Source organism: Kurthia sp. Dielmo, assembly GCF_000307285.2.
In the GTDB taxonomy this organism is placed as follows: Bacteria; Bacillota; Bacilli; order Bacillales_A; family Planococcaceae; genus Kurthia; species Kurthia populi.
Genome location: NZ_HE578956.1, coordinates 1 through 57,671, shown reverse-complemented (window position 1 = coordinate 57,671; position 57,671 = coordinate 1). Strand labels below are relative to the sequence as shown.

At 40.2% G+C, this 57,671-nt stretch carries 50 protein-coding genes, 1 other RNA gene, 1 pseudogene and 1 riboswitch (1 of these 53 running past the window's edge); of the genes and pseudogenes, 25 read left to right on the top strand and 27 right to left on the bottom strand.

The window, feature by feature from the left end:
* A protein-coding gene (locus KTHG_RS00745) for an MMPL family transporter (protein ID WP_020189001.1) crosses the window boundary here: on the bottom strand, nt 1-136 show its 5' portion. It extends 2,075 nt beyond the left edge of the window; only the first 136 of its 2,211 coding nucleotides appear in the window; it begins with the start codon at nt 134-136; its stop codon lies off the left edge, out of view.
* Nucleotides 137-271: 135 nt separating this feature from the next.
* Here KTHG_RS00745 and KTHG_RS00740 point away from each other — a divergent pair, with 135 nt between their 5' ends.
* The 3 genes from KTHG_RS00740 (at nt 272) to helD (ending at nt 4,931) form a co-directional block, all read left to right on the top strand.
* Nucleotides 272-895, top strand: a complete 624-nt coding sequence (locus KTHG_RS00740; RefSeq protein ID WP_020189000.1) for a TetR/AcrR family transcriptional regulator — start codon at nt 272-274, stop codon at nt 893-895.
* 127 nt (nt 896-1,022) lie between these two features.
* Nucleotides 1,023-2,051: a DUF2804 domain-containing protein gene (locus tag KTHG_RS00735; protein WP_020188999.1), complete on the top strand. Its 1,029-nt coding sequence runs from the start codon at nt 1,023-1,025 to the stop codon at nt 2,049-2,051.
* 669 nt (nt 2,052-2,720) lie between these two features.
* Complete coding sequence (gene helD / locus KTHG_RS00730) at nt 2,721-4,931, top strand: RNA polymerase recycling motor HelD (RefSeq protein ID WP_020188998.1); 2,211 nt, start codon at nt 2,721-2,723, stop codon at nt 4,929-4,931.
* Nucleotides 4,932-4,977: 46 nt separating this feature from the next.
* Here the strand turns inward: helD and KTHG_RS00725 are convergent, their stop codons facing one another.
* A complete protein-coding gene (locus tag KTHG_RS00725; RefSeq protein ID WP_020188997.1) occupies nt 4,978-5,850 on the bottom strand; it encodes a GNAT family N-acetyltransferase in 873 nt (290 codons plus the stop codon).
* Nucleotides 5,851-5,968: 118 nt separating this feature from the next.
* Here KTHG_RS00725 and KTHG_RS00720 point away from each other — a divergent pair, with 118 nt between their 5' ends.
* Nucleotides 5,969-7,033 carry an acyltransferase family protein gene (locus KTHG_RS00720; RefSeq protein WP_020188996.1) on the top strand — a complete coding sequence of 355 codons (1,065 nt, stop codon included), beginning with the start codon at nt 5,969-5,971 and terminating at the stop codon, nt 7,031-7,033.
* A gap of 61 nt (nt 7,034-7,094) precedes the next feature.
* On the opposite strand, the gene KTHG_RS00715 is transcribed toward KTHG_RS00720, so the two are convergent.
* The 3 genes from KTHG_RS00715 to KTHG_RS00705 all read right to left on the bottom strand — a co-directional run bounded on the left by KTHG_RS00715 (nt 7,095) and on the right by KTHG_RS00705 (nt 11,619).
* On the bottom strand, nt 7,095-8,900 hold the full coding sequence (locus KTHG_RS00715; RefSeq protein ID WP_020188995.1) for an ABC transporter ATP-binding protein: 1,806 nt from the start codon (nt 8,898-8,900) through the stop codon (nt 7,095-7,097).
* Nucleotides 8,893-10,608 (bottom strand): ABC transporter ATP-binding protein, encoded by a 1,716-nt coding sequence (locus KTHG_RS00710; RefSeq protein ID WP_020188994.1) that lies wholly within the window; start codon nt 10,606-10,608, stop codon nt 8,893-8,895. Before KTHG_RS00710 ends, KTHG_RS00715 begins: the two co-directional genes overlap by 8 nt.
* 90 nt (nt 10,609-10,698) lie before the next feature.
* Complete coding sequence (locus KTHG_RS00705) at nt 10,699-11,619, bottom strand: DMT family transporter (protein WP_020188993.1); 921 nt, start codon at nt 11,617-11,619, stop codon at nt 10,699-10,701.
* A gap of 200 nt (nt 11,620-11,819) precedes the next feature.
* Between KTHG_RS00705 and KTHG_RS00700 the strand changes: the two genes are divergently transcribed.
* Together KTHG_RS00700 and KTHG_RS00695 are read left to right on the top strand one after the other, a co-directional pair.
* Nucleotides 11,820-13,823, top strand: a complete 2,004-nt coding sequence (locus KTHG_RS00700) for a sensor domain-containing protein (protein WP_020188992.1) — start codon at nt 11,820-11,822, stop codon at nt 13,821-13,823.
* 95 nt (nt 13,824-13,918) lie between these two features.
* On the top strand, nt 13,919-15,268 hold the full coding sequence (locus KTHG_RS00695; protein WP_020188991.1) for a polysaccharide deacetylase family protein: 1,350 nt from the start codon (nt 13,919-13,921) through the stop codon (nt 15,266-15,268).
* A 151-nt stretch (nt 15,269-15,419) separates the two neighbouring features.
* Here KTHG_RS00695 and KTHG_RS00690 read toward each other — a convergent pair whose 3' ends face one another.
* On the bottom strand, nt 15,420-16,895 hold the full coding sequence (locus KTHG_RS00690; protein ID WP_020188990.1) for an aldehyde dehydrogenase family protein: 1,476 nt from the start codon (nt 16,893-16,895) through the stop codon (nt 15,420-15,422).
* A 143-nt stretch (nt 16,896-17,038) separates the two neighbouring features.
* Between KTHG_RS00690 and KTHG_RS00685 the strand changes: the two genes are divergently transcribed.
* Nucleotides 17,039-17,839 (top strand): TIGR00266 family protein, encoded by an 801-nt coding sequence (locus KTHG_RS00685; RefSeq protein ID WP_020188989.1) that lies wholly within the window; start codon nt 17,039-17,041, stop codon nt 17,837-17,839.
* Nucleotides 17,840-17,992: 153 nt separating this feature from the next.
* Here KTHG_RS00685 and KTHG_RS00680 read toward each other — a convergent pair whose 3' ends face one another.
* The 10 genes and pseudogenes from KTHG_RS00680 to KTHG_RS00635 all read right to left on the bottom strand — a co-directional run bounded on the left by KTHG_RS00680 (nt 17,993) and on the right by KTHG_RS00635 (nt 28,400).
* A complete protein-coding gene (locus tag KTHG_RS00680) occupies nt 17,993-18,436 on the bottom strand; it encodes a hypothetical protein (protein ID WP_020188988.1) in 444 nt (147 codons plus the stop codon).
* Nucleotides 18,437-18,448: 12 nt separating this feature from the next.
* Nucleotides 18,449-19,405, bottom strand: a complete 957-nt coding sequence (locus KTHG_RS00675; protein WP_020188987.1) for a 2-hydroxyacid dehydrogenase — start codon at nt 19,403-19,405, stop codon at nt 18,449-18,451.
* 94 nt (nt 19,406-19,499) lie between these two features.
* Nucleotides 19,500-20,540, bottom strand: coding sequence for a ribonucleotide-diphosphate reductase subunit beta (locus KTHG_RS00670; protein ID WP_020188986.1), 1,041 nt, complete (start codon nt 20,538-20,540; stop codon nt 19,500-19,502).
* 356 nt (nt 20,541-20,896) lie between these two features.
* Nucleotides 20,897-23,007: pseudogene (locus tag KTHG_RS00665) on the bottom strand (ribonucleoside-diphosphate reductase subunit alpha); the annotation flags it as partial.
* Between the two features lie 647 nt (nt 23,008-23,654).
* Nucleotides 23,655-24,173: a PepSY domain-containing protein gene (locus KTHG_RS00660; RefSeq protein ID WP_020188985.1), complete on the bottom strand. Its 519-nt coding sequence runs from the start codon at nt 24,171-24,173 to the stop codon at nt 23,655-23,657.
* A 160-nt stretch (nt 24,174-24,333) separates the two neighbouring features.
* Entirely contained in the window at nt 24,334-24,831 is a 498-nt protein-coding gene (locus tag KTHG_RS00655) for a PepSY domain-containing protein (RefSeq protein WP_020188984.1), read from the bottom strand.
* A 98-nt stretch (nt 24,832-24,929) separates the two neighbouring features.
* Nucleotides 24,930-25,430 carry a PepSY domain-containing protein gene (locus KTHG_RS00650; protein WP_020188983.1) on the bottom strand — a complete coding sequence of 167 codons (501 nt, stop codon included), beginning with the start codon at nt 25,428-25,430 and terminating at the stop codon, nt 24,930-24,932.
* Nucleotides 25,431-25,440: 10 nt separating this feature from the next.
* The gene (locus KTHG_RS00645; protein WP_020188982.1) at nt 25,441-26,775 is read right to left on the bottom strand and encodes a sensor histidine kinase; all 1,335 of its coding nucleotides are present in this window, start codon (nt 26,773-26,775) and stop codon (nt 25,441-25,443) included.
* 1 nt (nt 26,776) lies between these two features.
* Entirely contained in the window at nt 26,777-27,457 is a 681-nt protein-coding gene (locus KTHG_RS00640; protein WP_020188981.1) for a response regulator transcription factor, read from the bottom strand.
* Between the two features lie 115 nt (nt 27,458-27,572).
* Nucleotides 27,573-28,400, bottom strand: coding sequence for an undecaprenyl-diphosphate phosphatase (locus tag KTHG_RS00635; RefSeq protein WP_020188980.1), 828 nt, complete (start codon nt 28,398-28,400; stop codon nt 27,573-27,575).
* Between the two features lie 202 nt (nt 28,401-28,602).
* Here KTHG_RS00635 and KTHG_RS00630 point away from each other — a divergent pair, with 202 nt between their 5' ends.
* The 6 genes from KTHG_RS00630 (at nt 28,603) to KTHG_RS00605 (ending at nt 33,488) form a co-directional block, all read left to right on the top strand.
* Nucleotides 28,603-28,962: a lmo0954 family membrane protein gene (locus KTHG_RS00630; RefSeq protein WP_020188979.1), complete on the top strand. Its 360-nt coding sequence runs from the start codon at nt 28,603-28,605 to the stop codon at nt 28,960-28,962.
* Nucleotides 28,963-28,983: 21 nt separating this feature from the next.
* Nucleotides 28,984-29,619: a PspA/IM30 family protein gene (locus KTHG_RS00625; RefSeq protein ID WP_020188978.1), complete on the top strand. Its 636-nt coding sequence runs from the start codon at nt 28,984-28,986 to the stop codon at nt 29,617-29,619.
* An 84-nt stretch (nt 29,620-29,703) separates the two neighbouring features.
* The gene (gene liaF, locus KTHG_RS00620) at nt 29,704-30,384 is read left to right on the top strand and encodes a cell wall-active antibiotics response protein LiaF (protein WP_020188977.1); all 681 of its coding nucleotides are present in this window, start codon (nt 29,704-29,706) and stop codon (nt 30,382-30,384) included.
* On the top strand, nt 30,381-31,403 hold the full coding sequence (locus KTHG_RS00615) for a sensor histidine kinase (RefSeq protein ID WP_020188976.1): 1,023 nt from the start codon (nt 30,381-30,383) through the stop codon (nt 31,401-31,403). Before liaF ends, KTHG_RS00615 begins: the two co-directional genes overlap by 4 nt.
* Nucleotides 31,400-32,029 (top strand): response regulator transcription factor, encoded by a 630-nt coding sequence (locus KTHG_RS00610; RefSeq protein WP_020188975.1) that lies wholly within the window; start codon nt 31,400-31,402, stop codon nt 32,027-32,029. The genes KTHG_RS00615 and KTHG_RS00610 overlap by 4 nt, the downstream gene beginning before the upstream one ends.
* A gap of 172 nt (nt 32,030-32,201) precedes the next feature.
* A complete protein-coding gene (locus KTHG_RS00605) occupies nt 32,202-33,488 on the top strand; it encodes a helix-turn-helix transcriptional regulator (RefSeq protein WP_020188974.1) in 1,287 nt (428 codons plus the stop codon).
* Nucleotides 33,489-33,608: 120 nt separating this feature from the next.
* Here the strand turns inward: KTHG_RS00605 and KTHG_RS21025 are convergent, their stop codons facing one another.
* A complete protein-coding gene (locus tag KTHG_RS21025) occupies nt 33,609-33,761 on the bottom strand; it encodes a hypothetical protein (protein WP_020188973.1) in 153 nt (50 codons plus the stop codon).
* Between the two features lie 188 nt (nt 33,762-33,949).
* On the opposite strand from KTHG_RS21025, the gene KTHG_RS00600 reads away from it, so the two are divergent.
* Nucleotides 33,950-34,180, top strand: coding sequence for a hypothetical protein (locus KTHG_RS00600; protein ID WP_020188972.1), 231 nt, complete (start codon nt 33,950-33,952; stop codon nt 34,178-34,180).
* Nucleotides 34,181-34,234: 54 nt separating this feature from the next.
* Here KTHG_RS00600 and KTHG_RS00595 read toward each other — a convergent pair whose 3' ends face one another.
* Nucleotides 34,235-35,224 (bottom strand): homoserine dehydrogenase, encoded by a 990-nt coding sequence (locus KTHG_RS00595; protein ID WP_020188971.1) that lies wholly within the window; start codon nt 35,222-35,224, stop codon nt 34,235-34,237.
* A gap of 236 nt (nt 35,225-35,460) precedes the next feature.
* Nucleotides 35,461-36,735, bottom strand: a complete 1,275-nt coding sequence (locus tag KTHG_RS00590; RefSeq protein WP_020188970.1) for an O-acetylhomoserine aminocarboxypropyltransferase/cysteine synthase family protein — start codon at nt 36,733-36,735, stop codon at nt 35,461-35,463.
* Nucleotides 36,736-36,836: 101 nt separating this feature from the next.
* Nucleotides 36,837-36,942: riboswitch (SAM riboswitch) on the bottom strand.
* 240 nt (nt 36,943-37,182) lie between these two features.
* Here KTHG_RS00590 and KTHG_RS00585 point away from each other — a divergent pair.
* Both KTHG_RS00585 and nfsA read left to right on the top strand, forming a co-directional pair.
* Nucleotides 37,183-38,658 (top strand): SLC13 family permease, encoded by a 1,476-nt coding sequence (locus KTHG_RS00585; protein WP_020188969.1) that lies wholly within the window; start codon nt 37,183-37,185, stop codon nt 38,656-38,658.
* 131 nt (nt 38,659-38,789) lie between these two features.
* Nucleotides 38,790-39,527: an oxygen-insensitive NADPH nitroreductase gene (gene nfsA, locus KTHG_RS00580; RefSeq protein ID WP_020188968.1), complete on the top strand. Its 738-nt coding sequence runs from the start codon at nt 38,790-38,792 to the stop codon at nt 39,525-39,527.
* A 145-nt stretch (nt 39,528-39,672) separates the two neighbouring features.
* Here nfsA and KTHG_RS00575 read toward each other — a convergent pair whose 3' ends face one another.
* Nucleotides 39,673-41,367 carry a membrane protein gene (locus tag KTHG_RS00575; protein WP_020188967.1) on the bottom strand — a complete coding sequence of 565 codons (1,695 nt, stop codon included), beginning with the start codon at nt 41,365-41,367 and terminating at the stop codon, nt 39,673-39,675.
* A gap of 117 nt (nt 41,368-41,484) precedes the next feature.
* On the opposite strand from KTHG_RS00575, the gene KTHG_RS00570 reads away from it, so the two are divergent.
* The 5 genes from KTHG_RS00570 (at nt 41,485) to KTHG_RS00550 (ending at nt 46,994) form a co-directional block, all read left to right on the top strand.
* Entirely contained in the window at nt 41,485-42,135 is a 651-nt protein-coding gene (locus KTHG_RS00570) for a lysoplasmalogenase family protein (protein WP_020188966.1), read from the top strand.
* 75 nt (nt 42,136-42,210) lie between these two features.
* Complete coding sequence (pepT, locus tag KTHG_RS00565; RefSeq protein ID WP_020188965.1) at nt 42,211-43,437, top strand: peptidase T; 1,227 nt, start codon at nt 42,211-42,213, stop codon at nt 43,435-43,437.
* Nucleotides 43,438-43,677: 240 nt separating this feature from the next.
* The gene (locus KTHG_RS00560) at nt 43,678-44,622 is read left to right on the top strand and encodes a DMT family transporter (protein WP_020188964.1); all 945 of its coding nucleotides are present in this window, start codon (nt 43,678-43,680) and stop codon (nt 44,620-44,622) included.
* A gap of 274 nt (nt 44,623-44,896) precedes the next feature.
* Nucleotides 44,897-45,607 carry a hypothetical protein gene (locus KTHG_RS00555; protein ID WP_020188963.1) on the top strand — a complete coding sequence of 237 codons (711 nt, stop codon included), beginning with the start codon at nt 44,897-44,899 and terminating at the stop codon, nt 45,605-45,607.
* Between the two features lie 100 nt (nt 45,608-45,707).
* On the top strand, nt 45,708-46,994 hold the full coding sequence (locus KTHG_RS00550; RefSeq protein WP_020188962.1) for an Nramp family divalent metal transporter: 1,287 nt from the start codon (nt 45,708-45,710) through the stop codon (nt 46,992-46,994).
* Between the two features lie 135 nt (nt 46,995-47,129).
* Here KTHG_RS00550 and rbsK read toward each other — a convergent pair whose 3' ends face one another.
* From rbsK to KTHG_RS00530, 4 genes are read right to left on the bottom strand one after another with little or no spacing between them, the layout of a single operon-like run.
* Nucleotides 47,130-48,038 (bottom strand): ribokinase, encoded by a 909-nt coding sequence (gene rbsK / locus KTHG_RS00545; RefSeq protein WP_020188961.1) that lies wholly within the window; start codon nt 48,036-48,038, stop codon nt 47,130-47,132.
* A gap of 24 nt (nt 48,039-48,062) precedes the next feature.
* On the bottom strand, nt 48,063-49,028 hold the full coding sequence (locus KTHG_RS00540; RefSeq protein WP_255512321.1) for a nucleoside hydrolase: 966 nt from the start codon (nt 49,026-49,028) through the stop codon (nt 48,063-48,065).
* A gap of 38 nt (nt 49,029-49,066) precedes the next feature.
* On the bottom strand, nt 49,067-49,744 hold the full coding sequence (locus KTHG_RS00535; protein WP_020188959.1) for an N-acetyltransferase: 678 nt from the start codon (nt 49,742-49,744) through the stop codon (nt 49,067-49,069).
* A gap of 1 nt (nt 49,745) precedes the next feature.
* Complete coding sequence (locus KTHG_RS00530; RefSeq protein WP_020188958.1) at nt 49,746-50,861, bottom strand: mandelate racemase/muconate lactonizing enzyme family protein; 1,116 nt, start codon at nt 50,859-50,861, stop codon at nt 49,746-49,748.
* Nucleotides 50,862-50,946: 85 nt separating this feature from the next.
* Here KTHG_RS00530 and KTHG_RS00525 point away from each other — a divergent pair, with 85 nt between their 5' ends.
* Complete coding sequence (locus tag KTHG_RS00525; protein ID WP_020188957.1) at nt 50,947-52,179, top strand: hypothetical protein; 1,233 nt, start codon at nt 50,947-50,949, stop codon at nt 52,177-52,179.
* A gap of 39 nt (nt 52,180-52,218) precedes the next feature.
* Here KTHG_RS00525 and KTHG_RS00520 read toward each other — a convergent pair whose 3' ends face one another.
* Both KTHG_RS00520 and KTHG_RS00515 read right to left on the bottom strand, forming a co-directional pair.
* Complete coding sequence (locus KTHG_RS00520) at nt 52,219-53,331, bottom strand: amidohydrolase (protein ID WP_020188956.1); 1,113 nt, start codon at nt 53,329-53,331, stop codon at nt 52,219-52,221.
* 100 nt (nt 53,332-53,431) lie between these two features.
* On the bottom strand, nt 53,432-53,821 hold the full coding sequence (locus KTHG_RS00515) for a helix-turn-helix domain-containing protein (protein WP_020188955.1): 390 nt from the start codon (nt 53,819-53,821) through the stop codon (nt 53,432-53,434).
* A 242-nt stretch (nt 53,822-54,063) separates the two neighbouring features.
* On the opposite strand from KTHG_RS00515, the gene pbp4 reads away from it, so the two are divergent.
* Entirely contained in the window at nt 54,064-56,067 is a 2,004-nt protein-coding gene (gene pbp4, locus KTHG_RS00510; protein ID WP_020188953.1) for a penicillin-binding protein PBP4(5), read from the top strand.
* Nucleotides 56,068-56,116: 49 nt separating this feature from the next.
* On the opposite strand, the gene KTHG_RS00505 is transcribed toward pbp4, so the two are convergent.
* Nucleotides 56,117-56,554: a hypothetical protein gene (locus KTHG_RS00505; RefSeq protein ID WP_020188952.1), complete on the bottom strand. Its 438-nt coding sequence runs from the start codon at nt 56,552-56,554 to the stop codon at nt 56,117-56,119.
* Between the two features lie 124 nt (nt 56,555-56,678).
* On the opposite strand from KTHG_RS00505, the gene KTHG_RS00500 reads away from it, so the two are divergent.
* Both KTHG_RS00500 and ssrS read left to right on the top strand, forming a co-directional pair.
* A complete protein-coding gene (locus KTHG_RS00500; protein WP_020188951.1) occupies nt 56,679-57,308 on the top strand; it encodes a YfbR-like 5'-deoxynucleotidase in 630 nt (209 codons plus the stop codon).
* Between the two features lie 83 nt (nt 57,309-57,391).
* A non-coding RNA gene (gene ssrS / locus KTHG_RS00495) (6S RNA) lies at nt 57,392-57,583 on the top strand.
* The last annotated feature ends 88 nt before the right edge of the window (nt 57,584-57,671 follow it).

Below are 57,671 nucleotides of genomic sequence, written 5' to 3'. Positions count from 1 at the left end.
CATTATCGATGCTATTAATTTGTGGCCAACTAAATGACACTACTGCTACAAGTAAAATCCAAAATAGAAGTGATAGCCAGCGCCCCTTCTTACTTGCAACTAAATTGCCCCATAATTCTAATGGATGCTTCTTCATGTAAAAAACCCTCCTTTTTTCTTCTAACTAATTATATATACTCGATAGTTAATTATTCAAGTATGTTCACTAATTAACTTTTCCCACTTCATGGTATAATTATGTAATTATTTTTAGAAAAGAGGGGTCCCCTTGATGTCAAAGACAACTGGGCGAACAATTGGTAGACCAAAAAAAGATTCGCAAAATATACCGATGCAACAAAAAATTCTAATCGTTGCATCAAAAGAATTCATGACTCATGGCTATAAAGCTGTCTCAATGGATAGCATAGCAGAAGCTGGGAATGTTACGAAGGCAACAATTTATTATTATTACAATTCAAAAGCTGCACTGTTCACCGAAACGATTATTCAACTGATGAGTCGCATAAAAAAAAGGACCGAGTGTGTGCTTGCAGACGAACGCTATTCGTTTAAAGAACGCTTAATTAATTTACTTGAAGTGTATGCCAATGCCACAGCAAATGTCGATATTAATAATTTTATTCGCGAGGCCTTCCCTAGCTTGTCGCCTGCACAACAACAAAGTGTTCATGCATCGGAGGAATTTATGCATGAAGCGATTCGTGATGCATTCGAACGAGAAATGCTACTTGGAACGATTCCTAAAAAAGATGTGACATTTATTTTGCATACCTTTTTAGCGCTAATGAATGTTGGACGTTATACTGATTATGATGAAACACGTCTCTTTGAAACACCTCGCCAAGGAGCAGAAGAAATCATCCGATTTTTCTGGGCTGGACTGTTTTCTTAACTACATGAGAATCGCAAAAAATTGCGATTCTCCTTTTCTATTTTAGGGGCCAAATTCAGTAAGACACCTTAGTATTTTTTTGCTACAATGAGGTTATATACGTTTGTACGGAAAGGATGTTTAGACATTGACACAGCACGCTGAAAAAGAACTTTTACAGCCGACGATGCTTTGCGACCAAAAAGGGAATTTAAATCCCCAAGCAATCGGCTATGCTCGACAACCATTGATTACAAGTAATTTGAAGGGTCATTTTATGCGTAAGAAAAAGTGGAATTATTGGTGTGTCTTTGGCGATGAAATTTTATTTTCAGCGACGATTAGCCACCTCGATTATGCGGTCGTGTGCTTTGTCTACTTCCTAGAATATGAAACACAGCGCTTTTTCGAAAAAACAATTACATTGCCACCACTGAGTCATCATGTAAAAATGTCTGAGGAAGTACTACAAACTGTCACCTTCAATAATAGTGAAATGAAAATTAATATTTTACATACAGCTCAGCATGAAACGAAGCTAAGTGTGTATGTACCTGATTTTGATGATGATATACTCGAAGCGGAGCTGACAATTAGCCATCCAAAGGACGATGAATCGCTAAATGTAGTTATTCCATGGAACCGCAAAACCTTCCAATTCACAGCGAAGCACCATAGCCTACCAACTACTGGCTATGTCAAACTCGGTGATAAGAAGTATCTCTTTGAGCCACTCGAATCATTCGCTGTTCTCGACTACGGGCGTGGGATATGGCCGCGCGTGGCAACATGGAACTGGGGAATGGCCTCCCAACGACTGGGCTTCCATCGTGTTGGCTTAAATCTTGGTGGCTCATGGACAGATGGCACCGGTATGACAGAAAATGCACTGTTCATTGATGGGCATATGACGAAAATTCATGAGGATGTATTATTCGCCTATGATGCTGCCGATTATATGAAGCCATGGAAAGTAAAGACGCGTTTTTCAAAAGATGTGGAGCTAACATTCACCCCATTTTTCGAGCGTGTCGCCGAATCAGATGCGAAGCTTGTGACGTCAGCAGTTCATCAAATGGTCGGTTATTACAATGGGCGCGTCAAAATGGACAACGGCGCCTACTTTCATATTCAACAGCTACTTGGCACATGCGAGGAGCATATCGCTAAATGGTAATAACAAGAATCGCTTATTTCTACTAAGCGATTCTTTTTTATTTTGTAGCTGCGAATGAAAACCCCAACTGGCGTGTTTTGGATACGACATATTTTTGAATAAGTGTCAGCCATCCGTCTATATACATACGAAGTTATTAATCATTTGTTTAAATAAAGACTTTTGCAAGATAACTACTAAAAATTTGGCGGTAATTACGATAACTTTTCAATTGGGTCGCTCAAAATAGGGCATTTTTATCCCATTTTGTGCCTTTTCGGGTTCATTTTGAGCCTCTGCCGGAAAATAGCGCCATTTAAAAGATCAAGGTTTTTCTAGCATGGTCAATTAAAAAAACTACCCAAAAACATAGAAAATGGGGCGTTTTTAAGCCTCTACGGGTTGAAAACGGCCTGTTTCAATTCTTATGATTACTAATTATTTGCTTTTTCATATTAACTGAACCGATTTAATAGAGGCATTACGCATGGTTTTTATGGTAATACGAATGTTTTACCGGGCTATTGGCATACCTTGTCACATAATTAACAATAAGTCGTAGCCAAAAGACGCTTTCGCGTGTGATAAGCCATTTCTCTCGGTTCATATCGCCAAAGCTAGCGAAAACTTTTGTTGTCGAAAAAAATGGCGTATAGTAGAGGGTATGACTTTTTGATGGAGGGATTTTTCATGCAGCATCCAGAATTTGAACAGGAGCGCAGTCATTTAGCATACGTCAAACACTATATGGCAAATGTGCTCGAAGAATCGGCACGTGACGTTGAAACGGCTCAGGACAATATTCGTAAATCGATGGCTGACTTAGAATATTTAGATTCAAGCTCGAGCTATTTAAATATTTTAACGAATGCTCGCTTCTTTGATATGGCACGTAATCAAAAGGAAGGCTTAGAGGCTATTATGCAAAAGCCTTATTTTGCACGCATTCATTTTCAAAAGGAAGGCGAAGCAGCTGAAAAATTATACATCGGGAAAACATCGCTATTTGATAAAGAAACACAGGAGCCTGTCGTCGTCGATTGGCGCTCCCCTGTTGCGAATGTTTATTATGATGGGCGTTTAGGTGACGTAACCTATGACGTCAATGGCGAGGAAATGAACGGTCATTTATTTTCAAAGCGCCAATATAAAATTGAGCATGGCAAATTACTCGAAGTACGTGATATTGATTTAACGACGAATGATGAATTACTACAAGACGCATTAGCAGGAAAAGCCGACGTGCGTTTAACAGAAATTGTCTCGACGATTCAAGCAGAGCAAAATGAAATTATTCGAGCACATCTAAAACAGCCAATTATCGTACAAGGTGCTGCCGGATCTGGAAAGACGACAATTGCACTTCACCGTATTTCGTACTTTTTATATACGATGGGTGAACATTTCAATGCCTCACAGCTCATGATTTTAGCACCAAATAATTTATTCATCGACTATATCGCTGATGTTCTACCAGAGCTTGGTGTCGGAAAAATTCGTCAGTCTACCTTCGCAGATTATGTGCGTGATGCAACAGGTCTCAAGCTGAAGTTAGAGGATCCTAATCACTATTTAGAACAACTTGTGGCGCTTAATAAACGTAAAGTCGACCTGAATATTCCGCGTCTAAAGGGCTCGCTTGAATACCGCGATATGATGCAACAATATGTTGATGAACTGGCGAAGGAAATGGCGGTATTATTTGAAGATGTTTACATCGATAAATACCGTATTTTACGTGCTAGTCATTTGCAGGAGCTATTCCTTGAGGATTACGCGTATTTGCCAATTGAAGAACGTGTTAAAAAAATGAAATCGGTAATTCAAAGCCATGTACGCCAAAAGAAAAAACAAATTTTATATACTTTAAATAAGAAATACGATGACATCATCGGTAAGGCGCTCAATATTTTTGATGCCGAGCGCCGTAAAAAAGAAGTAACACGTTGGATTGATGAGCGCGACCGTCGCATTCCATCGATTGAAAAAGAAACCAAAACGACTGCTTCTAGCTATATGAAGCGCTTCTCAAAACATAATGTCAAAAAGCTATATCGCGCCTTTTTGACAGAGGATGCTGTACAGCAAATGGTTGCACCGCACTGGACTAAAGCGCAGCGTAAAAAATTCCAACTTGCGCACACAAAAGAAAAATGGACCAACGAAGACCTTGCGGCGCTGTTTTTCCTACATGCGAAAATCAAAGGCATTAAAGAGGAGCATAAAATTCGCGTTGTCTTTATTGATGAGGTGCAAGATTATAGCCTCTTCCAGCTGGCTGCATTAAAAGAAGGCTTAGACACCGATATGTTTACGATGGTTGGCGACCTTGCACAAGGAATCCATAGCTACCGTTCGCTGACGGACTGGGCGCCTGTACGTGATTTATTCCCGCGCGCAAGCTACAAGACCCTACAAAAAAGCTATCGTACGACGATTGAAATTATGGCTGTAGCGAATAAGATTTTATCAAAAATGGACGAAGATTTACCGCTTGTTGAGCCTGTTGTGCGACATGGTCTCGAGCCACAGTTCCACGCTCAAAAAGCCTTTGATGCTGCGCAAATCGGTGAATTATTTACCGATATCCAATCGCGTCATCAATCCGTTGCGCTTATTTGTAAAACGACTGATGAGGCACAGCGCTTTTCAGAGGAATTACAAGCTGCCGGTATTCACGCGCAGCTACTCGATGAGGGCGCCGTAATCGATCAGCAGGCGCTGCTTGTTGTACCAAGTCATTTATCAAAAGGGCTTGAGTTTGATGCCGTCATGATTGTATGCGATGACAAAGGCTTCCGTGATACACCGCTTGAGCGTAAATTATTATATGTCGCAACGACACGCGCGATGCATGAGCTTCACTTAATCGGAAAATCAATGACGGATTTTTTATTATAAAACAAAAAAGAGCAGCTATCCGCTATAGATAGCTGCTCTTTTATTGTTATTTTACAACGTAGTAATCCACTTGCCCTTTTATGTGAAAGCCTGCTTTTTTATATAAATTCAGTGCTTCGTCGTTATCTGTTTCAACATCTAATAATACTTCGGTTTGATTATTTTTCACAGCTTCATTTTGTGCCCATTTTAATAAATTCGTACCGATACCTGAGCGGCGATAGCCTGGCTCTACAGTGAAGGCTGTCACCCATAGCTCGTGGTCACGTACAGTTGTTGAAATCGTCCCAACTGCTACGCCGTCTTCAATATACATCGCAAGCTGCATATGATCATTTTTTTCTGTTTGCGCGACAAGCTGTTCCGTTTCTTCAGCTAGGTCACCAAAGCCTGCTTCCATCATATGCTGAAGTGCTAAATAATCCCCTTGCTCATATGGGCGGATATCGTCATCCTCTGGGAAGACAAGTGCCTGCTCGGCTGCTTCCGTGCTTAGTGTTGCCTCTGATGAATTGTATTCATAGCCCACACTTTTTAAGAATCCTTCCGCTGCTTCACTTGGATACGTTGTTGCCATTTCACCTGTTGATTCACGTTCAGATAGTCCGTGCTTAAAGCCTGCTACAAGCTCTGCTCCAATACCCATACGACGATATGCTGGGTCAACAACTGCTGCCCATTCATACGAATTTAAGCCGAATAAATCAAGCGCACTTAATGCGCCGATTAATAAATCTTTGTCATCATCGTAGACTAAGACAAAAAAGCCACGTTGCTCGGCTGCTTGCCAAAATGGTGCGTGCATTAACACGCTATAATCTACGTCGTCCTGTGCTGTTGCACGTGTTAATAATTCAGTTACTTCTTGTTTTGTTTGTTCATCTAACGGATAAGAGGCTTTCATTGCGAAAAGCTGCATAGTTAGAACCACCTTCTATTATGTTTTTGAAATTGTTTTGTAATCTTTTGTTATCAAAATAAATACTTTTCTAAAATACATCACGGGTATAAAATATATAAGGTTTGGAGGCAGATACATGACACAACGTTTAACTTGGGTCGATGCCATCAAAGGATTTTTAATGATTCTCGTGGTTATCGGCCATTACCCTGGTGAAATGGACCATCCCATTTTAACGTATATTTATTGGTTTCACATGCCCGCATTCTTTTTACTGAGCGGCTTGTTTTTCCGTCCCGTTTCAAAAAATCAAACAATTGGCAAGTCGATTAAAAAACGCATGTTGCAATTGATGATTCCTTACGTATTTTTCGTGTCACTTATTACGATTTTACGCTATATTTTAGCATTCGCAACCGGAAATGATTCGTTGGATTACTATCTCAATGATTTCTATTCTATCGTAATTGGTGGACGCTTTGCACGTGGTTGCTACGCTGTTATTTGGTTTATCACAACACTTGTAACGGTTTATGTGCTCTTTATGCTCATGACCCATTATTTAAAACGATGGCTGCAAATCACTGTACTGATTAGCTTCTACATACTCGCACAGCTAGAGAGCCACTATGTCATTGATATAGTAGGCGGCGCAGCAGATGCCGCTTCGCAAGCCATTTTTGTGCCGTGGAATCTAGATGTGGCCCTTATGGCGATTGTTTATTTTGCGATTGGTTACTATGCACGCGATTTACTAAAGCACATTCCACTCGCTCTTTATGTAATCAGTCTTGGCATCGTACTATGGGCAATGCGCGCTGTTTGGATTGGGGCGCTTGATTATCATGTTAGTATGAAATTTATTCACTACAATCATCCTGTGCTTGATATCGTTATTCCAATCGCCTGCATTATCGTACTACTTGGTACATTCCAGTTTATTACGAAATTTATTCGCCTGCGTGTACTAGAGGTCGTTGAGCGGCATTCACTCATTATTATGTATGCCCATATTTCATTTGATAAAATTTTTAATAACTTCTTCGATTATGGCATCGTTGGCTATACGCTCGTGAGCTTTATTCCGTCGATTCTTATATCATGGCTTTTCATGCGCTTTATACCATATGCGTCGTTCTTCACAGGGAATTTGCGCGCGGATCGACCAGCCTATTTTAAGAAACGATTGTTTATTGTGTAAGCTATCGTTTTATAACGAAAAGAAGGAATTGCAAAAGCGCAATTCCTTCTTTTTTTCTGAACTATTTCCCTTGCATGACCATATCGTAATAGCGCCCTTTGGATGCGAATAATTCCTCGCGTGGGCCACCTTCGAGTAGCTTGCCATGCTCTAAAACGAAAATGAAATCGGCATTTTTCACGGTATTTAAGCGGTGCGCAATGACAATGCTCGTACGCCCTTTCATGAGACGATCGAGTGCTTCTTGAATCGCCATTTCGGTCACCGTATCAATGCTACTCGTCGCCTCATCGAGAAGTAGAATTGCCGGGTCTGCCACGAGTGCTCGTGCAATCGACAATAATTGCTTTTGCCCCTGACTAATGTCGCCACCATCCTCGGTTAGTACATGATCATAGCCGCCCTCTAATTTTTCAATAAATTGATGTGCATTCGCCTGTTTTGCTGCCTGCTCAATTGCTGCATCACTTGCATCTAAGCGACCATAGCGAATATTATCTCGAATCGTTCCTTCAAATAAAAATGGATCCTGTAACACAAAGGCCATCTGTGCGCGCAAATCCGTTCTACTAATCGTCTCAATCGCGCGCCCATCGATTGTCAGCTCCCCGTCATCTACATCGTAAAATCGTGCAATCAGCTGCATAATCGTCGTTTTCCCAGCGCCTGTCGCACCTACTAGCGCAGCTGTTTTCCCCGCTGGAATATCAAAGCTAATGTTCGAAAGTGTTGGCTTCTCTGTTGCCACATCATAACGAAACGTCACATCATCAAATTTGATATGTCCTGCCAAGCGTTCTTTTAAAGGTTTTGCATGCGGCTCTTTTTCGACTTCTTCATCGAGAATCTCAAAAACACGCTCCGCCCCTGCAATCGCAGATAATACATTATTAAATTGGTTCGCTAAATCATTTAGTGGACGTGTAAACTGCCGCGCATATTCGGTAAAGATGACAATCGTACCGACGGATAAATGCCCGTTGACCGCTAAAATCCCACCAGCACCTGCAACAAGCGCAAAGCTCGCATTATTTAAAAAGTTCATGACTTTTGGAATCCCACCAGAATAGACATTCGCCCAATAGCCAACATGCCGTAGCTCATCCGCCTTCCCGGTGAAGTCCTCAATCATACGCTCCTCCTGTGAATAGGCTTTGACAATTAGTTGACCTGAAATTGACTCCTCGACCATACCATTTAAAGTACCAAGACGCTGCTGTTGGCCTTTAAAAAGTGGACCTGTACGACGTGTAATCCAGCGCGTCGCAATAAACATCACCGGAATAATAATCATTGTAATGAGCGTCAGTAGCGGACTCAACGTCAGCATCACAACAACCGTCCCCGTCAGCACTAGGACACTTGAAAACACTTGAATGAATGTACTATTTAAGGTCGAGCTGACATTGTCCATATCATTCGTCATGCGGCTCATTAATTCCCCGTGCTGCTTACGATCAAAAAAGGAAATCGGTAACTTTTGAAATTGATTAAAGAGCTCCGTACGCATGCGGTAGACGGTTTGCTGTGCAATGCCAATCATCCAATAATTTTGTAAGAACAACGTAATAGACAATACGATGTAGCTAATCGCAATAACCGCAATAATGGTCGCCATACCACTAAGCTCACGCGCAATAATATGCGCATCAATTAAGCGCCCAATTAAAAACGGGCCTAGTAATTGTAGCCCTGAGCTAAGGACTACCATTAATAACACAATGAGCAATAACGCGCGCTGTTCATCTACATAATGCCAAATACGTTTTAAAGTAGCGCCCATATTAGACGCTTTATCGCGCTGTTTTTTCTTTTTTTGAAGCATGTCCTTCGTCAAAATGGGCTCGTAGCCAAATGGTTTAAACATGCGCGCTCGCCTCCTGTTGTGATTCAATAATTGCCGCATACAAAGGAGATGTCTTCGAAAGCTCATCATGCGTACCCGATGCCACAATCTTTCCGTCATCCATTAAGAAAACGCGGTCTGTTGCTTGGGCTGTATGTACCTTTTGGGTTACGACAATCATCGTCGCCTGCTCCTTCTGAAGCGCAGCCCAGAGTTTTTCTTCCGTTTGGATATCAAGTGCACTCATACTATCGTCAAACAGTAAAATCGCAGGCTTTCGAATAAGCGCACGCGCAATCGCAATGCGCTGCTTTTGACCACCTGACAGATTGACACCTTTTTGACCAACACGTGTTTGATAACCGTCATCAAATGCCATAATCGCATCATGAATTTGGGCCTTCTTACACGCTTCCTCAACTTCCTCAGGCGTTGCATCCTTTTTGCCCCACACGATATTATCAAAAATCGTTCCAGTAAAAAGTAGCGAGCGCTGTGGTACGAAGCCAATCTTTTCACGTAATGCTGCTACTGGCCACTGTGCAATTGGAACGCCCTCAACCGTCACTTGCCCCGCCGTTGCATCATATAATCTAGGAATTAGCTGTAGCAATGTACTTTTCCCTGAACCTGTCGCCCCCATAATCGCAATTTGCTCGCGTGGACGCAATGTAAAATCGATATCTTTTAAAATCTCTTTTCCTTCTACATACGAAAAATTTACACGTTCAAAGGTTACCTCAGCATCATTTTCCTTTGTCGGATTAAGTGTTGTCGCAGTGGTTGCCTGTTCAATAGCAAGTACCTCCTCCATACGATCAGCCGACGCTTTTGCACGTGCAAATAATACGATAATAAATGAAAACATACTAAAGTTTCCGGTAATGCGTAGTGCATAGTTGATAACAGCCACTAGGTCCCCGACTGGCATCGAGCGAGCTTGGATCTGCTCCGCACCAAACCAAATAATAATAAGTAGCGCCGCATTCATCACAACGAGTAAAATCGGCTGTACAATCTCCATTAATTGAAGTGCACGCGACGTGTTATCACGTAACTTTTGCGCGATTTTGACAAAACGAGAAGATTCGTACAGGCCACGCATATACGCTTTAATCAAACGTGTTGCTTGTAAATTCTCTTGAATGACGCGATTGACGCGGTCAATCGTGCGCTGTACACGCTCAAAGCTCTGACCGCCCTTTTTGACCATATACCATAAAAATAATAATAAAAATGGTACGGGTGCCACGAGATAAAGCGCTAACTCCACATTTACGAAAAATACTAAAATCAAACTGCCAATAACAACAAGTGGCGCGCGAAGCATAAAGCGCATGCTCATAAAGAATACCTGCTGCACTTGCGTAACATCATTTGTTAGACGTGTAATCAATGCTGATGTTGGAAATTTCAAAAAATTAGGCATCGATAGTGACTGCACTTTTTTAAATAACGCAATACGCAAATCATAGGCAAAGCTCTGTGCGGCATGTGCTGAGAAAAAGGAATTCGTAATCCCCGCCGCAAACGCAAGTAAACCAAGCCCCATCATAATACTTCCCCACGTCACTACATAGGTCATATCACCTTTCATAATGCCTTCATCGACAATTTTACCAATGATAAGTGGTTGAATAAGCTCCACAGCTAGTTCAACAAGCATGAACGCGAGTGCGATGATTGCTGGCCATTTATACGGCCCCATATACGCTAAAATTTTTTTCATCGCAATCTTCCTTTCTATTTATTTCGATAATCGTATTTTCTCACAAAAAAACAGGCTCCGCCATCAAGTTGACCATAAGCCTGTAAATCATTACTTCTCTACCGCATTTTTCCGTGATTGTCGGTCTCCTTCTATTGATAACCATGTCACAAATAATAACATGACAACGACGCCTACAAATTGATAAAGCTCAAGCGTACGCCCAAGCCATACAATCGATACAGCTGTTGCGGTTAGCGGCTCCATACTTGATAACACGCTCGTTTCAACAGGTGTAATATACGTCATGCTTCCGAGAAATAGCACAAAAGCAATCGTACCAAAGAAAATAACGCCGAGCATCATTAGTAAAATTTGAGGCTGCATGAGCACTGCCCACTGCTCCCATTGCCAAAATCCTGAAATAATTCCAAGAACACTACCGCCGACAATCATCGACCACGCAACCACTTGCATAACGCCCCATTCATTCATGATTTTTACCGGGTACACCGTATAAAATGCGAAAGCGAAGCCAAGTGCCACACCCCAAATTAAAGCACTGTTACTTACGAGTAATTCATCTAACTGCCCATTTGTTAGTAGTAAAAACAAGCCAACAAGTGTCCCGATAATGCCTAAAACCTGATAAATGGGTGGTAGCATTTTATTAGCAAAAGACACATATAAAATAATAAAAATTGGCGCTAAAAATTGTAATAATGTTGCAAACACTGCATTACTACTATTAATGGTTGCTACAAATGTATATTGTACGCCTAACATACCAATTAAGCTAAATAATACCAATGACGTAGCCCAATATTTATTTTTCCAAATCGCTGTCACATTTTGACCACGCCACTTAATGAATGATAATAGCGCAATTCCAGCAAGTAATAGTCGGATTGTTAGCATGAAGGACGCATTTATTGACCCTTCATGTAAAATCCACTCCATCATTGGTCCTGTAGCGCCCCACAACATAGAGCCAATTAAGACCATCAAAATACCTTTTAGATGTTTATTCATACAATACTTTTTACCCCTTAATTTTTATTTTTATAGAAGACAATAATCCTATTTTAAATTTCAAATATCCTTCTCTTCTCACTCTTTTTCCCCTATCTTGTAAAGATTATTGCCAATTATCTATCCATTAGTAATGACTTACAACTCATTTTTCTTTATAATAGAACTTATTAAAGTACTTTCAAGGAGTCGTTGCGTACATGAATGAAGTCGAGAATATTTTTCAATATGCTAATCCGATACTAAATCACATTCACAGTCCTATGATGACATTGGACCATGAAGGAAATATTATTTCATGGAATACCTATTGTGAAAATGTATTTGGATACAGTACAGATGAGGTATTAGGTAAATTTCCACCAATTTTTAATGATGAACAAGACAAGGTGGAAGAGCAATTTACTACTATTTTACGCTCACACAAAGAACTTACGCTAAATAATTTCACATTATTAACAAAAGATTCAGAAATGCTGCAAATGTCTCTTTTTGCAAAAGCATTAACAATTAGAGACGAACGCATTATTATGGTTCGTTTCCTTAATGCTTTTTCATCAGAAGAAAGTGCTGTAGCAGAACTTAGCTGCCTTCGCTCAGGCTTAGAAGAATCATTTATGGTTCTCTCTCTTGACCATGAAGGTCTCATTAACTTTGCCAACCCACTTTACTTAAAATATAGTAAATGGACGCCAAAACGTATTTTAGGTAAAACATTGTGGCAAATGTTCCCTCAAACAGATGTGGGTACAGAACAAGTAAATGAAATTTGGAATGTCATTCATAGCGGCAAGATTTGGCAGGGTGAAGTAGAAAAAATGACGAAAGACGGCACATCTTATTGGGTTGAGCTAATTGCTATCCCTGTCACTACTTCTGGCAAAACACCTGATTATTATCTTGTGTTAGCAAAAGATATCACAGAGAAAAAATTACTACAACAGCGTTTAGAAAAAATTGCCTATGTAGACCAAGAAACCGGCTTAATGAATCGTTATCGCTTAGAGCAAATCGTCAATGAAATGATTGATCAAAAACAACATTTCACATTCGTTTACTTGAGCATCGATAAATTCTATTCATTAAAAGAGTTATACAATGAAGAAATGGAAAGCATCCTACTACAAGAATTTACAAATCGTATGAAAATGTACTTCCAAGATAGTGTAATGGCCCGTATCACAATCAATGATTTTGCTGTTTTAACACCGCTTGGCGAATGGTTCATCCAAGGCTTCCTAGCGTACTTAAAACAACATCCAATTTATATTGATGGCATGGCATTGCCGCTAACAATTTGTGGGGGTATTTCAAAATATCCAGAAGACCAACAAACATTTAACCACCTATTAAAAGCATCTCATGCAATTATTGATAAAATTCATACAGAGGGCGGTAGCACCATCGCTAGCCTTTCAAATGATGACCATAAAGCACTTAGCAAGCGTGCAATGATTGAAAAACGCTTAATGATTGCGCTCGATCAAAAAGATTTAAAAGTATTGTACCAACCACAATTAAACTTAGAATCAAATAAAATCGAAGCTGTTGAGGCCCTTGTACGCTGGGAAGATTCTGAACTTGGTATTATCCCGCCAGATGTTTTAATCCCGATTGCAGAGGAAACAGGTCTGATTAATGACATCGGTACATTTATGCTTGAAAAATCATGTGAGCAAGCCGTTGCATGGAAAAACAGCGGACACACGATTCGCGTCAGCATCAACTCATCTGTTCGTGAGTTCCGAGATAAAAATATGGTGAAATTAATTCGTGAAGTGCTAGAGCGCACAAACTGCCCTGCTTCTCTTTTACAAATTGAAATTACCGAAAAATTCGCATTAGAAGCTGAAGCAGAATCATCAATCATTACACAAATGAAACAACTACAAGCAGATGGCATTCGCTTTGTACTCGATGACTTTGGTACAGGTTATGCATCATTCCGTTATATGCAGCTTCTACCACTTGAAGAATTTAAAATTGACCAAACGTTCATTTCAACACTGACATATCAAAAGAAAACGCAAAAATTGATTCACGGTATGATTCAATTTGGCCATTCTTTAAATATGCGCGTTGTTGCAGAGGGCGTTGAAAATAAAGAGCAATTGGAATTACTTAGCGAATATGGATGTAATGCGGCCCAAGGATATCATATTGGCCGCCCATCTGAAGTCGCAACAATTGAACCATTATTTTAATAAAAAAAAACCACTTTTAGCTAATTTCGGCTAATTGTGGTTTTTTATTTTTGATAGTGTACAATTAAGGTACAAAAGCTACAGGGGGGTTCAGTGTGCAATGGTTTCCAAAGACTAAATTAGGGAAAGTTAATTTAGCTCTACTTATCGTACTTATTGTTTTAGTAGGTTGTTTCTTTGTCCTATTAAATAGTAATCAAACAGGGCAAAATCTCGCTGGTGCTGTACAAAAAATTAGCGAAGAGCCCACAAAACCAAAAAAACAAGAAGTTAACAAGGTCGTCGTTACATCTCTTAAATCCCCAGTTAAAGGCATTTTATACAATAAGGAAGTTTCTCGTGCGGAGAACTATACACTAATGTATCCTTTAACAGGGGTTGAAAAAGTAGACGATGCAATTCAGAAAAAGATTTACAAAAAACGTGATGCATTCACAAAATCAGACGCTAAGAAATTAGTCTTATCAGTTAATACGACAACGTCTAATAAAAAGGTAAGCTTTATCATAAAACAAAAAGAGCTTCAAAAAGACCGTACTGTTATCACAACAGCGCAAACCTTTACATATAATCGCCATACGAAAAAATTGGTGTCGATTCAAGATATCATTAGCACAGATGTCCGTCTCAACCGTATGTCAAAGGAAGTGCGTATCAAGTTACAGCAGAAAAATAAAAACTTAGCGATTTCAGCAAAAAAAATCGATAAATTAACCGAGCCAAGCTGGTCAAAATTCAACGATTTCTCATTAGATGGCAACAATTTAAAAATTTATTATCAACCACATACTTTCACAGACAAATTAACATCTGTGACGATTCCATTAGATCGTCTAAATCAAAAATACGATGTACCGGTCTTTTCATTAAATACACATGGTAAAAAATATGTGGCACTTACATTTGATGATGGTCCGAATAAAAATGTGACACCGCGTATTTTAAAGACACTTAAAAAACATCGTGCAAAAGCGACGTTTTATATGCTTGGAAAATCTGTAAGTGAAGCTCCTGATACTGCGAAGGCAGTTGTAGCGGGTGGTCATGAAATTGGCAATCATTCCTATGGACATGAAAACTTATCGAAAATGACGGCCGCAAATGCACTTAAAAATATTGAGCATTCGAATACATTAATTAAAAAAGCAACTGGCATTGAGCCGTTAACGATTCGTCCGCCGTATGGTGCACGTAATCATGGGCTTGAGCAGCAATTATCACAGCCAACTGTTTTATGGGGCGTTGATACACTCGACTGGAAAACGCGTAATGCCGCTTCTACCCTACAAGCAGTTAAACAGCATCTATATCCTGGTGCCATCATCTTGATGCATGACATCCACCCAACAACTGCTGATGCATTAGATAGTATCTTGACGTACTTGGAAAGCAAGGGCTATACATGTGTGACCATCTCTCAGCTAGAAGGTAAGGCACAGCCTTAAATAATAAAAAAGCGGCTTTGACATACGTGTAAAGTCGCTCCTATAAGCATAAGAAAAACCGGAACCGCGCTGTGACGCGGTTCCGGTTTTTCGTTGCGAAGTCTTAAAAAAGGAAAATGATATGTTTTGTCCCAAGCCTCTTTTTTTCTAACTAGCAATCAATTTGAGCGCGCTGTAATCGTCCACTAAAATCGATATAAACACTTTTCAGCTCTGTATATAACTCAAGCGCACTCGCCCCTGAATCACGATGACCATTCCCTGTCCCCTTCGTGCCGCCAAACGGTAAATGGACTTCTGCTCCCGTCGTACCGGCATTCACATAGACGATTCCTGTATCTAAATCACGCTGTGCACGAAATACCGTATTGACATCCTGTGTATAAATCGAGCTCGACAAGCCGTATGTCACACTGTTGTTAACGGCGACCGCCTCTTCTAAATTCGCTACTTGAATTAAGCCGATGACTGGTCCAAAAATTTCTTCCTGTGCTAGACGAGAATCCGGGCGTACTTGATTAAATAATGTTGGTGCATAGTAGCAGCCCAAATCAAAATCATCACCCTCTAAAATATGACCTCCTGTTAATAATTTTGCACCATCTAGCTGCGCAAGCTCAACATAGCTATGAATTTTATAGAGGGCTTCCATATTAATAACCGGTCCCACTTTATTCGCCTCATCTAGCCCATTGCCAATTGTTAATTTCTCGATTTCTGTAATGAGCTTTTGCTCTAGCTGCTCGGCAACCGCTTCATGCACAATGACACGGCTACATGCCGTACAGCGCTGACCAGCCGTACCAAATGCACTCCACACAATGCCTTCTACTGCTAAATCAAGATCCGCATCATCCATGACAATAACTGCATTTTTGCCGCCTAATTCAAGTGACACTTTTTTCAAATGATAGCCACCAAGCTCTGCCACTTTACGTCCCGTCGATGTAGAGCCCGTAAAGGAAATGACATTAATATGAGGATTTTGTACAAGCTCTGTTCCAATGTCTCCGCCTGAGCCAAAGACAATATTCACAACACCTTTTGGTAAGCCAACCTCATCAAAGATTTTCGCCATCTCATAGGCAATCATCGGTGTTTCAGAGGCCGGCTTCCAAATGACCGCATTACCACTAACAATCGCAGGGAATGCCTTTAATAAGGGCACGCCAATCGGGAAATTCCATGGTGTAATTAATCCTACGACGCCAACTGGTGTGCGCACGCTCATCGCAAATTTATCTGTCAGTTCAGATGGTGTCGTCTCACCAAGTAAACGGCGTCCTTCCCCTGCCATATAAAAGGCCATATCAATGCCTTCTTGAATTTCACCACGTGCCTCTTCAATGACCTTTCCCATCTCCTCGGTCAAAATACGTGCGAGCTGCTCCTTTTTTTCCTTTAATTTATAACCAATATCGAGTAAATAATCTGCCCGTTTTGGCGCTGGTACTTGTCCCCACACTTTTTGAGCCTGCTCTGCTGTGCGTATGGCAAAGTCTAGTGTATGTAGCGTGGCCATCGGTACTTCTGCAATTGTGTCACTTGTTGCAGGATTTAGAACGTCTAAATATTTTTCCTCTTCATTGATGTAAAATGCCCCATCAATATAATGCGCTAATTTCATACACAATCCTCCCAAATGTCTTTTTTTAAAATTAACAGAAAATACAGTTTTTTTGAAGTATCTAACGATGGATTTTTTATATTTGAAACTTTTCCGGTCACAATGCGTATATAAATGAAATAGCATTTACGGGAGGAACACATATGAAGAATGATGAAATCGATTTTAAAATCCACGGCGATGATATGCAATTTGTTGAAATTGAGCTAGATCCAGGTGAAACGGCTATTGCCGAAGCAGGTGCAATGATGATGATGGAAGATGGCATCCAAATGGAAACGATTTTTGGGGATGGCTCACAAACAAGTGGTGCTGGTGGCTTTATGGGCAAATTAATGGGCGCTGGTAAACGACTAATTACTGGTGAAAGCCTATTTATTACTACATTCACAAACCAAGGTCATGGTAAGCAACATGTCTCATTCGCAGCGCCTTATCCTGGTCGTATTATTCCAATGGATTTAAGCCAATATAATGGTAAAATCATTTGTCAAAAGGATGCCTTTCTCGCGGCAGCACGTGGCGTGTCGGTTGGTGTTGAGTTCCAGCGTAAATTAGGTGCGGGCTTCTTCGGTGGCGAGGGCTTTATTATGCAAAAGCTAGAAGGTGATGGCCTAGCATTCGTTCATGCGGGCGGTACTATTATCCGTAAAGACCTGCGCCCAGGTGAGCGTCTACGTATTGATACCGGTTGCTTAGTCGCGATGACGGACCGCGTAAATTACGATATCGAGCGTGCAGGCGGTGTCAAAACATCGTTATTTGGTGGCGAAGGTTTATTCCTTGCGACGTTACAAGGACCCGGCTCTGTCTGGATTCAATCAATGCCATTTAGCCGTTTAGCAAGTCGTGTATTCGCCTCTGCACCTGTATCACAAGGCGGTGGCGGTCAATCAAGTGGTGAAGGCGGCATCGGCGGTCTATTTGATTTATTTAATAAATAACTACAACAAAAAGAAGTGACTGGAACAAAACACGTCATTTTTCCTTTTTAGTGTTCGCAACGAAAAACCGGAAACGCGCCTAGTGCGATTCCGGTTTTTCTTATGCTCATAGGAGCGATTGTTTTTATACATAAGCCACTTCTTTTTTATGGCCTAATCCCACGTATTAAAAATAATTTCGCCTAGATTACGCGGTTTCCAGTGCTCAATTGCCACCAATTCTTCCCCGTCTAATGCTTGTAGCTCTTTACCTGTGGGGTATGTCAACAGCGTATCCTCATCTAGCAATGTGTAATGCTTACTAAGTGCTGTTAGTTGTTCTGGAATATCACAAAAATCAAGTGGGTCATCATCTTTTGCAAAGCTCACTAATGGATAGTAGCTATTTAAAAGCACAATCACACGCTCATCATTAATATCAAATAACGCTTTATGATATGTAAATGGATAATCACATTCGACGATATTCACAAGTGTCACTTCTGGATGTAGCGCTGCATCATAGCATGCCGTACGGAATTCTTTGTAGTCGTTCTCTTCAATTGTCGTTACATCACATTCCTTACAAAAACCTGTAATCCCTTTTGCTAAAACCATGCTTCTTCCTCCTTATACAACTCTAAATGGTATTGAATGCTTATTAAAATACGCTAGAAGTGATTCGACATTGCGACTAACCATACCTAAACGCGTCTCGACTGTTGCACTTCCCAAATGCGGTAATGCCGTAAAGTTCGCTAATGTCAGCAACGGATGTTTCGTTGGGACTGGCTCCTCTACAAAAACATCGGACGCCGCCGCTAAAATATCCCCTTTAATAAGAGCCTCATATAAATCATCTTCATTGACGATGCCGCCACGCGCTACATTAATGAGCATTGCGGATTTTTTCATTAATGCAAGCTCTTCTCTAGTAATTAGATTACGTGTTGCCGGTGTGAGAGGTGTTAGTACAATAATGAAATCTGCCTCGCGCAATAAATCTTCCTTTGAGCGATACTGTGCACCGTAAGCATTGGGCTTCTCATGGCGATTATGATAAATAACATTCATATCAAAGCCTGTGGCACGCTTTGCGACAAGCTCACCAATCGTCCCCATACCAATAATGCCTAATGTTTTATGATGAATATCCATGCCCGTCATACCAAGCACCTGCCAGCCCTTCCATTGTCCCTGATACAAAGCGCGCGCTCCTTCAAGTGTACGGCGTGCGGCCATCATCATAAGCAGAAAGGCCAAATCAGCCGTTGTATCTGCTAAAACATCCGGTGTATTGGTTACGATAATTCCTGCTTCTGTCGCAGCCTCGGTATCAATATTGTTATAACCTACTGCGAGGTTCGCAATCATTTTCAGCTTTGGTGCACGCTTGATAACATCCGCCGTTACTTGATTTGAAACGACTGTCCACAAAATATCTGCTTCCTGCGCTGCTGCTTCAAACTCATCCTGTGGCATATCAAACTCTGGATCCTGCCACATCTTCACATCCACATAGGATTTAATTGGCTCAAGCAATTCCTGCGGCAAGTGAAATGTCACCCATAATAACGGCTTTTGCATCCTATCAGCTCCTTGCATGTTTACCAAATTATACCACAATTTATACAAAAAAACACCAGATGAGGCAGGCCCTCAGCTGGTGCTTTACACTATATTATAATTCGTCAAAACCGTTATCTTGAACGTTTACTTTTGTATATTGGCGTGATTTTTGCTCGAAGAAATCTGTTTTACCAAGATCTACATCCTCATAAGCTTTAATCCATTTTAGTGGGTTTTTACGGTAGCCTTCAAATGGACGTTCATAGCCTAATTGGCTGCAGCGTACATTTGCGTAGAAGTAAATATAATCTTCTACATCTTCAATGTCTAAGCCATCGATTTTTTCACCGATTACGTCGTTTGCCCATTCAATTTCAAGTGCAGCAGCATCGCGGAATACATTTTGAACGTATTCAGCGCGCTCTGGCGTATCGTATTGTGGGTATTCTTCTAATAATTCTTTGTAGATTTTTACGAATAAATCGACATGTAGTTGTTCATCGCGGTTGATGTAGTTAATCATTGTGCTTGTTGCGACCATTTTTTGGTTACGCGCTAAGTGGTAGAAGAATGAGAAACCTGAGTAGAAGAATAAACCTTCTAAAATAACATCATGGACGATTGAGTCTAACATGTTTTCAACCGTTGGATCTGCGGCGAATTTTTCATAACCTTTAATAACAAATTCATTACGTTTCTCAAGTACAGGCTCTGTGCGCCAGTAATCGAAAATACGATCCTGCTCATCTTTTGATACAAGGCTTGAAAGAATATATGAATACGAGTGGTTGTGGATAACTTCTTGTTGCGCAAGGATAATCATTAACGCATTGAGACTTGAGTCTGTTAAGAAGTCCGCCACGCGACCAGCGTAGTCTGTTTGGATACTATCTAAAAGAGCTAATAAGCCAATTACTTTTTTGAATGTTTCTTTCTCATCATCTGATAAGCCAGGGAAATGCTTTACGTCAGATGACATATTAATTTCAAATGGTGTCCAGAAGTTACCAAGCATTTTTTTGTATTTAGGATAAGCCCAGCTGAAACGCACGTCGTCCCAGTTTAAAACATTTGATGAACGGCCGTTTACAATCGCAGTTGAGCGGTTAGGTGCTTCTTTATCCATTAATTTACGTGGTTCGATTTTTGTCATGCCAATGTCTCTCCTCTTCAAACTAAAATCTCATACAATTTCACTGCACGCAGCAAATAGCTTGTATGAGATTCGCGTTTATTTCATTACGTTTATAATACCACATTTTTATCAACATTAACACGTAAGGTGTGAAAATTATATTACTTTTAGGTTACAAAAAAGCAAAAAAAGGCACATGAATAGTTTCATGTACCCAAAACAAAGGATACTTTTCATAAGCATCCTTTGTTGGTTTTATAATGAAATTAGCTTGCGCAAGATTCACATTCTAATAATTCAACGGATGTTGAACGCACATAGTAAGTTGTTTTAATGCCTGAAGCCCAAGCATTGATGTGAAGCTCAAGTAAGTCTTTTGCTTTCACGGTGTTTTGCACGTAAAGGTTTAATGAAATCCCTTGGTCAATATGACGTGCACGTGCAGCGTTTTGTTTGATTGTCCAGTTTTGATCGATGAAATAAGCTGATTTATAATACCAAGTTGTTTTTCGTTTAAATCTGGAACAGTCACTGGAATCTTGTAATCTTTTTTCTCTTCAGAGTAAGATTTTTGGAAGATTGGATCGATACTTGCAGTTGAACCTGCAATGATTGATGTTGATGAGTTTGGTGCTACAGCCATTAAGTAACCGTTACGCATACCTTGTTTCGCAACTGTTTCTTTTAGTGCATCCCATTTAGCATCATTTGTGTAACCATGTTTTGTGAAGTATTCACCTGATTGCCAGTCTGAACCTTCATAGTATGGATAGCTACCTTTTTCTACTGCAAGTTCAGAAGACGCTTGGATTGTTAAGTACGCAATTTTTTCGTATAACTTGTCTGCATATTCAACTGCTTCATCTGTTTCCCAAGCAATGCCTTCTTGTGCGATTAGGTGATGCCAACCGAATGTGCCAAGACCGATACCACGGTAGCGAGAGTTTGTAAGCTCTGCTTGTGCTACTGGAATTGTATTTAATTCGATAACATTATCAAGCATACGCACTTGGATTGGAATTAAACGCTCTAAAACATTTGCAGGAACTGCGCGACCTAGGTTGATTGATGATAAGTTACATACAACGAAATCGCCTGCTTTACGACGTGTTACGATGATGCCATCTTCAAGTGTTGTTGATTCATATGTTGTTGCACTCATATTTTGCATAATTTCTGTGCAAAGGTTTGATGAGTAAATCATCCCTTGGTGATTGTTTGCATTTTGACGGTTTACTTCATCACGATAGAACATGAATGGTACGCCTGTTTCAAGTTGAGAACGCATAATACGTTTCATAATATCAATCGCATTTACTGTTGTACGATCTAAATCAGGGTTCGCTACACATTGCATGTATTTATCACGGAATGAACCTTCGCCACGTTTTTCATCGTAGTAATCTTCTAAATCAAAGCCCATTACTGTACGAACTTCGTGTGGATCGAATAAATACCACTCGCCACGTTCTTCTACTGTTTCCATGAAAATATCTGGTAAGCAAACACCTGTGAAAATATCGTGCGCACGCATACGTTCGTCACCATTGTTTAATTTTAAATCTAGGAATGGCATGATATCTTTGTGCCATACATCAAGATAAACTGCAATTGCACCTTGGCGTTGACCTAATTGGTCTACCGATACGGCTGTGTTGTTTAATTGTTTAATCCAAGGAATAACGCCTGATGAAGCGCCTTTGAATCCACGAATTGATGATCCACGGCTACGTACTTTACCCATGTAAACACCGATACCGCCACCAAATTTAGAAAGTGTCGCAACATCTGTGTTTGAATCGTAAATGCCTTGTAGGCTGTCATCTACTGTGTCGATGAAGCAAGAAGATAATTGACCATGTGTTTTACCAGCATTTGATAATGTTGGTGTTGCAGTTGTCATATATAGGTTTGACATTGCCCAGTAGGCTTCGTTAATCTTCGTTAAACGGTCTTCTGTTTCATCTTGCATTAAAGTCATCGCGATAATCATAAAACGCTCTTGAGGAAGCTCTAAAGGCGTTTTATCGAAGTCGCATGTTACGTAACGATCAAGTAATGTTTTTAGGCCAATATATGTGAAAATTTCATCGCGATGGCGGTCGATCATTGCCGCTAATTGCTCGCGTTCTTGTGCTGTATATTTTTCAACTAAAAATGTTTCGTACAAACCTTTTTCAACTAACTTCTCGATATGTTCTGGGAATTTAGTGTATACTTCTTCAGGATTTGCCACGCCACGTTTTTCAGCAGCTTCTTTATAAGTTTCCATAATAAGGAGACGTGCTGCAATGAATGTCCAGTAAGGCTCTTGTTCGTCTAAAAAGCCTAAAGCATCTAAGCTAAGCGCTTTTGTCCATTCTGCATCATCTGCATCTGGGTGTCTTGTTTCAAAACGCTCATGTTTACGTAGTAAGGGACTTAACTCCTCACGACCGTATTTTTCTTCTAACTGTGCTAAGATTGATTGTCTGTCATATGTCATCATCTGAACCATTCTCAACGTCTGCTACGCATTAACAGCCATAAATTTCTATTGCCTGTGTCGTAGCAGACTTCACCTCCTTCTTTATAATCCAAAATAAAAAAACGAGCAAAATTACAGCAAAATAATGTCTATCATTATTTCCTATACTCTTCGTTTTTAGATTTTCATATTCTTTTCAACACAATATCTTGTATCAAGCTATTCTAGGAATGATATTTCTATAAGCATTCCATATTTGCTTTAGTATTCTATCTCTTTAAAAAACCCTAATATATTCGGCCGATTTGGGAAATAATCAGGATATGTCTATTTTCGAGCTAACACAATATGTTGTGTCTCCTTGAGAAGTACATACAAATATATTGTGGTTTTTTCATAGTATTTAATCTATCATATTTTTCACCGTTTCAACAAGGTATAAAACCTAATTATTTAAAAAGCACACTAAAGCCCTATAGTTTCTCCAAACATTTTAGAAAAATTATTCTTTTGAAGTATTTACACCTGAATTCGTGGTGTTTTTTTGATGACAGAAAAAACCGAACAGCTGCTCGCTGTTCGGTTAAATTCAATTAATATCGGAATATACCGTTTTGGAATATATGATTTTACGCGCTATTATACAAATTTACGTTGTCTGACAATTACTCTTCTGTGTCACGCTCGTATTCGACAATTTTACCAGTTACCGCATTGATTTCAATTTCATGCTCATAGTTATCTTTCACTATTTCTACTTCATAATTTGCCTGACCATCATCATGATCTAATTCAAGTTTCACGATTTCGCCATTTGGTACTTTTAAAAGCGCAATTTCTTTTGCTTCTGCTTCTGTCACCGTTACGTCACCTTGGGGCTCATAATCTTTTTCTACCTTTACAACGTCGCCACTACGTTGCTGAACTTCTACTTCATAAACATAATCGCCATCACGAATATCAAATTCAAAGCCATCATCATCCTGCTCACTTTTAATCATCTGGCCCTTCACTTCCTGTAAAGCGATCTTTTGCGCCTCTGCTAATGTAACTGTGTCGTTAGAAATTGCGACCGCTGACTCTGTATTTGCTGCAGGCTGCTCTGCATTTGTCGCCGCGTAGCCAATAATACCTGATATTCCGAGTGTCCCAATTAATGCTGTTGTAAATAATGCTTTTTTCATATTTATCCGCTCCTTTGTTTTCTATAGCTTTACTATACAAATTCACTATGAGAGCACTTGGTGAACGACATTAACGTTTCATGAGAAAATGACATACATTGCACAAAAAAAGCCGCACCTTATCGGTACAGCTTTCTTTGCTTGTTTTTGAAGGTTGCAATTAATCGCGATCGTCACGCTCATAATCTAAAATTTTTCCTGTTTTTGCGCTAATTTCTAGCTCATACTCGTAGTTTCCTTTTACAAGTTCTACTTCATATTTGCCATCATCTAATTCGATTTTTACGACTTTCGCATTCGGTACTTTTTTCAGCGCAATTTTTTTCGCTTCTGCACGTGAAATGTTCGCTTTTTTCACTGGCTCATAGTCTTTATCAGTGATATAGGCTTTGCCGGTACGTTTTTTCACTTCGACCTCATAGACATAATTCCCTTTTCGGATATCAAACTCATATTCACCATCATCTGCGTTACGGTCTGCTTCGATGATTTTACCATTCACTTTTTTTAGTGCAATTTTTTTTGCTTCTGCAAAGCTAACACTTTTCGCTGATGCAGTCGTTGGCGTTGCATCACCTTGTCCTGTTGCGGCATAGCCGACAATACCTGATAATCCAATTGTTGTTGCTAAAACAGTCGTTGTGAATATTTTTTTCATTTTTCATCCTCCTAGTTTGTTATGCCTCTTGCTACTTTTTACTATAAAGGTTAAAAATGAGAGTGCTTGGTGAGAAACATTAGAATTTGATGAGAAAATCATTCATCCCATGTAATCGATAAAATTTCACCCGATAATGCATGAATTTGGAATACTGCTTCCGCTTCGTCGCCATCAATTTCAATTAAATAATAGCCGCCATCTGATGTGCTACGATACGATAATGCATCTACTTCTCCTTTTAACTCTTTGTTTGCAATCGCAATCGCCTCTTCATCTGTTAGTACTTTTGTTGTCGATGTCGTCTGTTCTTTTTCAGGCGCGCTATAGCTTCCTGCAATTTTCACTAGCTTATTCACATGCCCATCAAGCTCATCAACGGTCATATCATAGGTCACGCCATCTTTCTTAAAACGGAAAATAACCTGGTCATTCTCCTGCGCGACATACTTCGGCTTCACATCATATGTTAATTGAATACGCTCAATTAGCTCCTCATGGGATAAAGGCTCTGGCTTAATGGTCTCTGCCCACACGAAATAAGCGCTCCCGCTCACCACAACTAACACTAAAATAACTAGCATAAGTGTTTTACGCATCCAATCCCTCCTACTCATATGGCACATAGCAGTGTAGTGTTGTTCCTTGTCCTACTGTGCTCTCAATTTCAAGCTTCACATGTAATCGCGTTGCTAATTCTTTCGCAATCGCAAGCCCAAGTCCTGTACCACCAGACTTGCGATTACGGTCCTCGCTCACACGATAAAAGCGCTCAAAAACTTGCTTCAATTTATCTTCCGGAATCCCTTCGCCGTAATCACGTACTTGAATATGCACATGAGTAGGCTCACGCGTCGCCGTCAATTCAATCATGCCTTCGCTATAGCGCCTTGCATTATCTAAAAAAATAAATACGAGTTGCTTGAGCTTCGTCTCATCTGTAATGCATGATGCCTCGTCCGCGCTTACGCTATAGCGCGCACCATATACCTGCGTCAGCTGATCTGCCATCTCTTCAAGCATTTTCTTTATATCAACGTCTTCAAAGACAATTGATTGCTCATTATTTTTTGCGAGCGCAAGCATTTGTTCCATCATCACCTTCATGCGTTTTGATTCGCCAGCAATGGCCTCAATGGCTTCCTGTGTAATTTCCTCATTCGCTGTACCACGTCGTTTTAATAAGCTTGCATAGCTTTCTATAATCGTCAGCGGCGTGCGTAGTTCATGCGATGCATTAGATAAAAATTGCTCCTGCTTGCGATAATTCTCTTCAATTTGTGCAATCATGCCATTGAATGTATGGCCCATTTCATATAGTTCATCACGCCCTTTAGAAGTGATTGGTAATGTTTCAAACTCACCTGTCTGCTTGTTTCGGCGCATCGTCTGAATCAAACGCTCAATCGGCTGTGTAATGACGCGAGCAAGCGCCATATTCGATAATAAAATTGGCAACATTGCAAGTACGGTCACAATTGTTAACACAAGTCGCAGCATATATAAATTACGCTCCGTCTCCTCTAATGATTGTGACATTTGAAGCTCCGCAATTTCTCCGTTCTCCCAAATAAATGGTGTGCTCGTACTCATAAACGGCGTATCATCCGCCAAATGAATCGCATAGGTAGCACCTTTTTCAAATGTAGGTTTAAAATCTTCTAAATCAGAGGTTGTCTGCACTGTTAAGCTTTTTTTACCTGGCTGTACAATCGATACGACACCATCTGACGGCACATATGCCCGTAGCATTTCCGTCGCCTCATCGCGATTATCCGTTCCTTGTAAAAGCGTAATCAAATCCTCGCCACGCTTAATTACATGTGATGCCTCGCTGTCATAGGTCATCTTTTCATAAACGTAGTAAACAGCTAAATCCGTACAAATAAGCATGAGTAGCATGAGGGCTGTTGTATACGTATGAATTTTTGTTCTTAGCTTCAAGCTACCCCTCCTTCAATACATAGCCGACACCACGTACGGTCTGAATTAGTTGGGATTCTAGTTTCTGGCGTAAATAACGCACATAGACATCGACCACATTCGTATCCCCGTAATAATCATAGCCCCATACCGCATCTAAAATTTGCTCACGCGTTAAAACCTGCTTCGGATGTGCAATAAAATAGGCTAGTAGTTCAAATTCACGCTTTGTCAGCTCAACTGGCTCCCCTTGCCACGTCACCTCACGCATTTGTGTATGTAGACGCAACTGGCCTGCCGTGAATAAATACGGGTCGGCTTCTTCAAGCGCCTCCTTTTTACGAAAACGTAACGTCACACGAATTCTCGCAAGGAGCTCCTCCATTTCAAAGGGCTTTGTAATATAATCGTTAGCACCGAGGTCAAGCCCTGCCACTTTATCGCTCACTGCATCCTTTGCGGTCAATAGTAACACCGGCGTGTCATATTCCGTTGCCCGAATACGCTTTAATACATCTAGGCCATTCATCTCTGGCAGCATAATATCTAATAAAATTAAATCCCATGACTGCTCGCGATACAAAATTAAGCCATCCGTCCCTGTATGCGCGACACCCGTTTCATAGCCTTCAAATTGAAGCTCTAGCTCAAGTACACGTGCAATTTTTTGTTCGTCCTCAATAATTAAAATACGCTCACCCATCGACTCACGATCCCTTGTGTTTTTTCTTCATTTTAACAGGTATTTCTTAGAACACGATGAGAAAAAGCATAAAAAAAGAGGTTCGGATGTCCGAACCTCTTTATAGTTTCTTCTATTATAAGAAAACAATAATCGCTAAAATAATCGCCACCACAATACGGTAGATGGCAAACGGCACAAGTTTAACGCGGTCAATCAATTTCAGGAAGAATTTGATTGATAATAACGCAAATATGAAGGCACTAATAAAACCGACTGCATAAAAGCCCATATCAGCTGGATTAATTTCGTTCCAGTGCTTGATAAGTGATAAACCACTCGCACCCGCCATAATTGGCACCGCCATAATAAAAGTGAAGTCTGCGGCTGTTTTGTGATTTAAGCCAAATAGTACACCACCAGAAATCGTTGAACCTGAACGTGAAAAGCCTGGCCATAATGATAGACATTGTACAAGACCAATAAAGAAGGCATTTTTATAGCTCAGCTGGTCCAGTGATGTAATGCGTGGCACTTTCGGTCCTAGCTTATCCGCTGCAATCATTAAAAATGCACCGACAAGTAAGCCAATGATAACCGTTTCGATGCTAAACAAATGCTCATCGATGAAATCTTCGAATAATAAACCTAAAACGCCTGCAGGAATAATCCCGATTAAGACGTGAATCAAATTGAAATGATTGGATTTGGTTTGTCCTTCAATATGATACAAGCCAATCAAACTTAAGATACGTTTCCACATCACGACAACAACGGCCAAAATCGAGCCGAGCTGAATGACAATTTTAAATGTGTTGGCAGATGAGTCGCCTAAAAACTCACTCGTTTTTAACCACATATCATCCACAATAATCATATGCCCTGTAGATGATACAGGCGCAAACTCTGTCATCCCTTCAACGAAGCCAAGGATGAGCGCTTTTAAAAATTCAATAAACTCCATAATGTCTCCTTTTTCTATCCATAGAATGTGGGATTATCATAACACAACTTCATAGCAGATTTCTTTTACGATTATGTAAAAAAACACCTGTCTTAGCCAAACTCAGCCTCTAGACCTAGATGAAAATCCATTTGTAGACCGTTAAGAAACAATAGAAATCCACGTATGATAAAGATACAAATAACGAAGGAGGCACATGAACATGAAAAAATTTGGTTTAGCTCTTCTCGGAATCATTGCCGGGATCACAATTTTAGGAATGCTTGGCCCGCTTGGAGGACTCTTGTTTTCAGCAGCCATCGCTTACGCAGGAATTCACTTCTATATTAAATCAGATACTACTTTCTCAAAAGTCGTATGGGCTCTAGTAGCCATTGCTGGTGCATTATCAACTATCGCAAACTTCCCAGGATTACTTGGCTTAGTCGCTATCGCATTACTTGTCTACGTCTATAAAAAAGGCGATTGGGGTAGCAAAAAATTAGCACCAAAAGCCACAAAAACAAACGCAAATGACCCATTCCAAAACTTTGAAAAAGAATGGAACAACTTAACAAAATAATGATTATGAGGGGGACTCACAATGAATTTATTACAACGTTTAAAATACGCGATTGAGTCGGATTTCAAAGTTGAAGCATCACCTGAAAATCCATTAGCGCGTTTGAATCAATATATTAACGAAGCAGAAGCACAAACAAATGATACGAAAAAATATTTAGAACGCCAAGTATCACTTAAGCAGCATTTAGAAGCACAGCTTACAAAGGCACAGGAAATCTTAGCAAAGCGTGAAGAACAACTACAACTTGCAAAACAGGCTGGTGAACAGGACTTAATCGTATTCGCAGAAACAGAGCAAGCTGTCTACACAAGCCGTGTGCAATTACTGTCTCAATCAATCCACAACACAACAAATGAATTGATTGCGCTTGAACAAAAACATGAGCAAATGAAGCATAAAATCGAGGATATGAAAATTCGTCAGCTTCAGTTAATGGGGTATGAAAATAATGTCCGCGCAAATTACCATATGGACGCGATGTTAAATCCTGAAACACAGAAACATGTGTCAACAGTAGATGACATGCGTTACTACATCGACAACTTACAATCACCTACACAGGTAGTCGATCCAACAAGCTCATTAGAAGCGCGCCTAAATGCCCTTCAACATGAAGCACCAAAGCAATTACCAACATTGGAAAAAGGCGAATAAATATTATACACTTGAAAGCAGGAAGTCGCGCAATTGCGCGTTTTTCTGCTTTCTACTATACATAAAAAAGGAGGGGACCTTACGATGACACAGCGCACAAATACATTTACGATTTTCTTTCTTGTTGCACTCATGCTGATGTTTGTAGAAGGATTTTTATTTGGGAATGGCAATATTTTCTTCGCATTCTTTGGCGTACTTGGCGTGATTTTTGCGATTAAGAAAAAGAAACGCACGATTTTTTGGATTAGCGCCGGTATTATTGTGCTCGTACTTATATCCATGTGGAGCATGCGTCTTATCGTCCTCGCCATTTTAGGATACGTCATCTTTAAAATGATGCGTAAAGAGCCAGTAGAGTTTGATTTTTCAAGCTATAAAGGCGCGGCAAATACGAAGAGTAATCCTGTTATCGCATTTGATTCAATGAATACAATGGAATCATATGAATGGCGTGATGTGCACATTCAAAATGCGGCAGGCGATATTATTATCGATACGACTTCTACGATTTTACCGAAGGATACGTCACTTATTAATGTGCGCCAAGGCTTTGGTAAAACAACCGTCTACGTGCCGTATGAAATTCCTGTACGCATTCATTTCAACACATTATTTGGTGAAGTTCATGCCTTTGACAATCAATACAATCGATTATTTAATGAATCGATTATGCTACAAGACGGGGCTAAAATCGATACACCGCAGCAATTAATTATTACCGTTTCAACATTCCTTGGCGACTTGGAGGTTGTACGAAAATGACAAAACTCATTATGCGCTTTATCGCGTTTCTTCTATTATTCACAGTAACCTTTGTACTCATTGGCTTTTTCTTTTGGCATACGCCGCAAGGATTCCTTATTTTACTCGAAAAGAAATATTTAGAACTATCGTATGCTGTATGGCTAGCCATCATCTTTAGTGCCCTTAGCTTATTTATTTCATTCTGGTCGATTTCACTCACGCAGCAGCGTGATTACACGTATGGGCAAATGCTAGATCAGCTACTAAGAAATAGCGCGGCACTACCGAAAAAACGTGTATTACCACGCAAACAAACCGCACAAATTGCGGAGCTTGCAGAATTAATTCAGACACAGAAAAAAAGTCTACAACGCTTAATTAATGACGATGCGAAAGCGAAGGAAGCGATGATTGAGGAACAAGTTATTCAAGAACGTCAGCGCCTCGCACGTGAATTACATGACTCCGTATCCCAGCAGTTATTCGCCGCTTCGATGCTGTTATCAGCAATTAATGAAACCATTGATGTAAACGAAACCTCTGCAAAGCAGCTACAGCAAACGGAAAAAATCGTGCAGCAGGCACAGCTCGAAATGCGTGCCCTACTGCTCCATTTACGCCCTGCTGCCTTAAAAGGAAAAACACTTGCAGAGGGCATGAACGATTTATTAATGGAATTACGTCAAAAGGTACTGTTTACGATTCATGAACGCATCGAGGAAGTAACATTACCAAAAGGTGCTGAGGACCATGTCTTTCGTATCGCGCAAGAAACGTTATCGAATACACTACGACACTCAAAAGCAAGCGAGGTTGATTTATTATTAGTCGAACGCAATAAACGCGTCATTTTACGCGTGCAAGATAATGGTGTCGGCTTTGAATTAGATGATGACACACATGGTGGCTCGTACGGCTTACGTAATATCGAGGAGCGCACCATCGAAATTGGCGGGACATGTAAAATCGTCTCTGTCCCTAATCAAGGCACGATTATCGAAGTTCAAATCCCAACCGAACAGGAGGAAACGACATGATTCGTGTATTATTAGCCGATGATCATGAAATGGTCCGTATTGGCGTGTCCGCTTACTTACAAGCACAGCCAGATATGGAAGTTGTCGCTGAGGCAGAAAATGGAAAGCAAGCTGTTGAAAAGGCGCTCGAAACTCGCCCTGATATTATTTTAATGGATATGGTGATGCCCATTATGACGGGCGCTGAGGCAACGGCTGAAATTATTAAGCAATGGCCCGATGCGAAAATTATGGTCGTCACAAGCTTTTTAGATGATGATAAAGTATACCCTGCACTTGAAGCAGGTGCGATTAGTTATATCTTAAAAACGACCAACGCGAAAAGTATCGCAGACGCTATTCGAAAAACATTTGATGGCACGTCGGTATTAGAGCCGGAAGTTACAACGAAAATGATGCAGCGTATGCGTCAGCCTGAGCGTGAACTACATGAAGATTTAACAGAGCGTGAATCTGAGGTGCTGTTATTAATGGCGCGTGGTATGACAAATCAGGAAATCGCCGATGAACTCTTCATCGCCTTAAAAACAGTTAAAACCCATGTTAGTAATATCCTCTCTAAACTCGAGGTGCAAGACCGTACACAAGCCGTTGTGTATGCATTCTCACATCATTTAGTGAATTAAGTAGCTGCTCCTGTGGCTGCTTTTTTATTTTTCAGCACCCTAATTTTCTCTAAAAAGTCGTATCCTATTTTTTACAGGATGTTTTTTTGTAAAAATGAGTTTTTCGAATAGTAAAAACCGCCATTTTTCGCTATTATAAGGACATCCTAATTTAAATAGAAAGGGTTTTCATTTGAACATCGGGCAAAAAATCAAATTGCAACGACTCAAACGCCATATGACACAACAACAGCTTGCAAAAGGGATTTGTTCTACTTCCTATCTTAGTAAAATCGAAAAAAATCATGTCGTTCCAAAACAAGAAATCAAGAATGCTTTATTTAAACGCCTTGATATTCAAGATTCCTTATTTGAAATAGATGAACAGACCTTTATGCATAATATTCAAACAGCTTACCATGCTGTTTTATCGATTCAAACAAAAGAACATGCACGTATTGCGTACAATACATTTTATAGCACACCAATTTCGTTAAAAAATCCACAAAACTTTTATACAACAAATTTATATTTATGTTATTTTTCAATTATTGCAGAAGAGCCTCTCGAGAATGTGCAGCCTCTCGTTAATGGACTTTTAGCAATTAAAGACAACTTCACACCGTATCAAAATTTTTTATACCATGCGATTTATGCTAAGTTTCTATTTAAGCAAAATAAATTTGAAGAAGCAAAATCAGCTGTTTTTAAAGCCTTTAAAGTGATGAATATAGACACAATTGAAGAAATAGAGTACGCCACATTACTAGTACTTGAAGGGCAAATTCATTTTCGTCAGTACGAACATGGTAATGCCTTTTCTCGTACACGAAAAGCACTTGATATTTTCTTAAATAATCATGCGCATGAGCAGATTTTAAAGACCTATAATTTTTTGGGCTTAATCAATCTACAATTCGGCAACTATGAATACGCCTTAAAATTTTTAAATACCGGCTATGACTACGCTGTGCAGCTCGCGAAAAAACATCATTATGGTCAGTTACTGCAAAATATCGGCTACACATATGCACGTATGCAAGAGTCTAAGCGTGCAATTCACTATTATCGCCAAAGCTTAAAAAACAAAAAGGACCCAATGAAGCAATTGATTACAATTCATTCCCTAGTAAAAGAATATTCAAAGGTTAATCAAACCGAGCAAATTACAAAATGGTGTAATTATGGCCTTGCGTTAATTAATAAGTACGGGTTAGAAGATGAAGCGCGCAGCTACCACTTTCATTTTCATATTTATCCAATGCTTCATGACCTGGATGATTTTAAACCGTATTGCTTAGAAAACGCGATTCAGCATTTTAGTGCCATCAAAGACGATCGCAACGTTCAGAAATATGCGCTTGTATTAGCTGAAAAGTATGAAGCATTAGAAAACTATAAAAAAGCTGTTAGCTATTATCATTTAGCAAATGAGGCTAGTTTTTCTGTACGTGCTATCAAAGCTTGGCAAGACCTATAACATAAAAAAACGACACTGCGATCAACACACAGCGTCGTTTTTTTCAATTGAGTAAAGCACATTACTCATTTATTCGGACCGCTATTTCTATCCACTGAAAATAGCGCTTTATCGTTCTACTTATGGAATTAAGTTCATCACAAAGTTTGTAACGTGTTGTAGTGACGTAAAATTAAATAGTTGTTGCGAACAAAACAGCATACTGAAACCAGCCAAAACTAGCGAAAATACAGAACCAACTAAAGCACCTTTTGTCGGTGATTTAATAGACATGAATAGCGGACCCTCCCGTACGTTTTTTACTTACTGCTAGTATACGGGATTAAAATTTCAATTATATGACAAAACGCTTACGTTAACATTAAATCCATTGTCATTTGTAAAAAACACGTTATAAAAGATCTAATGCAAGCCTTTTCATTTTTCGTTATAATTGCTCATAGAAAAGAAGGTGCACACATATGTACAAAACCGTAGCACAAACGGCAAAAGATATTCATATGTCAGAATCACAAGTCATGCGCTATGTGCTGCATGGTCGTATTCGTTCTGTTTATGATGGCGAACAATTTTTAATTAATAGCCAACAATTCACGACGTATTTTGAACAACTTGAACAATTAAAACATGAAATCGACATTTGGAAGGCAACGCCGATTCCAGAGGACATTGATATTAAAGATGAAGATTAAAAAAGCATGTGAGATGGTAATTCGACAAACCCTCTCACACGCTTTTTTATTGTATTAAGCTAAAGATACTGCTTTTTCAGGCTTCGCTAACATATCTGCATAATCTTCCATCATGACACTAGCTGTTGGATACATACCTGCACCCGGTCCAACCATTGTTAATGTGCCAATATAGTTTGTATCAAGGGTTACCGCATTGTTGACGTCATCAATCGCATATAGCGGATGATCCGCTCCAACAAGCTGTGGGCCTACTTTAGCAATAATTTCACCCGTTGCCTCGTCGCGATACGCATCTGCTACGTGGCGATAGCGTAATCCTTGTGCTTTTGCCTCTTCTACCTGTTCAGATGAAATACCATCAATACCTACAACCTCTACTTTATTCCAATCAGGTTGCTCACCAAATGCTAGTGCACAAAGAATCATGAGCTTACGGAATGCATCCTCACCCGACACGTCATTATGTGGATCAGCCTCCGCATAGCCTAAATCTTGTGCGGCCTTTAGCGCGACATCAAACGGTAATTCCTCTGCGCGCATTTGCGTTAGGATATAGTTTGACGTGCCATTTAAAATGCCTTGCACTTGTTTTACTTCATTGACGCGTAGTAGGTTTTGCATCGTTTTAATAACAGGCACGCCGCCCGCCGTCGTTGCCTCGTAGCCTACTTGTACACCTTTTTTCTTGGCCTTTAATTGTAGTTCTTGACCGTATCGTGCAAACATCACTTTATTCGCTGTGATAACGTGACATCCCTTTTCAATCGCTTGATCTAAGTAACCATACGCTGGGTCCTCACCTACAATACCTTCAAACACGACCTCTAAATCTGGAATCGCTAAAATATCGTCAAATGACTCTGTAAATAGTGAAGAATCAATACCTTCACGTACTTTTGATGCGTCACGCACTAAAATTTTTGCGACTTCAATTTCTACGCCTAACGTTTGTTTGAAATGCTCACGACGTTCATGAACGATGTTGTAAATGCCTTGTCCAACCGTACCGAAACCTAAGATTGCTGCCTTGACTGATGTCATATTTGTTCGCCTCCAAATGCTTTTTCTTCTAAACGCTCTTTTTGTACTTACTGAGAGTACAAATGTTCCTTCATTAGAAACAATTATACTTAGTTTAGACGATAAGGTGCATAATTTCAAGAAAATTCTTTCTTCAATGGACAATTGTCTCCTCTAGGCGGTCACAAAGTGTTCAATGGACAAACGAATGAGTTAGCCATTTTTTCTGTTGGTGGCGAATGAGCCGAGTTGATTTTTTAAATACTTGCGAATGCTTTTTCAAGCGCTGCAATAATGTCATCGGCGTTTTCTAAACCGATCGATAAACGCACAAGTTCCTCAGGCACGCCTGAAGCAATTAATTCTTCTGCGCTTAGTTGCTGATGTGTTGTCGATGCGGGGTGGATAATTAGTGAACGCGCATCGCCAACATTTGCGACATGTGAGAATAATTCAACTGTATCGATTAACTGACGACCTGCCTCGCGTCCCCCTTTAATACCAAATGTTAATACGGAGCCGGCACCATTTTTTAAATATTTTTTTGCAAGTGCAGCATTTTCACTCGTTTCAAGACCGTTGTAGCGAACCCATTCTACCTTGTCATGCCCGTCTAAAAATGCAGCAACTTTTGCGGCATTTTCATTGTGACGAGGTACACGTAAATGAATCGTCTCTAAACCTTGAATAAAGTTGAATGCAGCATCTGCACTTAATGTCGGACCGAAATCACGTAATAAAATGACACGAAGGCGCGTCGCAAAGGCGGCACTCGCTGCATCAATACCGTAACGAATCCCATGATATGAAGCATCTGGCTCTGTATAATCTGGGAATTTACCACGCGTCCAATCAAATTTACCTGCGTCGACAACAACGCCACCAATCGTTGTACCATGGCCACCAATCCATTTTGTCGCAGAGTGAATAACTACGTCTGCACCGAATTCGATTGGATTTGAACCGATTGGTGATGCGAATGTATTATCAATAATTAATGGAATATCATGCTTATGTGCAATGTCTGCTAATGCTTCTAAATCAGCAATGGTAAGACTTGGATTCCCAATTGTTTCAGCGTAAATCGCTTTTGTATTTTCCTGAATCGCTGCTTCAAACTCAGCTGGATGACGCTCATCTACAAAGGTCGCTGTAATGCCGTAGCGAGGCAGTGTGTTGGCGAATAAATTATATGTACCACCATATAGACTATTAGCTGCAACGATATGGTCCCCCGCACGCGCAATATTTAAAATCGAGAACGCAATGGCCGCCATACCTGATGATAGCGCTACTGCTGCTGTGCCACCTTCAAGAAGTGCGACACGCTTTTCAAATACATCGACTGTTGGATTCATAATACGAGAATAAATATTCCCCGGCTCCTCTAATGCGAATAACTTACGCGCATGTTCAGAGTCATTAAACTTATAGGCCGTTGTACGATAAATCGGTACTGCAATAGCACCTGTTTCTGGATCTGGCGTTTGGCCACCGTGGATTGCGATTGTTTCTTTTTGAAATTCTGTCATATTCATTTCCTCCTAAAATTTTTCGATGGAACATCGGGAGAAAGAAGGAAAAATAAAAAACCCTTCTTCATAAGAAGAGGGTTGTATAAGCAATAGTCCTCCCCTTATCTTTCAGATCCGATTCAATCTGTAGGATTTAGCACCGTAGTAAAAATACTGGTTGCCGGGCATCGCAGGGCCTATTCCCTCCGCCACTCTTGATAAAGGTATATGATTTTTTTGTTCCATCTGATTGTACATCAGTATAACGAACTTACACATACGCGTCAACAGAATTTTCTAATTTTTTAAAATTTACTGTCTTTATAAGAAATATATGCACATATCCGCTAAAAACACACTTCTTTCGCTCGTTAACGATTGCTGTTACGAAAGTTTTAACTTTTGCACAAAATTACATCCCTTAAACAGCCTATAATTGTAAGTAAAAGGAAGGTGTTATATGCTATGTCTGAAAAAAAAGAGAAAAAGAATTTAAAAGGATTATGGATTGCTTTAGCGTTTCTTACTCTCATTATCATTACATTTCTTCCGAATAACGGCGATGTCCCAATTGCTGGTCAACGCAGTCTTGCCATCCTCGCATTTGCCGTTATTTTATGGGTGACAGAGGCTGTATCCTATCCAGTTAGCGCCGCAATGATTATTGCGATTACAGCAATTTCACTTGGCTTTGCGCCAACAATTGAAGACCCTTCTGCTACGTATACAACTGCTGGTGCCTTAAAAATGATTTTAGGAGGCTTCTCTAATTCTGCTGTTGCCCTCGTTGCCGCTGCACTGTTTTTAGCAGCAGCGATGCAAGCGACAAACCTGCATAAACGCTTAGCATTATGGATTTTAAATATTGTTGGTACTAAAACAAAAAACATTGTTTTTGGCGCCATTTTAGTATCAATTATTTTAGCATTTTTCGTGCCAAGTGCTACCGCACGAGCTGGCGCTGTTGTACCTATTTTACTCGGAATGGTTGCTGCATTTGGACTTGCTAAAAATAGTAGACTTGCCGCATTACTCGTTATTACAGCCGTCCAATCCGTATCCATCTGGAATGTCGGTATTAAAACCGCTGCCGCACAAAACATGGTTGCACTCAGCTTTATTAATAAAGAATTTAATGTTGATGTGTCATGGAGTCAATGGTTCCTTTATGCCGCTCCGTTCTCACTCATTATGTCCGTTATTTTATTTTTCGTGATGATCAAGCTTATCAAACCTGAAACAAATGTCATTGAAGGCGGCAAGGATGTTATTAGACAGCAGCTCGATGAATTAGGTAAATTAAAAGCTACTGAAATTCGTCTAATTGTCATTTCACTACTACTGTTATTTTTCTGGTCAACAGAAGGTCGCCTTCATCAATTCGATACAACAACAGTCACAATTTTTGCGATTGCATTATTATTAACACCAAAAATCGGTGTCTTCGAATCCTGGAAGTCTGTTGAAGCACTTATTCCATGGGGTACAATTATTGTTTTTGCAGTCGGTATCGCACTTGGTACTGTACTGCTTGATACACAGGGAGCTCAGTGGTTATCTTCCACTGTATTTGGTTCACTTGGCCTTGAACATATGCCAATTCTTTCAACAATTGCGCTAGTAAGTGCCTTTAATATTTTGATTCACTTAGGCTTTGCGAGTGCAACGAGCTTATCGTCTGCGCTCATTCCAATTTTAATCGCACTCACAACAACGATTCAACTCCCTGCAGATGCTATCGGCTTTGTCTTAATTCAACAATTTGTTATTAGCTTTGGTTTCCTGTTACCAGTAAGTGCCCCGCAAAATATGCTAGCCTATGGTACAGGCGCCTTTACAGTCAAAGATTTCTTAAAGTCAGGGATTCCACTTACAATTGCCGGTTATTTACTCATATTATTATTCAGCGCAACCTACTGGAAATGGCTTGGCTTATTATAAACCGACCAACAGAGCGTTCAAAAATGAGCGCTCTTTTTTCATAAATTCAAAGCGCTTTTGGTAGCCACTAAATGGCAAAATCCGTTATAGTTAAACTGGATTTACAAACTTACATATAGGGGGCTTTTTTAATGAATGATGTACAACAGCAATTACGCAATCACACATCGGTGCGTAAATATACAGGCGAAGAAATTCCGAAAGAAAAAGTATATGAAATGTTAGAGACCGCTCAAATGGCAGCCACTTCTCATTTCGTCCAAGCCTATAGCGTCATCTATGTGACCGATGAAGAGAAAAAACAAAAACTCGGCGAGCTTTCAAAAAATGACTTCCAATTTAAAACTGCTGGCGCCTCACTACTATTTTGCGTCGACTTCAAGCGCCTACAAATCGCTGGTCAAAAATACGGTGTCGATATTACGGCAGATACGGCCGAAAATATTTTAGTTGGTGTCAATGATGTTGGCTTATTCGCACAAAACTTCGTTGTAGCCGCTGAATCAGAAGGCTATGGCATTTGCTATATCGGTGGTGCACGTACGGGAGCCGCAGAAATTAGCGAGCTATTTAACTTGCCTGAGTACGTGTTCCCAATGTTTGCGATGACACTTGGTACACCGACAAAAACAAATGATTCAAAACCACGTCTACCAATCGATGCTATCGTCCACGAAAATGGCTATGATGTTGAAAAGTATGATGCGCTTTTATCTCAATATGATGAAGACTTAAATAACTATTACTTAAACCGTAATGCCAACCAAAAGAATGAAAACTGGACACGTCAAATGGCCGATTACTTAGTGAAACAACAGCGTCCACATATGAAGGATTTCTTAGCTTCAAAAGGCTTTACGTGGAAATAAGCGCATTAAAAAAGAGACTCGGACAAAACACGTCTTTTCCTTTTTTCGCGTTCGCAATGAAAAACCGGAACCGCGCCACAGCGCGATTCCGGTTTTTTTATGCTCACAGGAGCGGCTTTACACGTATGTCAAAACCTCTTTTTGTTTATTCTTTTTCTAGTAAGCTATCCACTTTTAATTCTTTTACTGGTAGGAAGACATCTGCAGAATTAATATACGTTACTTCTACTTTATCCTTTTCCTGTAAATAAACCGCAAGCGGTGCGACTTCCGTTGACACGATATAGTTATCGCCATTATCTAATAAGAAGGAAACATTTGTGAAGTCACCATTTTGCTCTTTATAGACACGTACCACTTTACCTGTCGCTGTTTTTTCTTCCTGTGATGAGCTACCATTTACTGTACTTGATGAGCCAGTACGACTTAGCACGGTTTTATACTGACGCAGTGCTTCATTTGGTGTAGCGCCTGTTACGGCAATCTCAGGATTTGCTGCTGACACGATGTAGTAGTTTTGTAAGAAGCCATTTGAATCAAGCACCGGTACTAACCAGCTTGCCTCACCGTAGAAATTATACAGAAGCGGCATTGAGCCCTCCCATTTCTTCTCAACGAATTTCTTCTCAACTACTTGAAGCGCACCTTCTGAATCCATATACGCTTCGTCTTTATTCCCTGTATAATACGTGGCCTCGCCTGTACGTGCATTCGTTAATGAATAACCAAGCATTGAGTCCACACCCTCTTTTGGACTTGTGAAATCAGTGAAATAATACATATCCCCTTTTTCATCAAATACAGGACTTACATTTGCTTCTGTCCCTTCATCTGAAGGAAGCTTGATGTCACGTTTACCGAAAATCGTATTGAAATAACCATGTACATATTTACCGAAGTAGCTATTTTGTAGGCTCACCGCTTCTGGTGACACCGCGCCGTCAATAAATGCTGGTACATCTTTTAGTGCATACGTTTTAATATTCCCTGACGCCGCATCTACCATAACAATCCCTTTTGGCGCAAAGCCGTTACGTGCCGAGATAAATTCACCATATGTGCGGATATAATACGGCTTACCGTCATCATCGACTTCAAGTTGAACATCGCCGTTGAAAATTTTCGTTGGATTATGCAGACGCATATAACGCTCGACATTGTTATTTAAGTACGCAGACTCTGCATACTTCATTTCTGATTTGACGAATTTCGGATTAGCTGATGAATCCGTAGCACTCACCATAAAGTAACCTGGTGATGTATTCCCTTTAAACCATTTCCAGAAATCTGAGAACTCGACTGGCGCAATATAGACAAACTCACCGTTTACCTTTTGAATTTGTAGATTGCCTAGCTCATAATAACTTGTATTCGGCACTTGACTAAAGGCCTTTTTCATCTTATTACGTGCATATTTTGGTGGCACACTCGCTGGCGTTTTCGTTTCATCGAATGCTTTTAGCTCTGTTTTTGTCGCCATTTTTGCTGAGTCGTATTTATCATTCGCATTTAGCATGGGCGCAAGTAGCATATAGCCTGCAAATAATACACTCGCTACCCCAACGACCAACTTCACCTTTTGCTCCAGACCAGCAGAAAATGCACTACCGATAATTGCTAGAATGAAAAATGCTGGCCATAGTGCTGTCCAGTTTTGGTCAATCTTTGTAATGTAGAAAATAAGTCCGAACACGATAAATGCGAGGACAAAGACCCCGCCGAAAAACGCTGCCTTAAAGCCCCATTTAAAATCGCCTTCCTTTGTTTTGCCCGTCAAAGGTACGATTAAAATGGCGGATATCGCCGCAAAAATTGCTGCAATAACAAACGTCATAATCATTTTTAGTTCCCTCCCAAATCTCGATACTTTTTATACGGAATATGTATGTAAAAAGTTTCATTTTAGAGGTATTTCGGGAATAAAACAACTAATTCGCTTTTGAATGGAGGAATGTTTATGAAAACCTTCTATATCATTGGCGCAATTGCATCGGCAATGTATGCTGTACATTTTATGCCGCTTGATGAAGCATATTTCATCAAGCAAATTTTCAAGGTTATTCCGATGCTCTTCATCATTCTTCTTGCATACCGCTTCCATGATCTACGACAGGAGAGCTACTCACGTTCGGTTATTGTAGCGCTAATTTTGATTACTTGCGGGACGGCGACACTGCCATACTTAGTGTTTAGCTTAATGTTTTTCGCCGCAGGTCAACTATACTTTCTTCGAGCATTTTTCACGATGCCATGGAAAACGCCACCTAAATCCCTGCTCATCGCACTTGTGATGGTTGCAGCGATTATTATCGGTTGGGTCGTTGGCAACATTATGAAAGATCACCTCTATATGCTTAGTCTAGTTATTAGCCTCTACATTGCGATTACATTAACGATGCTTTGGGCCTCTTTCCACACACGTCAATGGATGATCATTACCGCAACACTGTCCTTTGCCTCAGCTAATTTACTGTTTGCCATCAACAACTTCATTACGCCACTTAGTAACCTAAATGCGCTCATCATGACGCCTTATTATTGCGCATCGCTTTTATTTAGCCTAAGTATCGTAAGTTATTTCGGTTTGCCAAATAAAGTGTTAGAATAACGTTAGAATAGTCTTTATTTTTTTAAAATTACGTCATAAAGCTACATTCGTCATTTATTAGGAGGGTTTTTAAGAATGAAAGAAACAGTTATTGAACGCTTAGTGCGCTATGCAAAAGTTGATACGCAATCAAATGCAGCGAGCGAAACAACACCATCAACGAAAAAACAATGGGATTTACTACACTTACTTGAAGCAGAGCTAAAAGAAATTGGCATGCAAGATGTAACTGTAGATGAATATGGTTATTTATTTGCGACACTACCAGCAAACACAGACAAAGAAATCCCAACAATCGGTTTCTTAGCACATGTTGATACTGCAACAGATTTCACTGGCACAAACGTGAATCCAAAGCGCTGGGACAACTATGACGGCGGCGATTTACAATTAAATGACGACGTCGTACTATCACCTTCTATGTCACCTGAGCTTGCAGGTTATGTTGGTCAAACACTCATCACAACAGACGGTACAACATTACTTGGCGCAGATGATAAAGCCGGTATCGTTGAAATTATGACAGCAATGGAATATTTAATTCAACATCCAGAAATCAAACATGGCGAGCTACGCGTTGGCTTCACACCAGATGAGGAAATCGGTCGTGGCCCACATAAATTTGACGTCAAACGCTTTAATGCAGACTTCGCTTATACAATGGATGGTGGTCCACTAGGTGAATTAGAATATGAGAGCTTCAATGCAGCGTACGCGAAAGTCACAACTTTCGGTACAAATGTACACCCTGGTTCAGCTAAAAATAAAATGGTAAACTCAATTACTGCTGCGATTAAATTCCAAGAAATGATGCCTAAAGATGCGGTTCCTGAATTAACAGACGGCCGCGATGGTTTCATTCACTTAATGGAATTCAATGGTACTATCGAAAAAACGGAAATGGAATATATTATCCGTGACCACGACCATGACCAATTTGAAGCGAAAAAAGCACTTGTACAACAAGCCGCTGAGCAGTTAAAAGCCGAGTACGGTGCTGATGCTGTCGTACTTGATATGGGCGACCAATATTACAATATGGGCGACAAAATTGAACCTGTAAAACATATCGTTGATATCGCACACAAAGCGATGACAAACTTAGGTATTACACCAATCGTAAAACCAATTCGCGGTGGTACAGATGGCTCTCAACTTTCTTATATGGGCTTACCGACACCAAATATTTTCGCTGGCGGCGAAAATATGCACGGTAAATACGAATACGTGTCAGCTGAAACAATGGTTAAAGCAACGGAAGTAATGATTGAAATGATCAAACTTTACGAGGCACAAGCTTAACATATAAATAGAGGCTGGGACAAAACACGTCATGTTGCTTTTTTAGCGTTCGCAACGAAAAACCGGAACCGCACAGCGCGATTCCGGTTTTTCTTATGCACAAGCGGTTGTTTCCGACGTATGTCCTAGCCTCATTTTTATGCACATCATTATCTGTATTTTTCGACATTTACAATACATCTCGATTATTTTTGTGTACACTAATGCTAATCCATTGTTAAAGCATGAAAGGAGTCTACTATGTTTGAAATTCTTCTTGGCGTACTCGCCGCATTATTTTTTGCAGTGACGTTCATTTTAAATCATGCGATGGAGCTTGATGGTGGTAGCTGGCTTTGGAGTTCGTCGCTACGTTATTTCTTTATGCTACCCTTTTTATTTATCATTGTCGCCATGCAGCATAATGTAAAACCGATGACGACTGAAATGAAAAAAGCTCCCATACAGTGGTTACTGTGGAGCTTTGTAGGCTTCGTTTTATTTTATGCACCGCTCACATTTGCAGCCGCATATGGTCCAGGCTGGCTCGTATCCGGTACATGGCAGTTTACGATTGTTGCCGGGGTGCTACTCGCACCACTGTTTTTTATACATACAGCAACTGGTCAACGGGTGCGGCAACAGATTCCCGTTACGTCACTCGGCATTTCCTGTATTATTTTAGTCGGTATCGTCTTGATTCAAATTCCGAGCATCTCCTCTGTCGGCTCTAAAGATTTACTGCTTGGATTAATCCCTGTCCTCATTGCTGCGTTTGCTTACCCACTCGGCAATCGTAAAATGATGGACCTTTGTGATGGACGTCTTGATACCTTTAGCCGTGTTCTGGGCATGACGATTGCATCGATGCCTGCATGGATAGTCATGGCGATTTATGCGCTAATGACAGTCGGGTTTCCGTCAATGAGTCAAGTCATCAATTCATTTATTGTCGCAATCAGCTCGGGCATTGTAGCGACCGTATTATTTTTCATTGCGACCGATCGGGTGCGTAGTGACCAAGGAAAGCTCGCGGCGGTTGAAGCCACACAATCTGCTGAAATTATTTTTGTTATTATCGGTGAAATGATTTTATTAAATGTCGCGCTACCATCGACAATGGCACTTATCGGTCTTGTCGTTATTATTCTTGGCATGTTTATTCATAGTTATCATACAATGCTACTGAAAAAGAAGGTCCATTAAGCGTCCTTTTTACGCACAAAAAAAGAACGCTATGGTTGGCGAAAACCGAGCGTTCCGGGAGTGTTCGTTCTATTCAAAACTTTTGAGGGGGGTTAAGAATAGTACGTAGATTAACTAAGATTTGGAGAAAAGTAGCTAATCATGAATCTTCTCAAAGTTGCAATTGAAGAGAAGGAGTTTTTCTTTATGTGATAATGATAATCTTTCTCAATTGAATAGTCAAGACTATTTGAGAAAATAGTTTAAATTTTTTTATAAAGGTGGAGATTTTTCTATGTCAGCATTATCGCGTGACCAGTTGATACAACTGCATTCATACAGTATTTACCCCGATGAAATGGAACAAAAACTTTTCTCTTTAGAAGACGTTCTAAATGAGAATTTCAAATTAGATTTGCTGAGAATGGCTCAAGTTTTCAGTGATAACACAAATGAAACAGTAGCACTTTCTTACTTTACAAAGCGCTACGGCATGTTTATTTCCATGCAATTTTATATGATGACGGCCTACGAGGAAGTTTGGCAAGGCGATTTTTCGGCTATTGGTTTTATTGCACGCGAAGAATACGGGCGCCGCTCCCTCTCTATGACGGCTAATAGTGACGACTGGGATTTCGTCGATGAGGATGAGCGCTACGAGGCCATTCATACAATTTTACATGAGCAATGCCTGCCAGTTGTCAAAGCACTACGCGCCATTACAGCGATTTCTCCGCTTCTTATTTGGGAAAATATTTTTGGCTATATGCTGTGGCATTTTCATACGCTACTACAAAATCCATTAACGCATGATACCGCACGTGAAATCGTTGATATTTTAGAGGCAGAGGACGTCTGGCAAGGTATTTCTGAACATTCTATCTGGCATCGCTATACAAATGGTGTGCATCCATCCTCTCTAATCAATGTGCCTGTTCGTAAAACGTGTTGCTTTTCAAAGGATGTACCCGGACTCATGGTATGTGGATTTTGTCCATTAAAGTAGGACTTTACAAATTTTAAGATTAGCAGTAGACTGTAACTATAATTTTCCCAAAGGAAACTTTTTGTACTATAAGAAAAAATAAAGGAAGAAGGAAACTACAATGGCTCAAATGAAGATTCCACTTTTCCATCCTTATAAACGTCCTTCTGCTGAAGCTGTATTGAATGGGAACGTCAAAGGATTCAAAAGAATTTTGCCATTTCTCGGACCTGCTTTTATCGCTGCGGTTGCCTATATTGATCCTGGTAACTTTGCAACGAATATTACTGCAGGTTCTGAATACGGCTATTTATTACTATGGGTTATTGTCATCTCTAATTTGATGGCAGTGCTTATTCAATCACTCTCTGCAAAGCTTGGCATTGCGACTGGCAAAAACTTACCCGAAGTAGCGCGTGAGAACTTTTCAAAAAAAACTTCTATCATGTTATGGATTCAAGCTGAATTGGTCATTATGGCGACTGATTTAGCAGAGTTTATCGGTGCAGCACTTGGTTTATATTTATTATTTAACATTCCGATGATTCCAGCGGCCATTATTACCGCGATTGGCTCATTTGCGATTTTAGAGTTACAGCGCCGTGGTGTACGTGCCTTTGAGGCTGGTGTTTCAGCAATGGTTGTTATGGTCGTGCTCGCGTTTGCGGTACAGTTATTTATCGCCGATCCAAATGTTGGTGACGTTGTAGGCGGCCTATTCCCTGCCTTTGATGGCGTCAATTCATTATTACTTGCTACAGGGATTCTTGGTGCGACAGTGATGCCACACGCGATTTACTTACATTCATCGCTGACGCAGCATCGTGTAAAAGCAGAAACACCGGAGCTGAAAAAACGTGTTTTCCGCTTTGAATTAATCGATATTATTTTCGCGATGATTGTCGCAGGTGCTATCAATATGGCAATGCTTATTATTGCCGCTGCCACCTTCCATACACGCGGCCTTCATATCGAAGACTTAGATGTCGCCTACAATTCATTCCACGAGCTTTTAGGCCCAACTGCCGCCATTTCATTTGGTCTCGGCTTATTAATCGCTGGTCTTGCAAGTTCATCTGTCGGTACACTCGCTGGTGACGTCGTCATGCAAGGCTTTATTCAAAAAAGTATTCGCCTTTATGTGCGCCGGACCATTACGATGATTCCGCCACTTGCGATTATTATTTTCGGCATTAATGCTACAAAGGCACTCGTTTGGAGCCAGGTCATTTTATCATTCGGGATTGCCTTTGCCCTCATTCCACTCGTTATGTTTACGAGCAATAAACGCATCATGGGGCCTACTCTAGTGAATCATAAACTTACGACGATTCTTGGCTGGGCCATTTCAGCACTTGTCGTTTGCTTGAATTTATATTTAATTTATCAAACCTTTTTCGAGAACTAAAAAACGACTGGGGCAAAACACGTCACTTTTCCTTTTTAGCGTTCGAAACAAAAAACCGGAACCACGCCACAGCGCGATTCCGGTTTTTCTTATGCTCCTATGAGTGGTTGTTATACGTATGTCAAAGTCTCTTGTTTATAGTTGATGAGCGAGATAACGATACGATGATGGAATTTCAGGCTGTGCTCCTTTTTGCGTGACAACATAGCCAGCTACATCCGAAGCATAATGAATCGCTTCCTCGAGTTCAGCCCCGTTTAATAGCGCGACAGCTAATGCGCCACTAAATGCATCCCCTGCGCCCGTTGTATCGACAGGTCTCATCTTATTCGATGATAAATAACCTTGCTGTCCGTCTCTTGTAAAGTAATACGAACCCTTTTTACCGAGCGTTACAATAACGCAGCCGACTCCTTTATTAATCAAAATTTCACAGGCTTCGCTCAAATTATCTTCATCAAACGGAATGCCTGATAAGCTTTCAAGCTCTGTACAGTTAGGTGTTAAATAATCAATTTTCATCAGCATATCATCTGATAATGGCTGTGATGGCGCTGGATTTAAGAAAATTTGCGTATTGCTCGCATAGGCAATATCGATGGCGCGCTCAATCGCAGGTAGCGGAATTTCTAATTGTAATAACAGCATATCGCTTCGTTCAATGACGTCACTTGCTTCATCAATTTGTGCAGGTGTTACATTAAAATTAGCGCCAGGATAAAGTAAAATCGAGTTTTCTGCCGTATGTGAGAGCTGAATAATCGCCTGCCCTGTTAAGCCCTGTTGATGGATATAGGTTGTATCCACATGCTGTCCTTCTAAATTGAAAATCGCTTGCTGACCGTAACCATCTTCGCCGACACTCCCGACGAAGGCGACATCTGCACCTAATTGTGCGGCTGTCATCGCCTGATTTGAGCCCTTTCCACCGAAAAATAGGTGATGGTCCGTCGTTTGAATCGTTTGACCTTCCTTCACAATCGATGGCACCTCATATACTAAATCCATATTAATACTACCAACCACAACAATTCTCTTTGACATGCGCTAAAATCCCCCTAAAAGTATTTACAACGTTTTTCCAATCGTTGTTACTGCCTCAAAGAATAGTTTGATAAATGCCGCGCGGTCAACGCTGTGTAGCACATGCACATTTGGCTCTTTGCCCGATTGCTTCGTATAATCAACAATCGTCGCCCCCTGTGTCAGACGCCCCTCTAGTTCTACCTCAACGAAATAATTATCACCGCGGTACAGCTCAGGTGCGACAAGACAGGCCACCGCACTCACATCATGAATGCGAATCTGCTCCTCAAAGCCAGGTGCATAAAAAGGTGTCTGCTTTTGTGTAAACGTATAAAACTGCATCATATCCGCCACTTTTTCGGCGAATGGTGTCCCAAGTGTACGTAGATGCGCCATTTCATCACGTGTAATATACGCTTTATGTGTCACATCAAGGCCACTCATAATGATCGGCACACCGGCACGCATAACAAGCTCCGCTGCATGTGGGTCTACATAGGCATTAAACTCAGCCGTTGTTGACATATTACCACCGACTGCAGAACCGCCCATCCATGAAATTTGTTTAATATTTGGTTTCACTTCAGGATGTGCAATAAGTAGTGCGGCGATGTTTGTTAGTGGTCCAGTCGCAACAATCGTTATCGGCTCTGTTGAATGCATAAGTGTGTCATACATCGCCTGAATTGCTGGACGTTTACTCGCTTCAAATGTAGGGTCTGCCCATTTCACATTGCCAAGACCGCCCTCACCGTGAATATCTTCCGCTACTTCTTGCTTACGAAATAATGGCTGTGGTAAACCGCGTGCCACTTCTACATGCTTGTTAATATACGTTAAAAAGCTCAGTGCATTATACGTCGTTTTATCAATCGTTAAGTTCCCCGCTTCCGTTGTCACAAGACGCACATCCAGCTCTGGTCTTGCAAATGCGAGCATCAGCATCATCGTGTCATCAATACCTGGGTCACAATCAATAATCACCGGAATCTGATTCAAACTATTCACTTCTCCTATCATTTTAGCTTTTTTTTAGACCTTATTCACTACTTTTTATAAACAATCTCAAAATCGTCATTATTTTTAATTAATGCTGTACCAACATAGCCTGCTTTTAATAATGCCTGCTGTGCTTCGGTGTCACTCATTGAAATCGTTTTTTCTTCCTGATAAATAGGTGATGCCGCTTTTAAATCCTTGAAGAAAATATAACGTAATTTACCGCCGTATTTTAATTTTAAGCCTTTCACGACTAAGCCCTGTGAAAATTTATCTTTTAAGCTTGGAATATTGTATGGTTTTACAGTCGCACAAACATAGTCATAGCGCGTCAAATCTGCCGCTTCCATAATGACCTGCGCCATAAGCTTTTGTAAGCCGTAGCCACGCCAGTCTGGTGAGACATTTGAAATCTCCTGATAAAAAACGCGTGATAACTTTTCTTTTGCTACGCCGCAGTCGACGCCTAAATGCTCAGGGTCATCTTGTGGATCAAGTAATGCACGAAAGGCAATCAGTTCATCCTCTGCATACACACCCATTAGCAGGCCATTACCACTTAAAATATTTGTGAACTCAGCTGTTGAGAGTGGCTGTAATGTATTTTTATCTGGTAATGCATCATACACTTTTTGCTGTAACATTTCTAGTTCTGCTAAATGCGCCATTGTTAGTTTTTGCATCGTTACAGGCGTGTCTCCTAGCATGCCTTCATAAAATGTCATACTAGCCCTCCTTTACAACATCTTTGAATTTGCAAAGCTCTTCTAAGATGGCTTCATCCACTGTTACCCCTAAACCTGGTTTTTCGTTTAGTTCGATAAATGGTACCTCATAGTGCAAGTCGCCGATGTCTTTTGAGAATTTTAATGGACCGGTTAATTCAACACTTGTCATATTTTTTTTCGAGAATGCAACGTGGAAGCCAGCCGCTGAACCAACGGATGATTCAACCATTGAACCAACTTGGCATTCAATACCAGCCATCTCAGCCATTACTGCTAACTTCATTGCTGGATAAATCCCACCGCATTTCATTAATTTAATATTTACTTTATCCGCCGCGCGTTTTGCGATAATTTCGCGCATTTCTTTTACGCCATGGAAGCCTTCATCAATCATTAGTGACACATCTGCTTTTGATTTAATTTCCACCATCGCGTCAATATCATCTGCTTTTACGGGTTGCTCTAACCAGTCGATGTCTAAATCGCGCATTGCACGTAAACCGCGTAATGTTGTTGAGGCATTGACCCAGCCTTGATTGACGTCTACACGAATAGCGATGTCGGCACCGACACGTTCACGTACTGCTTTAATGCGCTCGACGTCTTTCATTACTTCTGTACCGACCTTCATTTTGAATGAACGATAGCCCATCTCAACATGCTCCGCCGCCTCATTGGCCATTTTTTCGGGACTACCAATGCTAAGTACATGTGTGATTGGGAATTTTTTATGGAATCGTCCGCCGATTAATTGATATACTGGTACTTGCAGTGTCTTACCGGCAATATCAAAGCACGCAATATCGATTGCTGCTTTTGCGGCTGGCACGTCACGAATGACTTTATTCATTACTTCATGAATTTTCTCAAACTCCATTGGATTTTGACCAATAACTGCAGGAGCTAATTGGTGTTTTAATACTGCATACGTGCTTTCCCATGATTCGCCTGTTACGTGATCATCTGGTACAGACTCTCCGTAGCCGATGACACCTGTATCCGTCGTCATTTTGACGATGATTGATGGCATCGTATCATAGCGATCATACGAAATAATAAAAGGCTCGATTAGTGGTAAGTGAATTGCATAGATTTCAATTTGTGTAATTTTCATGTTAGATACTCCTGTTATGTTAAAATAGATGTCGTTAAATAGTCGTTAAATAGCAACACAATATTAATGAAAAGGAACGATGACTATGTCTACGAAAGTAGCTGTAATTAGCTCTCGTGCATTTAAAGAACGGTTAACTAAGCTCGCTCAGCAAATAACTGATATCGAGCTCGACTTTTATATTTATAAACATCCCGCACAAACGCCTACTTTATTAAAAAGCGTTAAGCCGTGCGATGTGCTTTTTATTACGGGCACACTGCCTTACCTTTATAGTAAACCAATGTTGGAGAATTGGCCAATCCCTTGGACCTATTTAAAGCAGGATGAATTTGCGGTTTCAAATACATTACTCGCGGTCGTTGCCAATCATGCTATTCCCCTACATCGTCTATCCATCGATGTCATGGACAGTCGCTTTGTTGAAAATGTATTATTCGATATTGATTATCAACATGCAGCTCCCTTCATTCATGAAGTGACAACAGCTATGGACAATACAGCATTATTTGAAACCCATCTGTCATTATGGCAGCAGCAAAAAATTGATTATGTGATTACGAGTAGTCACAACGTTTATGAACAACTACAGCAGGCCAATATTCCGTCGATGTGCATTTTGGATTCCTCCACATCGATTTTACATCGTTTAGAGGAAACAAAAGCGCTGTCTCGTATGACCAAATCAGAATCAGCAAAAGTTGTCGTTGGTATGCTTGAAACCCCACATGGACACAACGAGTTTGCGGATGCCGTTACTTCGATTGTCCATGGTATTCAGCAGCCTTTTGACAAAGAACATGTCGAGATTTACACGACAATGGGGCATTTAAATCATGCCTTAGAGCATCAAAAGCTCGAAAAACTTATAAAGCAGGCACCCTTTGATGTGAAGATGGCTTTTGGTTATGGTCAATCGATTAATGAAGCCGAACAAAATGCGCTATACGCGATGCAATACACGAAGCAAAATAGCATCTGCATCATTGATGAACATAAAAATTTAATCAATCCATTAAAAGAGAAAAATGAAAATTTAGCGCTCCAAATAAAAGATCCATCCATTATGAAGCTAGCAAAGGAAACACAGCTAAGCCCGCTAAATATTTCGAAAATCATCGCCTTTAATAAAGGACGACAAAATACTCAATTTACAGCACATGATTTATCCGAATATTTACAAGTTACACGTCGTACGACAGAGCGTATTTTGAAAAAGCTCGTCGATAAAGACTATGTACGCGTTGCTGGCGAGGAAATGAGCTACCAACAAGGGCGCCCTCGTACAGTATATATACTCAACTTCGCAATCTATTAAAAAGAGGCTATGCGGGAGTCAATTCCCTAGCCTCTTTTTTTATTTACATAATTTTGATGGAATTGCTGTTTTTAATGTTTCCGCTAATACTTTCGATGCCAGATTTAGTGCATCATGATTAAACGTCATATACGGATGATGCAGCCCTGGTGCTAAATCAGAACCGATGCCAATCATCGTCGCTTTTAACTCAGGCTTTTTCACCGTATAGAAATGGAAGTCATCACTACCTGGTGTGAAAATATGAGGCGCTAATGCATCACTGCCACAAACAGCTGTAATGGCTTTTTCAGCAATGTCAGCCGCTTCATCTGATACGACTGCACCCGGCGTATAATCCACCCAATCCCATTGTAAATCAATATCAAACTGCGTGCGAATCGCCGCAAGACCTCGCTCGATATGTTGCTGCATCGTATCAAGCGTTGCATTATCCTGTGCACGTACATCCATTGAAAAGCTGGCTGCGCCTGGAATAATATTGACACTCCCACCATCTGCAACGATTTTTGTCAGCTTCGCAGAATGTGGGATAAATGGTGAAACATGAAGTGATTGGAGCATTTGTTGAATGGCCATAATGACATCAATAGCATTTTTACCTTGGTGAGGACGCGCACCATGTGCATCCACACCTTGGATCGTTCCTGTTAAAAAATATGCTGCGCCGTGATGCATAGCAGGTGTTACTTTACCAAATGGAATTTCATCAATTGGACGTAGGTGAACGCCGAATAAATGAGAGACACCGTCGACTGCACCGCGTTCAAATGCTGCGACTGCACCGTTGCCCATTTCCTCTGCTGGTTGGAAAATAAAGCGCACGCGATGTTGTAGTGGCTCATCTTTTAGACGTAATAAGGCGCCTAGCACCATCGCCATGTTCGCATCGTGACCGCATGAATGATTCGCCTGCCATTCACCGTTTACTTCCTGCCAAAGGGCATCAATATCGGCACGAACCGCTACGCATTCTTCGCCTTCACCAATCTCTGCCACTAAACCTGTGACATCACCAAATAAACGATATTCGACGCCAAGGTCATCTAAAATAGACGCTAGTTTTTTTGTCGTTTCGACTTCTTTCCAGCTAATTTCTGCATGTGTATGAAAATGGTTGAACCATTCTAAAATCTGTTGTTCGATTGTCATAAAAATTCTCCTTATGTTGAAAACTCAATTTCTACTATACATCGAACGAAAAAAAAGAAAACGGCAATGCACTGTTGCAAATCCGTTTTCTCGTTAATAATCAAGCACGTAAAATCTCAATCTCCTCTGTCGATGTGTGACTCTTTTGCTTCACCTCAGCCAAAACGTATAATTCCATTAAATCTTGTTTCGGTAAATGCTGTACTAATTCGTTCAAATCACGCAACAATGAATTGCGACTTTTCGTTACATCTGATAGTAGCGGCAAGCCGTCCTCCGTCGTTTGGTTTAATAAGAGTTCGTCCGTTGAAATCGCCAATGCTTGGCTCAGCTTTACAATCCATTTTGCAGAAGGTACGCTTTCCCCAACTTCCCAACTCTTAATACGACTTGCGGATGTTCCAATCTGCTTTGCTAATGATAGCATCGAATGATTGCTTGTCTCACGCAATGATTTTAATTGCTCGCCAAACTGTTTTGCATTAAACATTCTTTATCCTCCCTCCTCGTTTCCTCATCTTTTATGGAAGAAACTGTATAGCCCTAGTCATTACATTCGACATATGGATACTATTTCCTTTATTTTAAAACAAAATAGAAGTTTAAAGTAGAATTTTTTTAATTTTTTTAGCTATTTCTTTCACTTTTTTCATTAATAGTATAATTGACACAAAATAATCAATGATTTTTATGTACAAATGTCTGATAATAAGAGATAAGGAGGGTATTTCGATGAAGAAAAGCATGATAATAAAAAGTCTCCTCGGCATCGTCGTCGTTATTGTCGTAGTTTTAATTATCAATATGATGTTAAATAATAAAGAAACTACTGCAAGACAAGATGCTGCAGACGCATGGAAGACACTGTTAGAAAAACAGCAGTTTGCTGACATTCCTTCACTTGTAACGAATGCTTCCATTACGGACAATGATTTCACTGAAGAAAGCCTTGTCGAAAAATACAAGACCATTTTTAAAGGCATTGGTGCAAAGAATATTAAAATAGCCAATATGAAGGTCGAGGAATTAAAAAAAGACCACTATATGATGACGTATACGATGACGCTCGAAACAGCACTTGGCAAAATGGCGAGCATGAACTATAGCGCGCCACTTATTGAAAATGACGGCAACTATAAAATCAAGTGGAACCCAACATTAATTTTCCCTCATATGCAAAGCACCGACAAAATTTCATACACGATTGACCGGGCAGAACGCGGACAAATCGTCGACCAAGATGACCAACCACTCGCAACGAATGCACCTTTTTATCAAATGGGTATTTTACCGAGTGGCCTAGGTGAAGGCAAAACACGCGATAAAAATTTAAAGGCTATTTCAAAAGCATTTGACGTAAGCGTAGAAACATTAGAGAAAAAATTAGCGCAGTCTTGGGTACGCGACAATCTTTTCGTCCCAATTAAGGTGATCGATATGAAGGAAGCCAAAGATTTAGATGGCGTGAAGTACAGCTCAAAGGATATGCGCTACTATCCACTAGGTGAAGCAGCTGCACATTTAATCGGCTATACAGGCACAGTGACCGATGAGGATTTGAAAAAGAATAAAGCGTTAAATCCAGACGATACAATCGGTAAAAGTGGACTTGAAAAAACATTCGACAAAGAGCTTCGTGGTGTCGATGGTGGACAAATTTCATTGGTCACTTCTAGTGGTCGTGTCCGCGATGTATTATTAAATGCCGAGCGCACAGACGGTCAAACGATTTATTTAACAATTAATTCTAAAACACAAAAGGCGGCATTTAAGGCCCTTGAAGATGCGACAGGCTCATCGGTTATCATCAATCCGAAAACAGGCGACCTAAATGCCTTAGTAAGCAAGCCATCGTATGATCCAAATAAGATGGTGCGTGGTATTTCTCAAGAAGATTATGCAGAATATGCAGATGATGAAAATATGCCATTCCTGACGCGCTTTGCACAGCGTTATGCGCCGGGCTCGACCTTAAAAACGGTAACTGCTGCAGTCGGTCTAGATAATGGTACAATGACTGAAACAAAAACGCATAAAATTAAAGGGTTGAAATGGCAAGAAAGCTCTGAATGGGGCTCTTACTATGTGACACGTTTACATGACGATGTCTCAAACGTTGATTATAAGAGTGCACTCATCTACTCAGACAATATTTTCTTTGCTAAGGAAGGGCTTGAAATGGGTGAAAAGAAATTACGCGAGGGCTTCAATAAATTTGCGTTCGGAAAAGATTTTAATTTACCGATTTCAATGAAGGCCGCACAAATTTCAAATGAAAAAACATTCAATTCTGATATCCTACTAGCAGATACAGCATATGGGCAAGGGCAAGTATTAATGTCCCCTATTCAACAGGCCGTATCCTATACAGCCTTTGCAAACGATGGCAAAATGACCTATCCACGCCTTGTCAAAGGAACAAAAGTAAAAATGACGCAGGCAGTCAGTGCTGAGTCTGCACATAAAGTGCGTGCTGCGATGCAACAAGTAATCAAGCATAAGGGTGGAACAGGTAATACGCTCAAAAGCTTGCCATACAACTTAGCAGCAAAAACAGGTACTGCCGAAATCAAGCAAAAGCAAGGTGTCTATGACGGTACAGAAAATAGCTTCGTGCTCGTCTTTAATGCCGATAAAGAAGATTATTTATTACTCACAATCGTCGAGGATCATAAAAAAACAGGTCGTTCAGCTATCGAATTATCAAAATCGCTTATCCCTGTGTTAGAAAAATAATTATAAAAAAAGAAGGAATCGCGCCAAGGCGGATTCCTTCTTTTTTTATTTACCAAAACATCGGCTTTGTCACCATTAGCCATAGCATAATAAAAAGCAGCACAACGTAAATCCACACAGCCTTGCGCAGCTTTTGTACGAAGCGCTGTTGATTAAACGCAGCCGTTCCAAACGTACGTAGCGTTGGTTTAAAGGCACGTGCTAAATAAATGACGGAGCTGATTAATAAGATAATCGTCACTAAAATCCATGGTGTTGTCCATGGATAACCGCCTAATAACACAGCCAAAATACCAAAGCCCACTAAAAAATGCCCTGCATGCTTTACTACTTGAATCGCCAAGCTAAATGCATCCACATGACCTTTTAATACAGCCATATCTTGTTCATATTGCATTCGTTTCATTAACGGAAATAAGACGAAAAATGGACCAATCGATAAAATGGCTCCAATCACATGTAAATACACAATAAAATCATAAAACATTTTAATCCTCCTCGTTTGTAAAGATGCTGTTAAGCTTTTCTAAAGCCTATGTAAGCCACCGTTTTATTTTATGAAAATAGGGTATAGTTTAATTACAGAAAGAGATTGAAGGGAGAGAAGTTATATGGGAATTCACAAATTTTTTATGAGCTTAAATGACTTAGAAAGAATCATTCGTTGCCCTGGTCGCTTTAAATTCGAGGAACACAACGTTGCCGCCCACTCTTGGAAAGTATCTCAATATGCGCTCGTTTTTGCAACTATTGAAGAAAATAATGGTGCAACAATTAATTGGAAATCATTATATGAAAAAACCATTAATCATGATTATGGCGAAGTATTCATCGGTGATATTAAAACACCTGTAAAGCATTCTTCTCCTGAACTAAAAGAAATGATTGCACATGTTGAACATAAAATGGTGGAGGATTTTATTACACGTGAAATACCGGAAGAATTCAAAACTGTCTTCAAAGAGCGCTTAAAAGAAGGTAAAGACGCGACAATTGAGGGACGCCTTCTTGAATTTGCAGATAAGCTGGATCAATTCTATGAGTCCTTTGCAGAGCTAAAACGTGGAAATAATGATCATGAGTTTATTAATATGTATCAGCAGGCATTAAAACGAATTTTAAAAATTGATCTTAAACCAAGTGTTGCCTACTTCCGAGATGTCATCTTAAATGATGTACTCAATGAGGATACAACAATTGATATAACAAAATTAACACATGAGGTAATGAAAGAAGCGTAGCAAATCGCTACACTCTTTTTTTTTACACTTTTTTAACGAAGCAACTATGTTGCACAAAAAGCATTGTTGCAGTATAGTATTAATACAGGCTGCATTGTACGTAATAATATTAAGTTTTAACCTTTGATCTGTAATAGGGAGTTTAAGATAGAGAGCGGACTGGTATGCCTAGCGGAATCGTTAGGACGAACATGAAACTCTTTGCAAACACCCACTTTGAGGAGTGGTGGTTTAAAACTTTCAATGTAATGACTTACGGCAAAAGCGGCTTCTTATTTTAAACGTATGGGGCACCCTACACAATTGTGTAGGGTGCCCTTTTTTGTTTACATCTAAAAAATATGATTTACTATTTAAGCGCAC

What these genes read in the sequence shown, in the direction of transcription:
- KTHG_RS00525 (WP_020188957.1), top strand. Translation starts at nt 50,947, where the DNA reads ATGTCTACGAAAGTAGCTGTAATTAGCTCTCGTGCATTTAAAGAACGG.
- KTHG_RS00655 (WP_020188984.1), bottom strand. Translation starts at nt 24,831, where the DNA reads ATGAAAAAAATATTCACAACGACTGTTTTAGCAACAACAATTGGATTA.
- rbsK (WP_020188961.1), bottom strand. Translation starts at nt 48,038, where the DNA reads ATGTCAAAGAGAATTGTTGTGGTTGGTAGTATTAATATGGATTTAGTA.
- KTHG_RS00590 (WP_020188970.1), bottom strand. Translation starts at nt 36,735, where the DNA reads ATGACAGAATTTCAAAAAGAAACAATCGCAATCCACGGTGGCCAAACG.
- KTHG_RS00630 (WP_020188979.1), top strand. Translation starts at nt 28,603, where the DNA reads ATGAAAAAATTTGGTTTAGCTCTTCTCGGAATCATTGCCGGGATCACA.
- KTHG_RS00560 (WP_020188964.1), top strand. Translation starts at nt 43,678, where the DNA reads ATGTTTGAAATTCTTCTTGGCGTACTCGCCGCATTATTTTTTGCAGTG.
- KTHG_RS00675 (WP_020188987.1), bottom strand. Translation starts at nt 19,405, where the DNA reads ATGCAAAAGCCGTTATTATGGGTGACATTTCACTTGCCGCAGGAATTG.
- KTHG_RS00535 (WP_020188959.1), bottom strand. Translation starts at nt 49,744, where the DNA reads ATGACATTTTATGAAGGCATGCTAGGAGACACGCCTGTAACGATGCAA.
- KTHG_RS00650 (WP_020188983.1), bottom strand. Translation starts at nt 25,430, where the DNA reads ATGCGTAAAACACTTATGCTAGTTATTTTAGTGTTAGTTGTGGTGAGC.
- KTHG_RS00610 (WP_020188975.1), top strand. Translation starts at nt 31,400, where the DNA reads ATGATTCGTGTATTATTAGCCGATGATCATGAAATGGTCCGTATTGGC.
- KTHG_RS00720 (WP_020188996.1), top strand. Translation starts at nt 5,969, where the DNA reads ATGACACAACGTTTAACTTGGGTCGATGCCATCAAAGGATTTTTAATG.
- pepT (WP_020188965.1), top strand. Translation starts at nt 42,211, where the DNA reads ATGAAAGAAACAGTTATTGAACGCTTAGTGCGCTATGCAAAAGTTGAT.
- KTHG_RS00710 (WP_020188994.1), bottom strand. Translation starts at nt 10,608, where the DNA reads ATGAAAAAAATTTTAGCGTATATGGGGCCGTATAAATGGCCAGCAATC.
- KTHG_RS00700 (WP_020188992.1), top strand. Translation starts at nt 11,820, where the DNA reads ATGAATGAAGTCGAGAATATTTTTCAATATGCTAATCCGATACTAAAT.
- KTHG_RS00595 (WP_020188971.1), bottom strand. Translation starts at nt 35,224, where the DNA reads ATGACATCAGTCAAGGCAGCAATCTTAGGTTTCGGTACGGTTGGACAA.
- KTHG_RS00705 (WP_020188993.1), bottom strand. Translation starts at nt 11,619, where the DNA reads ATGAATAAACATCTAAAAGGTATTTTGATGGTCTTAATTGGCTCTATG.
- KTHG_RS00685 (WP_020188989.1), top strand. Translation starts at nt 17,039, where the DNA reads ATGAAGAATGATGAAATCGATTTTAAAATCCACGGCGATGATATGCAA.
- KTHG_RS00500 (WP_020188951.1), top strand. Translation starts at nt 56,679, where the DNA reads ATGGGAATTCACAAATTTTTTATGAGCTTAAATGACTTAGAAAGAATC.
- KTHG_RS00740 (WP_020189000.1), top strand. Translation starts at nt 272, where the DNA reads ATGTCAAAGACAACTGGGCGAACAATTGGTAGACCAAAAAAAGATTCG.
- KTHG_RS00530 (WP_020188958.1), bottom strand. Translation starts at nt 50,861, where the DNA reads ATGAAAATTACACAAATTGAAATCTATGCAATTCACTTACCACTAATC.
- KTHG_RS00555 (WP_020188963.1), top strand. Translation starts at nt 44,897, where the DNA reads ATGTCAGCATTATCGCGTGACCAGTTGATACAACTGCATTCATACAGT.
- helD (WP_020188998.1), top strand. Translation starts at nt 2,721, where the DNA reads ATGCAGCATCCAGAATTTGAACAGGAGCGCAGTCATTTAGCATACGTC.
- KTHG_RS00515 (WP_020188955.1), bottom strand. Translation starts at nt 53,821, where the DNA reads ATGTTTAATGCAAAACAGTTTGGCGAGCAATTAAAATCATTGCGTGAG.
- liaF (WP_020188977.1), top strand. Translation starts at nt 29,704, where the DNA reads ATGACACAGCGCACAAATACATTTACGATTTTCTTTCTTGTTGCACTC.
- KTHG_RS00615 (WP_020188976.1), top strand. Translation starts at nt 30,381, where the DNA reads ATGACAAAACTCATTATGCGCTTTATCGCGTTTCTTCTATTATTCACA.
- KTHG_RS00575 (WP_020188967.1), bottom strand. Translation starts at nt 41,367, where the DNA reads ATGATTATGACGTTTGTTATTGCAGCAATTTTTGCGGCGATATCCGCC.
- KTHG_RS00505 (WP_020188952.1), bottom strand. Translation starts at nt 56,554, where the DNA reads ATGTTTTATGATTTTATTGTGTATTTACATGTGATTGGAGCCATTTTA.
- KTHG_RS00585 (WP_020188969.1), top strand. Translation starts at nt 37,183, where the DNA reads ATGTCTGAAAAAAAAGAGAAAAAGAATTTAAAAGGATTATGGATTGCT.
- KTHG_RS00690 (WP_020188990.1), bottom strand. Translation starts at nt 16,895, where the DNA reads ATGAAATTAGCGCATTATATTGATGGGGCATTTTACATCAATGAAGAG.
- KTHG_RS00660 (WP_020188985.1), bottom strand. Translation starts at nt 24,173, where the DNA reads ATGAAAAAAGCATTATTTACAACAGCATTAATTGGGACACTCGGAATA.
- nfsA (WP_020188968.1), top strand. Translation starts at nt 38,790, where the DNA reads ATGAATGATGTACAACAGCAATTACGCAATCACACATCGGTGCGTAAA.
- KTHG_RS00670 (WP_020188986.1), bottom strand. Translation starts at nt 20,540, where the DNA reads ATGACAAAAATCGAACCACGTAAATTAATGGATAAAGAAGCACCTAAC.
- KTHG_RS00570 (WP_020188966.1), top strand. Translation starts at nt 41,485, where the DNA reads ATGAAAACCTTCTATATCATTGGCGCAATTGCATCGGCAATGTATGCT.
- KTHG_RS00625 (WP_020188978.1), top strand. Translation starts at nt 28,984, where the DNA reads ATGAATTTATTACAACGTTTAAAATACGCGATTGAGTCGGATTTCAAA.
- KTHG_RS00520 (WP_020188956.1), bottom strand. Translation starts at nt 53,331, where the DNA reads ATGACAATCGAACAACAGATTTTAGAATGGTTCAACCATTTTCATACA.
- pbp4 (WP_020188953.1), top strand. Translation starts at nt 54,064, where the DNA reads ATGAAGAAAAGCATGATAATAAAAAGTCTCCTCGGCATCGTCGTCGTT.
- KTHG_RS21025 (WP_020188973.1), bottom strand. Translation starts at nt 33,761, where the DNA reads ATGTCTATTAAATCACCGACAAAAGGTGCTTTAGTTGGTTCTGTATTT.
- KTHG_RS00640 (WP_020188981.1), bottom strand. Translation starts at nt 27,457, where the DNA reads ATGGGTGAGCGTATTTTAATTATTGAGGACGAACAAAAAATTGCACGT.
- KTHG_RS00715 (WP_020188995.1), bottom strand. Translation starts at nt 8,900, where the DNA reads ATGTTTAAACCATTTGGCTACGAGCCCATTTTGACGAAGGACATGCTT.
- KTHG_RS00680 (WP_020188988.1), bottom strand. Translation starts at nt 18,436, where the DNA reads ATGGTTTTAGCAAAAGGGATTACAGGTTTTTGTAAGGAATGTGATGTA.
- KTHG_RS00635 (WP_020188980.1), bottom strand. Translation starts at nt 28,400, where the DNA reads ATGGAGTTTATTGAATTTTTAAAAGCGCTCATCCTTGGCTTCGTTGAA.
- KTHG_RS00600 (WP_020188972.1), top strand. Translation starts at nt 33,950, where the DNA reads ATGTACAAAACCGTAGCACAAACGGCAAAAGATATTCATATGTCAGAA.
- KTHG_RS00725 (WP_020188997.1), bottom strand. Translation starts at nt 5,850, where the DNA reads ATGCAGCTTTTCGCAATGAAAGCCTCTTATCCGTTAGATGAACAAACA.
- KTHG_RS00550 (WP_020188962.1), top strand. Translation starts at nt 45,708, where the DNA reads ATGGCTCAAATGAAGATTCCACTTTTCCATCCTTATAAACGTCCTTCT.